The following is a 57,111-nucleotide window of genomic DNA, read 5'->3' on the forward strand; positions in this document are numbered from 1 at the left end:
GGGTCGTTAGCTCAGTTGGTAGAGCAGTTGACTTTTAATCAATTGGTCGCAGGTTCGAATCCTGCACGACCCACCATCCTGAATGATTAAAGCAGCATAATCCCGCAAGGGGTCGTTAGCTCAGTTGGTAGAGCAGTTGACTTTTAATCAATTGGTCGCAGGTTCGAATCCTGCACGACCCACCAATGTAAAAAGGCACCCTAAAGGTGCCTTTTTGCTATTCAAGCATCCCTCAATTTCAATTCTTAAACCTGATGACATACTTCGTGCTTGCTGTGCAAACAACTCTACGTCGGTGGAGTAAGCTACATAGCATCGCATCCGGCATCTCATACGTAATTCGAGTGACTTTTCTCCACCATTCGGCTATCTTGTTTAGCATATAAAACAAATTAAACCGATAGTGGCGAATATTACGCTTTATGTCGGTCTAAATGTTAAGCCTGTAAAACGAGATGGCAAGATGAGCGTGATGTTTGATCCTGAAGCGGCGATTTATCCTTTCCCCCCGAAGCCGATACCGTTAAGCATTGATGAAAAAGCGTATTATCGCGAGAAAATAAAACGTCTGCTAAAAGAACGTAATGCGGTGATGGTCGCCCACTACTATACCGATCCCGAAATTCAACAGCTGGCGGAAGAAACTGGCGGCTGTATTTCTGATTCTTTAGAAATGGCGCGCTTTGGTGCCAAACATCCCGCTTCAACGCTACTCGTAGCCGGGGTGAGATTTATGGGAGAAACCGCCAAAATTCTCAGCCCGGAAAAGACAATTCTGATGCCGACACTTCAGGCTGAATGTTCACTGGATCTAGGCTGCCCAATTGAAGAATTTAACGCATTTTGTGATGCCCATCCCGATCGTACTGTCGTCGTCTACGCTAACACTTCTGCTGCGGTAAAAGCGCGCGCAGACTGGGTGGTAACTTCAAGTATTGCTGTTGAACTCATTGATCATCTGGATAGTCTGGGTGAAAAACTCATCTGGGCACCAGACAAACATCTGGGTCGTTACGTACAAAAACAGACGGGCGCAGATATTTTATGCTGGCAAGGCGCCTGCATTGTGCATGATGAGTTTAAGACTCAGGCGTTAACCCGCTTACAAAAACAATACCCTGATGCAGCCATACTGGTGCATCCGGAATCACCACAAGCTATTGTCGATATGGCGGATGCGGTCGGTTCCACAAGTCAGTTGATCAATGCTGCGAAAACATTGCCGCATCAGCGCCTTATTGTGGCAACTGACCGGGGTATCTTCTACAAAATGCAGCAGGCGGTGCCAGACAAAGAGTTACTGGAAGCACCAACCGCTGGCGAGGGAGCAACCTGCCGTAGCTGTGCGCATTGCCCGTGGATGGCTATGAATGGCCTCCAGGCCATCGCAGAGGCATTAGAACAGGGAGAAAGCAAACACGAGGTTCATGTTGATGAAAGGCTGCGAGAGAAGGCGCTGGTGCCGCTCAATCGTATGCTGGATTTTGCGGCTACACTACGTGGATAACGAATAATAAGGCGTAACGTTACGCTTTGGGGGAAAGATGGATTTTTTTAGTGTGCAGAATATCCTGGTACATATACCAATAGGGGCAGGCGGTTATGATCTCTCATGGATCGAAGCGGTAGGCACGATCGCCGGGTTGTTGTGTATTGGTCTTGCCAGTCTGGAGAAGATCAGCAACTACTTCTTTGGTCTGATCAACGTCACCTTGTTTGGCATTATTTTCTTTCAGATTCAGCTGTATGCCAGCCTGCTATTACAGGTGTTTTTCTTTGCCGCGAATATTTACGGCTGGTATGCGTGGTCGCGACAAACCAGTCAGAACGAGGCGGAGTTGAAAATTCGCTGGTTGCCATTGCCGAAGGCGCTAAGCTGGTTGGCGGTTTGCGTTGTTTCGATTGGTCTGATGACGGTATTTATCAATCCGGTGTTTGCATTTTTGACCCGCGTGGCAGTCATGATCATGCAAGCATTAGGATTACAGGTTGCGATGCCTGAACTACAACCGGACGCTTTCCCGTTCTGGGATTCCTGCATGATGGTGTTATCTATTGTGGCAATGATTCTGATGACGCGTAAGTATGTGGAAAACTGGCTGTTGTGGGTGATTATTAACGTGATTAGCGTCGTTATTTTTGCACTTCAGGGCGTTTACGCCATGTCTCTGGAGTACATCATCCTGACCTTTATTGCCCTCAACGGCAGCCGGATGTGGATCAACAGCGCACGCGAAAGAGGTTCACGCGCGCTATCTCATTAATGGTGATGATGTGAATGGCCAGACACTCCTTCATTAAGGTGGCAGTCTGGCCCATGACAAGGTTGATATTCCATCTGAATGGTGGCGTGCTCAATCTGATAGTGATCCATCAGATAATGTTGGATCGTGTCCAACAACGCGTCATGATCGTGTGGCGGGATCACCTGCACATGCAGCGTCATTACTGGCTTTTCACCTACCATCCACACGTGTACATGGTGCACATTGCGGACTTCCGGGATTTCCCGACACATACGACGCTTCAGTTCAGCGATATCCAGCGACACCGGCGCACCTTCAAGTAATTCATTCACGCTGTCTTTCAATAACCGCCACGCGCTGCGCAGAACCAGAAGCGACACCAGTATCGAGAGAATAGGGTCAGCAGGTGTCCAGCCGGTCCAGATAATAATCAACGCGGCAATAATAGCCCCAACCGAACCCAGCAGGTCCCCGAGCACATGCAGTGCCGCTGCTCGCACGTTGAGGTTTTTCTCTTCGCTGCCGTGATGAAGTAACCAGAAAGAAAGTATATTTGCCAGCAACCCAGCCACGGCAATTGCCATCATCATGCCGCCCTCGACCGGACGCGGCGTGCGGAAGCGTTCTATCGCCTCCCAGACAATCAAAATGGTAATCACCACCAGGGCAATGGCATTCACAAACGCCGCGAGTGTGGTCAACCTGAGCCAGCCGAAAGTGTGGCGAATGGTGGGCGGACGACGAGAAAATTGTACGGCAAGCAGGGCGAAAAGCAGGGCAGCAGTATCGGTAAGCATATGTCCTGCGTCGGCCAGCAACGCCAGAGAACCTGAGAGAAAACCGCCAATAACCTCAACCAGCATAAACCCGGCAGTCACGCCGAAAGCATACAACAAGCGACGAGCATTATTATCTTCTGGCAGGTGTGAAGATGTGTGTGAGTGCGCCATGACGAGTCATCCCTTAATTAATCTCACTTAACTTTATGACATCATACCGCTTTTAGAGGGGAAAAATTAAAAGGGAGAGACTCTGCTCTCCCGGTATTGGCTTTTTGGCAGAGTTACTGCGTAGTACCGTCGGTTTTGGTATCGACATCATTGTTGATGCCATCGCCAGTTTGTACTTTTTTATTAATGTCCGGGCAGCGACCATCTTTGCACATCGTATTTTTGTGCTCTTCATCTTTGGTCATGCCGTCATTGTTCATTGAAGAACCATCCGGATGCAACATTGTGCCGCCAGAACCGGTATTTACCCCGTTATTGTCGACGTTATTTGGTGCGACATTTTCACGGGCGTCCGGGGCAACCTGACCCGCATCAGCTGCGGCGTTTGCCTGGCCATTATTGGTTTGCGCTCCGCTATCGGCGGCCAGTGCGGCACCGCTGGCAAGGCTTAGAGTGGCAGTCAGAAAAAGTGTGGCCAGTTTTGTCATTTTCATAGGATGCTCCTGTTATGGTCGTTATGTCGGATAACCTCTTCCAACAGTGCATTTGCAGGTGAATATCAGGTAATGGTTTAAGATTTCAGCCAGAAGAATAAATCCAGCAGAGAATCTTGAAAAAATTAATAAACAGAGAAGTTACAGTTAGAAATTGTAGGTCAGATCTCGTTATTCGCGACAATCTGGCGTTTTTCTTGCTAATTCCAGGATTAATCCGTTCATAGTGTAAAACCCCGTTTACACATTCTGACGGAAGATATAGATTGGAGGGATTGCATTCACTAAGATAAGTATGGCAACACTGGAACAGACATGAATTATCAGAACGACGATTTACGTATCAAAGAAATCAAAGAGTTACTTCCACCTGTCGCACTGCTGGAAAAATTCCCCGCTACCGAAAATGCCGCGAATACGGTTGCCCATGCCCGAAAAGCGATCCATAAGATCCTGAAAGGTAATGATGATCGCCTGTTAGTGGTGATTGGTCCTTGCTCAATTCATGATCCTGTCGCGGCTAAAGAGTATGCCACTCGCTTGCTGGCGCTGCGTGAAGAGCTGAAAGATGAGCTGGAAATCGTAATGCGCGTCTATTTTGAAAAGCCGCGTACCACTGTGGGCTGGAAAGGGCTGATCAACGATCCACATATGGATAACAGCTTCCAGATCAACGACGGTCTGCGTATAGCCCGTAAATTGCTGCTTGATATTAACGACAGCGGTCTGCCAGCGGCGGGTGAGTTTCTCGATATGATCACCCCACAATATCTCGCTGACCTGATGAGCTGGGGCGCAATTGGCGCACGTACAACCGAATCGCAGGTGCACCGCGAGCTGGCGTCTGGTCTTTCTTGCCCGGTAGGTTTTAAAAATGGCACCGATGGTACGATTAAAGTGGCTATCGATGCCATTAATGCCGCCGGTGCGCCGCACTGCTTCCTGTCCGTAACGAAATGGGGGCATTCAGCAATTGTGAATACCAGCGGTAACGGTGATTGCCATATCATTCTGCGCGGCGGTAAAGAGCCTAACTACAGTGCGAAACACGTTGCTGAAGTGAAAGAAGGGCTGAACAAGGCGGGTTTACCGGCGCAGGTGATGATCGATTTCAGCCATGCAAATTCGTCCAAACAGTTCAAAAAGCAGATGGAAGTTTGCGCTGACGTTTGCCAGCAAATTGCCGGTGGCGAAAAGGCTATTATTGGCGTGATGGTGGAAAGCCACCTGGCGGAAGGGAACCAGAGCCTGGAAAGCGGTGAGCCGCTGGCCTATGGCAAGAGCATCACCGATGCCTGCATCGGCTGGGAAGATACCGATGCTCTGTTACGTCAACTGGCGAATGCAGTAAAAGCGCGTCGCGGGTAAGGTTTAATTGTCGGATGCACCGCCAGAGTGGCGTATCCGATTAATCACCGTAGGCATGATAAGACGCGCAGCGTCGCATCAGGCAATGTGCTCCATTGTTAGCAACAAAAAAGCCGACTCACTTGCAGTCGGCTTTCTCATTTTTAAACGAATGACGTTTACTTCGCTTTACCCTGGTTAGCCACCGCCGCTGCTTTCGCTGCGATCTCGTCAGCATTACCCAGATAGTAGCGTTTCAGCGGTTTGAAGTTCTCGTCGAACTCATACACCAGCGGCACGCCAGTCGGGATATTCAGCTCAAGAATCTCTTCTTCGCTCATGTTGTCGAGATATTTCACCAGTGCACGCAGGGAGTTCCCATGAGCGGCGATGATCACGCGCTCACCGCTCTTCATACGCGGCAGAATGGTTTCATTCCAGTAAGGGATCACGCGGTCAATGGTCAGCGCCAGACTTTCAGTCAGCGGCAGTTCTTTCTCGCTCAGCTTCGCGTAACGCGGATCGTGACCCGGATAACGCTCATCATCTTTAGTCAGCTCCGGCGGAGTCACCGCAAAACCACGACGCCACTGTTTCACCTGCTCGTCGCCATACTTTTCAGCGGTTTCCGCTTTGTTCAGACCCTGCAACGCACCGTAGTGACGTTCGTTCAGTTTCCAGGATTTCTCAACGGGCAGCCATGCCTGATCCAGTTCGTCCAGCACATTCCACAGGGTATGGATAGCGCGTTTCAGCACAGAGGTGTAAGCAAAGTCAAAGCTGTAACCTTCCTCTTTCAGCAGCTTACCTGCTGCTTTTGCTTCGCTTACGCCTTTCTCAGACAGATCCACGTCGTACCAACCGGTGAAACGGTTTTCTTTGTTCCACTGACTTTCGCCATGACGAACCAGAACTAGCTTAGTTACAGCCATATACTTACTCCTCAAATCATTATTAAATGATAATAATTCTCATTATATTACCGTGACGAAGCAACAGCAATGCTTACGCATAACCATAGCGAAAATAGTGTCGCAGTGTAAGGTTGTTGTGAATATTGAGTTGCAAATATGTCGGTGTTTGCTGGTGATTTGAGCAACATGAGGATAAAGCCCTCATCACGAGGGCTTAAAATTATTCAGCAATAAACTGATATTCCGTCAGGCTGGAATACTCTTCGCCAGGGCGCAGGAAGCAGTCCGGCTGCGGCCATTCAGGGTGGTTCGGACTGTCTGGCAGAAATTCGCTTTCCAGCGCCAGTCCTTGCCAGTCGGCGTAAGGTTCGGTTCCCCGTGACGGCGTACCGCCGAGGAAGTTACCGGAGTAAAATTGCAGAGCCGGAGCGGTGGTGTAGACCTTCAGCTGCAATTTTTCATCTGCTGACCAGACATGCGCTGCCACTTTCTTGCCATCACCTTTGGCCTGCAACAAGAACGCGTGATCGTAACCTTTCACTTTGCGCTGATCGTCGTCGGCAAGAAACTCACTGGCGATGATTTTGGCGCTGCGGAAATCAAAAGACGTCCCGGCGACAGATTTCAGACCGTCGTGCGGAATGCCGCCTTCATCAACTGGCAGATATTCGTCCGCCATAATCTGCAGTTTGTGATTGCGCACGTCAGACTGCTCGCCGTCGAGGTTGAAATAGACGTGGTTAGTCATATTCACCGGGCAAGGTTTATCAACCGTGGCGCGATAGGTAATAGAGATACGGTTATCGTCGGTCAGACGATACTGCACCGTCGCGCCGAGATTCCCCGGAAAGCCCTGATCGCCATCTTCTGAAGTCAGGGCAAACAGTACCTGACGATCGTTCTGGTTCACAATCTGCCAGCGACGTTTGTCGAACCCTTCCGGGCCGCCATGCAACTGGTTAACGCCCTGACTTGGCGAAAGCGTTACGGTTTCACCGTCAAAGGTATAACGGCTATTGGCGATACGGTTGGCATAACGACCAATAGAGGCTCCCAGAAACGCAGCCTGATCCTGGTAGCATTCAGGGCTGGCGCAGCCAAGCAGCGCCTCGCGGACGCTGCCATCGGAAAGCGGAATACGGGCTGAAAGTAAAGTCGCACCCCAGTCCATCAGCGTGACTACCATCCCTGCGTTGTTACGCAAAGTTAACAGTCGGTACGGCTGACCATCGGGTGCCAGTGCGGGAGTTTCGTTCAGCACTGTCCTGCTCCTTGTGATGGTTTACACACGTAAAAAGTCTCTTTAATGCCTGTTTTTGCTTCATATTGTTCAGCGACAGCTTGCTGTACGGCAGGCACCAGCTCTTCCGGGATCAGCGCGACGATACAGCCGCCAAATCCGCCACCGGTCATGCGTACGCCACCTTTGTCGCCAATCACAGCTTTGACGATCTCTACCAGAGTGTCAATTTGCGGTACGGTGATTTCGAAATCATCGCGCATAGAGGCATGAGACTCCGCCATCAGCTCGCCCATACGCTTCAGGTCGCCTTGCTCCAGCGCGCTGGCAGCTTCAACGGTACGGGCGTTTTCGGTCAGGATATGACGCACGCGTTTCGCCACGATCGGATCCAGTTCATGCGCTACGGCGTTGAATTCTTCAATGGTGACATCGCGTAGGGCTGGCCGCTGGAAGAAACGCGCACCGGTTTCGCACTGTTCACGACGGGTGTTGTATTCGCTGCCAACCAGGGTACGTTTGAAGTTACTGTTGATGATGACCACAGCCACACCTTTCGGCATGGAGACTGCTTTGGTGCCCAGTGAGCGGCAATCGATCAGCAAGGCATGATCTTTCTTGCCCAGCGCGGAAATCAGCTGATCCATGATCCCGCAGTTACAGCCAACAAACTGGTTTTCTGCTTCCTGACCGTTAAGCGCGATTTGTGCGCCGTCCAGCGGCAGATGATAAAGCTGCTGCAATACGGTTCCGACCGCCACTTCCAGTGAGGCGGAAGAACTTAACCCGGCACCCTGCGGCACATTGCCGCTAATCACCATGTCCACACCGCCGAAGCTATTGTTACGCAGTTGCAGATGTTTCACCACGCCACGAACGTAGTTAGCCCATTGATAGTTTTCATGCGCGACAATGGGCGCATCAAGGGAAAACTCGTCAGTCTGATTTTCATAATCGGCTGCCATCACGCGAATTTTACGGTCATCGCGTGGCGCACAGCTAATTACAGTTTGATAATCAATCGCGCAGGGCAGAACGAAACCGTCGTTGTAGTCGGTGTGTTCGCCAATAAGATTCACGCGCCCAGGCGCCTGAATGGTATGAGTGGCAGGGTAGCCAAATGCGTTGGCAAACAGAGATTGTGTTTTTTCTTTCAGACTCATTTCTTACACTCCGAATTCGCGAAAATGGATATCGCTGACTGCGCGCAAACGCTCTGCTGCCTGTTCTGCCGTCAGGTCACGCTGGGTCTCTGCCAACATTTCATAACCGACCATAAATTTACGTACAGTGGCAGAGCGCAGCAGAGGTGGATAAAAGTGCGCGTGCAGCTGCCAGTGTTGATTCTCTTCGCCATTAAATGGCGCACCGTGCCAGCCCATAGAGTAGGGGAAGGAGCACTGGAAGAGGTTGTCATAACGACTGGTCAGCTTTTTCAACGCCAACGCCAAATCGCTGCGCTGGGCGTCGGTCAAATCGGTGATCCGTAATACGTGGGCTTTGGGCAGCAGTAGCGTTTCGAACGGCCAGGCAGCCCAGTAAGGCACAACGGCTAACCAGTGTTCGGTTTCGACAACGGTACGGCTACCGTCTGCCAGCTCGCGCTGAACATAATCCACCAGCATTGGCGATTTCTGCTCGGCAAAATATTCTTTTTGCAGGCGGTCTTCGCGCTCAGCTTCGTTAGGCAGGAAGCTATTTGCCCAAATCTGTCCGTGCGGATGCGGGTTAGAGCAGCCCATCGCCGCACCTTTGTTTTCAAAGACCTGCACCCATGGGTACGTTTTCCCCAGTTCTGCAGTTTGCTCCTGCCAGGTTTTGACGATTTCCGTCAATGCCGCAACGCTCAGTTCTGGCAACGTTTTACTGTGATCCGGCGAAAAGCAGATCACTCGGCTGGTGCCGCGCGCGCTCTGGCAACGCATCAGCGGATCGTTGCTTTCTGGCGCATCTGGCGTGTCAGACATCAAGGCCGCAAAGTCATTAGTGAAAACGTAAGTCCCTGTGTAATCGGGGTTTTTATCGCCTGTCACCCGCACATTACCTGCGCAGAGGAAACAATCTGGATCGTGCGCAGGTAACACCTGTTTGGCTGGCGTTTCCTGCGCCCCCTGCCAGGGGCGCTTAGCGCGGTGCGGTGAAACAAGAATCCATTGCCCGGTGAGCGGGTTATAGCGGCGATGTGGATGATCAACGGGATTAAATTGCGTCATGGTCGTTCCTTAATCGGGATATCCCTGTGGATGGCGTGACTGCCAGTGCCAGGTGTCCTGCGCCATTTCATCGAGTGTGCGCGTTACGCGCCAGTTCAGTTCACGGTCGGCTTTGCTGGCATCCGCCCAGTAGGCCGGAAGGTCGCCTTCGCGACGCGGTGCAAAATGGTAATTAACCGGTTTGCCGCAGGCTTTGCTGAAGGCATTAACCACGTCCAGCACGCTGCTGCCTACGCCTGCGCCGAGGTTGTAGATGTGTACGCCAGGCTTGTTCGCCAGTTTTTCCATCGCCACGACGTGGCCGTCCGCCAGATCCATTACGTGAATGTAATCGCGCACACCAGTGCCGTCTTCGGTCGGATAATCGTTACCAAAAATGGCCAGCGAGTCGCGACGGCCTACAGCAACCTGGGCGATGTATGGCATCAGGTTATTCGGAATGCCTTGCGGATCTTCGCCCATATCGCCCGACGGGTGCGCGCCAACCGGGTTGAAGTAGCGTAGCAGGGCAATACTCCAGTCCGGCTGGGCTTTTTGCAGGTCGGTAAGGATCTGTTCCACCATCAGCTTGCTTTTGCCGTAAGGGCTTTGCGGTGTGCCGGTCGGGAAGCTTTCAACGTATGGAATTTTGGGCTGATCGCCATAAACGGTGGCGGAGGAGCTAAAAATAAAGTTTTTGACGTTAGCGGCGCGCATGGCGCTAATCAGGCGCAAAGTACCGTTGACGTTGTTGTCGTAGTATTCCAGCGGTTTTTGTACCGACTCGCCAACGGCTTTCAGCCCGGCAAAGTGGATCACGGTGTCGATAGCGTGATCGTGCAGGATCTCGGTCATCAACGCTTCGTTACGGATGTCGCCTTCAACAAACGTCGGATGTTTGCCGCCTAAACGCTCGATAACAGGCAGTACGCTGCGCTTACTGTTACAGAGGTTATCAAGAATGATGACATCATGACCGTTTTGCAGTAATTGCACACAGGTATGACTTCCAATGTAACCGCTACCACCGGTAACCAGAACTCTCATAATTCGCTCCATCAGGCTTATGGTATGAAATAACCATAGCATAACAAAGATGCGAAAAGTGTGACATGGAATAAATTAGTGGAATCGTTTACACAAGAATTTAGCCATTTTCTATGCGCAATTAATTGATTATAAAACAGAGGGTTTGTGAATGATTGCGCCTTTTATCTGAAAAAAAGTCGCGTTTTCATGCCTGGATGCGTTAAACCGTAGGCCGAATAAGGCTTTCACGCCGCATCCGGCACAGTCACTCAATTTATTTTGGTAAGCGCATAGCGATAGAGGTCACCGTCTGGCACGAACTCCAGACGATGGGTAATACAGGCAGGCGCATCTTCAGCGTGGTGCGAAACAAACAACAACTGCGTTTCACCTTCGCTAATCAGCACATCAACAAATCTACGGATAAGCTGGCGATTCAGCGGATCAAGCCCTTGCAATGGTTCATCAAGAATAAGCAACGTCGGATGTTTCACCAGTGCGCGGACGATCAGCGCCAGACGCTGCTGTCCCCAGGAAAGACTATGGAAAGGAGCGTCAGCCGTGCGTTTATCAATGCCGAGAATATCCAGCCACTGCTGCACCAGTTTTTGCTGGCGATCCGAAACGGCCTGATAAATGCCAATCGAATCAAAATAGCCAGAAAGAATCACATTACGCACAATAGTACTGACCCGGTAATCCAGATGCAAACTACTGCTGACGTAACCGATATGCTTTTTGATATCCCAGATGGTTTCGCCGCTGCCACGACGTCGGCCGAAAAGCGTCAAATCGTTGCTGTAACCTTGCGGATGATCGCCAGTAATCAGGCTTAATAACGTCGATTTTCCCGCGCCATTTGGCCCGACAATTTGCCAGTGTTCACCTGGATTCACCTGCCAGCTAAGGTTATTAAGAATGGGGCGATCGTTATAAGAAACCACGCCATTGTTCAGCACAATGCGCGGTTCGTTGGCGGGTAAGGCGTGACGTGCTGAAGGTTCATCCGGCTCCGGCAGTTGCACACCTTCAAGCTGTTCACTATGCGCCAGTTGCGCGACGAGTGCTTGTTGGAGCAGTTCCTCTTTAGCGCCAGTTTCCGCTAACGTGCAATCCGCCAGCACGCCAGCAAACTGGACAAACTCCGGGATCTCATCGAAGCGATTGAGCACCAGTACCAGAGTAATACCGGACTGATGTAACGAGGCGAGCAGTTCTGCCAGTTGCTGACGTGAGGCAACATCAAGACCATCGAACGGTTCATCAAGAATCAGTAAATCAGGATCTGACATTAGCGCCTGACAGAGCAGGGTTTTACGCGTCTCGCCAGTGGAAAGGTATTTAAATCGTCGGTCGAGGAGGGCGGTAATACCGAACTGCTGCGCCAGTTGCAAACAACGCTGTGCATCTTTAACTTCATCCTGAATGATCTCAGCCGTGGTACGCCCGGTGTCATCTTCGCCAGGACTAAGCATATCGGTATTATTCCGCTGCCATTCATCGCTGACGAGCTTTTGCAATTGCTCGAAGGAGAGACGAGTGATGTGGAAAAACTGGCTTTGCCGTTCACCTTTCAAAAGCGGAAGTTCCCCCGCCAGCGCGCGGGCCAGCGCCGACTTCCCGCTGCCATTTGAACCGACAAACGCCCAACTATCACCCGCGTTTAACGTTAGCTGAGACAATTGCAGCGTTTTTGTGTCGCTAAGACGAAACGTGCCTTGCAAAATTTGCAACGATGACATTTTATATCCCATTTTTTGCAGCGATTACTGACAGGGATACTTGTTTCATAACAAATTGTCAACACGCTTAGCACAGCGTGGCGATAATCACGCTGTCGGCATTAAAGTAGGCCGTGACATTCTGCCCTTGCTCAAGAGAAGCCGCTTCATTTACCGGCACCGTGGCGCACAGGGTTTGCCCGTCGGGTAGCGCCATTAATACTTCGCACTGCTCCGCGCCGCGCTCAATATGACTAATAATGCCCGGCAATGGGTTGTCGGCGTTTTGTGCGACCGCCTCGTCCTGAGTAATACCTACCCACGGTGCTTTCAGCAGTATCAACACTTCTTTGCCTTCATCCAGCTCCAGACGCGCGCCGCTTTGTGCGGTAATTGCGACTTTCAGGCGTGTTTTTCCGTCAGCCAGTAAGACATCAACATGCTGTTGAACGTCATCATGATCGCGGGCGGTGATGGTGCCGAACCACTGGTTACGGGCGCTGGTCTGCAGTGAAAAACGTGAGATAGCTGCCAGCAGGCTGTTCAGCGGCAGGGCGTCATCGTCACTTAACACATCAAAGGCTTTTTGCTGGATCTGCGCCAGGAGGTCATAGAGCTGAATCAGCCGCTGGCCATAGCGGGTCAGTACCGCGCCACCGCCACCTTTTCCTCCTGTAGCACGTTCAACCAGCGTATGTTCGCTTAACTGATTCATCTCGTTAATGGCATCCCAGGCGCTTTTATAGCTGATACCGGCATCTTTCGCCCCCTGGCTGATAGAACCGGAAAGGGCAATGTGTTTTAGTAGCGAAATGCGGCGTGGGTCGGCAAATAGCTTTTGTTGAAGCTTAAGGGTGAGAAGGATTTCGGCCTGCATAACAATGTCCTGGCAAAAGTCTTATTGTGACGGAAAACGAACGCCACGCAAAGCTGACCGCACAAAAGGGGAGTGCTTTTCTGTGCTTAGCGGTTAGAATAGTGACAGGACTATATCTGGAGTTGACCATGTTAGAGTTATTAAAAAGTCTGGTATTCGCCGTAATCATGGTACCTGTCGTGATGGCCATCATCCTGGGTCTGATTTACGGTCTTGGTGAAGTATTCAACATCTTTTCTGGTGTTGGTAAAAAAGACCAGCCCGGACAAAATCATTGATTCCCTGAATGCCCGCTTAGTCGGGCATTTTCTTTTTTCTCAACTTCCTGCTTTTCCTGCCGATATTTTTTCTAGCTACCTCTCAAAGGTTAACAATAACTGCTGGGAAAATTCTGAATCAGTCGTTATATTGTTGCCTACATAACGTTACATGAAGGGGTTACCAATGGCTCGTAAATGGTTGAACTTGTTTGCCGGAGCGGCGCTCTCTTTAACTCTTGCAGGCAATGCGCTGGCAGACGAAGGGAAGATTACAGTTTTTGCGGCAGCATCACTGACCAACGCAATGCAGGACATCGCTACGCAGTATAAAAAAGAGAAAGGCGTGGACGTCGTTTCTTCTTTTGCCTCGTCTTCTACCCTGGCCCGTCAGATTGAAGCGGGCGCGCCTGCGGATCTGTTTATTTCTGCCGATCAGAAATGGATGGATTATGCGGTTGATAAAAAAGCGATCGACACTGCCACGCGTCAGACATTGCTCGGCAATAGCCTGGTCGTTGTAGCACCGAAAACCAGTGCACAGAAAGATTTCACCATCGACAGCAAAACCAACTGGACTTCGCTGCTGAATGGCGGTCGCCTGGCGGTTGGCGATCCGGAACATGTCCCCGCTGGTATTTATGCGAAAGAAGCACTGCAAAAACTGGGCGCATGGGATACGCTCTCCCCGAAACTGGCTCCGGCGGAAGATGTTCGTGGGGCGCTGGCGCTGGTTGAACGCAATGAAGCACCGCTGGGCATTGTTTACGGTTCTGACGCGGTTGCCAGCAAAGGGGTTAAAGTAGTAGCCACTTTCCCGGAAGATTCGCATAAAAAAGTGGAATATCCGGTTGCCGTCGTGGAAGGGCATAACAATGCGACAGTGAAAGCATTTTACGATTATCTGAAGGGACCGCAGGCTGCGGAAATCTTTAAACGTTACGGATTTACAACTAAGTAATGATACTGACCGATCCAGAATGGCAGGCGGTTTTACTAAGCCTGAAAGTTTCTTCCCTGGCTGTGCTGTTTAGCCTGCCGTTTGGGATCTTTTTTGCCTGGTTACTGGTGCGTTGCACGTTTCCGGGCAAAGCTCTGCTCGACAGCGTGCTGCATCTACCGCTGGTGTTACCGCCAGTAGTCGTCGGCTACTTGCTGTTAGTTTCTATGGGACGGCGCGGATTTATCGGTGAACGCCTGTATGACTGGTTTGGCATTACCTTCGCCTTTAGCTGGCGTGGCGCGGTTCTCGCTGCCGCCGTCATGTCTTTTCCGCTGATGGTGCGGGCAATTCGTCTGGCGCTGGAAGGCGTTGATGTCAAACTGGAACAGGCCGCAAGAACACTCGGGGCTGGGCGCTGGCGCGTTTTCTTTACCATCACGTTACCGCTGACTTTGCCGGGAATTATTGTCGGTACGGTGCTGGCGTTCGCTCGTTCGCTCGGTGAATTTGGTGCAACCATCACCTTTGTTTCTAACATTCCTGGTGAAACGCGAACCATTCCTTCAGCCATGTATACCTTGATCCAGACTCCTGGCGGGGAAAGCGGTGCGGCGAGACTTTGCATCATCTCTATTGCGCTGGCGATGATTTCCTTGCTGATTTCAGAATGGCTGGCAAGAATCAGCCGTGAGCGGGCGGGGCGCTAATCATGCTGGAACTGAATTTTTCCCAGACGTTGGGCAACCATTGCCTGACCATTAATGAAACGCTGCCCGCCAACGGCATCACTGCTATCTTTGGTGTCTCCGGTGCTGGAAAAACCTCGCTGATTAACGCCATCAGTGGACTGACACGTCCGCAAAAAGGGCGGATTGTCCTCAATGGTCGGGTACTAAATGACGCCGAAAAAGGTATCTGCCTGACGCCAGAAAAGCGTCGCGTTGGCTATGTGTTTCAGGATGCGCGGCTGTTTCCGCATTACAAAGTGCGTGGCAATCTGCGCTACGGCATGGCGAAAAGCATGGTCGATCAGTTCGACAAGCTGGTGGCGCTTTTAGGCATTGAACCGTTACTTGAACGTTTACCGGGCAGCCTGTCCGGTGGCGAAAAACAGCGTGTGGCGATTGGTCGGGCATTGCTGACGGCGCCGGAATTGCTGTTGCTGGATGAACCGCTGGCGTCACTGGATATTCCGCGTAAACGCGAACTGTTGCCTTATCTGCAACGTCTGACGCGGGAAATTAACGTTCCGATGTTGTATGTCAGCCATTCTCTGGATGAGATCCTCCATCTGGCAGACAGAGTGATGGTGCTGGAAAACGGTCAGGTGAAAGCCTTTGGCGCGCTGGAAGAAGTCTGGGGTAGTAGCGTGATGAATCCGTGGCTGCCGAAAGAGCAACAAAGCAGCATTCTGAAAGTGTCGATACTGGAGCATCATCCGCATTACGCAATGACCGCGCTGGCGCTGGGCGATCAGCATTTGTGGGTCAATAAGCTGGACGAGCCGTTACAAGCTGCGCTACGTATTCGCATTCAGGCTTCCGATGTCTCGCTGGTTTTACAGCCTCCGCAGCAAACCAGCATTCGTAACGTGTTGCGCGCAAAAGTTGTTAATAGCTATGACGACAACGGTCAGGTGGAAGTCGAACTGGAAGTCGGTGGTAAAACGCTGTGGGCGCGTATTAGCCCGTGGGCCAGGGATGAACTGGCAATCAGACCTGGCCTGTGGCTGTACGCGCAAATTAAAAGTGTGTCGATAACCGCCTGATTAAATCAGGTGGCTATAAATGAACTGGGCAATGCTGTCGGTGGTGTTATCCCCAATCACAATGTTGGCGCGCGCTTTTACTGCGTCATCGGCGTTGCCCATCGCTACACCCGTTCCGGCGGCTTCCAGCATACTGATATCATTAAAGTTATCGCCAAACGCAATCACATCATCCATCGACCAGCCTTGTGCCTCAATCCATTTCGTCAGGCGTCTACCTTTGCTGTTGCCGCCGCGTGCAATATCAACTTGATCGTGCCAGGACCATTCGCACTCCAGTCCTAATTCATGTTCAACATGCTTACCAAAATGCTGCAATCGCGGCAGGTCATCGTGCGTCAGGGCGAACTTCCACACCGCCTTAACTTCTTGTGCCGTCTCGGCCAGCGAGGCAACCTGGGTAAAGGTCGGACGCTGTTCTGGCGGCAGGGTTTGCGCCCAGTTAGAAGTACGAATAACATGCCCGGTCGGGTGTTCATACACCATTGCATCATCGACATACATCAGGCCGTGAATGTGGTGTTCATTCAGCATCTCAATGAGTTGCAGGGCTTTATTAACAGGCATTGGATCGGCTTCAAGCACGGTTTTTGCATGATAATCATACAAATAGGTGCCGTTACAGCAAATAGCAGGTGTATCCAGCGCCAGCGCCTGATAAAAAGGATGAATAGCGACGTGATGGCGACCCGTGACGATAATCAATTGATAGCCAGCTTCGCGAGCGCGAGCCAGTGCTTCTATAGATGAGGGAAGCAGGGTCTTTTTCGGGGTCAATAAGGTGCCGTCTAAGTCGAGAGCAATCACGCGTGTGGTCATGGCGTTTTCCAGATTAAGGTTAAGAATTTTCGTCTAAGCGAATGGTACACCGATACCACTATCGGACAAAATTCTGCGCTTTAATTCAGCATTCACCGCCAAAAGCGACTAATTTTAGCTGTTACAGTCAGTTGCTAAATGCAAAGGAGCATTCATGAAGCAAACAGTTTATATCGCCAGCCCTGAGAGCCAGCAAATTCACGTCTGGAACCTGAATCATGAAGGCGCACTGACGCTGACGCAGGTTGTTGATGTGCCGGGGCAGGTGCAGCCGATGGTGGTCAGCCCGGACAAACGTTATCTCTACGTTGGCGTTCGCCCTGAGTTTCGCGTCCTGGCGTATCGTATCGCCCCGGACGACGGTGCTCTGACATTCGCCGCAGAGTCGGCGCTGCCGGGTAGCCCGACGCATATTTCTACCGATCACCAGGGGCAGTTTGTCTTTGTAGGTTCTTACAATGCGGGTAACGTGAGCGTAACGCGACTGGAAGATGGCCTGCCAGTGGGCGTCGTCGATGTGGTCGAGGGGCTGGACGGCTGCCATTCCGCCAATATCTCACCGGATAACCGCACGCTGTGGGTTCCGGCATTAAAGCAGGATCGCATCTGCCTGTTTACGCTCAGCGATGATGGTCATCTGGTGGCGCAGGACCCGGCGGAAGTGACGACCGTTGAAGGCGCTGGGCCGCGTCATATGGTGTTCCATCCAAACGAACAATATGCGTATTGCGTCAATGAGTTAAACAGTTCAGTGGATGTCTGGGAACTGAAAGATCCGCACGGCAATATCGAATGTGTCCAGACGCTGGATATGATGCCGGAAAACTTCTCCGACACCCGGTGGGCAGCTGATATTCATATTACTCCGGATGGTCGTCATTTATACGCCTGTGACCGTACCGCCAGTCTGATTACCGTTTTCAGCGTTTCGGAAGATGGCAGCGTGTTGAGCAAAGAAGGTTTCCAGCCAACGGAAACCCAGCCGCGCGGCTTTAACGTTGATCACAGTGGCAAGTATCTGATTGCCGCCGGGCAAAAATCTCACCACATCTCAGTTTACGAAATTGTCGGCGAGCAGGGGCTACTGCATGAAAAAGGTCGCTATGCGGTCGGGCAGGGGCCGATGTGGGTGGTGGTGAACGCACACTAACCGTTGAGTTACCCGGCGCAGTATTTCCTGCGCCGGGGTATTACCCCATCTCCTGTAACGCATGTCTCTGGCGTTCGACGATATTGGTCCATAAATTGTCTTTATCATCAGTCCACAAATTAATCAGCAAAGCAAAAAAGCGTTCTGCTGCCGGAGAAAGCACGGCATCTTTGCGACGAATAATCCCCAATGTCCGGCGTATAACGGGTTCCACCAGCGGGATACCAATAATCGAAGAATAGGGCGCATGAGGCATTGCCAGGCCTGGAAGCGCCGAAATCCCCAGTCCTGCTTCCACCAGTCCTAATGACGTCGAAAGATGACGCACTTCGTAAAACCAGTCCAGCTTCCAGGGTTTGTCGGACAATTTTTGCTCAATCAGCAGTCGGTTGCCGCTGGAGGAGCGCACGCCAATCATTTTGTAACCTACCAGTTCCTGCCATTCCACTAGCTGCTTTTTGGCTAATGGGTGGTCACGCCGACAGGCCAGCACAAACGGCTCGTTGACCAGTGGCGTAAAATCGATGGATGAATTTGTGATGTTGTTCATGTTTATGCCAAAGTCCGATTCGTTGCACAGCACCGATTCCATGCAATTATTCGTGCCTTGTTCCAGAATTCGCACTTTAATATTGGGATATAGCTCATTAAATTTGCCAATTGCCAACGGCAAGAAATAAAACACGGCGGTAGGAATACACGCTAATGTCACCATACCACGATGATAAATATTCATATCGCGAATATTAAACAGTGTTTCATCGAATTTTTTTATTAATTCCCGCGCCTCAGGAAGCAACATTCTCCCCGCTTTTGTTAAAGTAACCTTGCGAGTTGTACGCTCAAAGAGTTGAATATGTAAATCCTCTTCCATCTTTTTTATTCTGCGCGTTAATGCAGGTTGCGTAATATTAAGTAATTTAGCAGCATTGTTAAATGAACTGGACTCTGCCAGCGTGACAAATGCTTTCATACTTGATAACTCATGCTTCATTATTACTCCGGAAAATGGAAGCGGTGCTTTTTAGTGATTTGCAGTTAAACCAGTTTAACTGCCTTTTAATCACTTAAATTAATGAAAAAATGTTATTAATCGTGAAGCTAAAGTCATTAGAGATGCTTTGCCCTTAATGTAACCATATCGCAATAAGTTATGTTTTTAAATTGAGGGCATTATTATGAAAAAAATACCCTGCGTGATGATGCGAGGTGGAACCTCGAGGGGCGCGTTCCTGTTAGCGGAACATTTACCTGAAGATCAAACGCAGCGCGATAAAATATTGATGGCAATTATGGGTTCCGGTAATGATCTGGAAATTGACGGTATCGGCGGCGGTAATCCGCTGACCAGTAAAGTCGCCATTATTAGCCGTTCCAGCGATTCTCGTGCTGATGTCGATTATTTGTTTGCGCAGGTAATCGTCCATGAGCAACGTGTCGATACCACACCTAACTGCGGCAATATGTTGTCTGGCGTTGGGGCATTCGCCATTGAAAATGGTTTGATTGCAGCGACATCACCGGTCACCCGCGTGCGTATTCGCAACGTCAATACAGGCACGTTCATCGAAGCCGATGTGCAAACGCCAAACGGTGTCGTCGAGTATGAGGGTAGCGCCAGAATTGATGGTGTACCAGGGACAGCCGCGCCGGTCGCGCTCACTTTCCTGAATGCAGCCGGAACAAAAACCGGAAAAGTTTTCCCGACGGATAATCAGATTGATTATTTTGACGATGTCCCGGTGACTTGTATCGATATGGCGATGCCAGTCGTTATTATTCCGGCTGAATATCTGGGAAAAACAGGCTATGAATTACCAGCAGAACTGGATGCCGACAAAGCATTATTAGCCCGCATTGAATCTATCCGTCTACAAGCGGGTAAAGCAATGGGCTTAGGCGATGTCAGTAATATGGTTATCCCTAAACCTGTACTTATTTCCCCAGCGCAGAAAGGCGGGGCGATCAATGTGCGTTATTTTATGCCCCATTCTTGCCATCGCGCGCTGGCGATAACTGGTGCTATTGCCATTTCCAGTAGCTGTGCGCTGGAAGGCACCGTCACCCGACAAATCGTCCCTTCTGTCGGATACGGCAATATCAATATTGAACACCCCAGTGGTGCGCTTGACGTTCATTTAAGCAATGAAGGTCAGGATGCCACGACGTTACGCGCATCTGTTATTCGGACGACCAGAAAAATATTTTCCGGTGAAGTTTATCTTCCCTGAAAAAATTCTTTGTCGTGATAAGGACAATCAATAAAGGACTTCTGTATGAGTCATACAGAAAGAACAGGATTTTAAATGAATAAGAAATCGTTATGGAAGCTAATTCTGATATTAGCGATCCCATGTATTATTGGCTTTATGCCAGCTCCGGCAGGATTAAGCGAACTGGCGTGGGTACTGTTTGGTATCTACCTGGCGGCAATTGTGGGTCTGGTTATTAAGCCATTCCCGGAACCTGTCGTACTGTTAATTGCGGTTGCCGCTTCGATGGTGGTCGTGGGTAACTTATCCGACGGTGCATTTAAAACCACCGCCGTATTAAGCGGTTACTCTTCCGGTACAACCTGGTTGGTGTTCTCGGCGTTCACCTTAAGCGCCGCGTTTGTTACCACCGGCTTAGGTAAACGTATCGCCTATCTGCTGATTGGTAAAATTGGTAGCACAACCCTCGGGCTGGGTTACGTTACCGTATTCCTCGATCTGGTACTGGCTCCGGCAACACCGTCTAACACCGCGCGTGCGGGCGGCATTGTGTTACCGATCATCAACAGCGTGGCGGTGGCTCTTGGGTCCGAACCGGAAAAAAGCCCGCGTCGTGTTGGACATTACCTGATGATGTCCATTTACATGGTCACCAAAACCACCAGCTACATGTTCTTTACCGCAATGGCGGGGAACATTCTGGCGCTGAAAATGATCAACGACATTCTGCACCTGCAAATTAGCTGGGGTGGATGGGCGCTGGCAGCCGGTTTACCGGGCATCATTATGCTGCTGGTCACTCCGCTGGTGATTTACACCATGTATCCGCCAGAAATTAAAAAGGTCGATAACAAAACCATCGCTAAAGCGGGCCTTGCCGAACTGGGACCGATGAAAATCCGTGAAAAAATGCTGCTCGGTGTCTTTGTGCTGGCGCTGCTGGGCTGGATTTTCAGTAAGTCTCTGGGGGTTGATGAATCCACTGTGGCAATCGTTGTTATGGCAACCATGCTGCTGCTGGGTATCGTTACCTGGGAAGATGTGGTTAAAAATAAAGGCGGCTGGAATACCTTAATCTGGTACGGCGGTATTATCGGTTTAAGCTCCTTATTATCAAAAGTTAAATTCTTCGAATGGTTAGCTGAAGTCTTTAAAAATAACCTGGCATTTGATGGTCATGGCAACGTTGCCTTCTTTGTCATTATTTTCCTTAGCATCATCGTGCGTTATTTCTTCGCTTCTGGTAGCGCCTATATCGTTGCTATGTTGCCGGTATTTGCCATGCTGGCGAACGTCTCCGGCGCACCGTTAATGTTAACTGCGCTGGCGCTGCTGTTCTCCAATTCTTACGGCGGCATGGTCACTCACTATGGCGGCGCGGCTGGTCCAGTTATCTTCGGTGTTGGCTATAACGACATTAAGTCCTGGTGGCTGGTCGGTGCGGTTCTGACGATATTAACCTTCCTGGTGCATATCACCCTTGGCGTGTGGTGGTGGAATATGCTGATCGGCTGGAACATGCTGTAAATACTCAAAAATATCCATTCATTATTTTTCTGCGCACTTTACGGTGCGCAGATATCTGGAGCATTTGATGATCAAGTTATCTGAAAAAGGCGTGTTTCTCGCCAGTAATAACGAAATAATTGCCGAAGAACATTTCACCGGCGAAATTAAAAAAGAAGAAGCAAAAAAAGGCACTATTGCCTGGTCTATTCTCTCTTCTCATAACACGTCCGGAAATATGGACAAACTTAAAATTAAGTTTGATTCCTTAGCCTCCCACGATATTACCTTTGTTGGTATTGTACAGACCGCTAAAGCGTCCGGCATGGAACGTTTCCCGCTGCCGTATGTGCTGACCAACTGCCATAACTCACTGTGCGCCGTCGGCGGCACCATTAACGGTGATGACCATGTTTTTGGTTTATCGGCAGCGCAGCGTTATGGCGGTATTTTTGTGCCTCCGCATATTGCGGTCATCCATCAATATATGCGTGAAATGATGGCAGGCGGCGGCAAAATGATCCTCGGTTCAGACAGCCACACCCGTTACGGTGCGTTAGGTACAATGGCGGTCGGCGAGGGCGGCGGTGAGCTGGTAAAACAACTGCTTAATGACACCTGGGATATCGACTATCCGGGCGTTGTTGCGGTGCATTTGACCGGAAAACCAGCACCCTATGTGGGGCCGCAGGATGTGGCGCTGGCAATTATCGGCGCGGTGTTCAAAAACGGCTACGTCAAAAATAAAGTGATGGAGTTCGTGGGGCCAGGTGTTGCTGCGCTCTCTACCGATTTCCGTAACAGCGTTGACGTTATGACCACTGAAACCACCTGTTTAAGTTCTGTCTGGCAAACCGATGAAGAAGTCCATAACTGGCTGGCGCTGCACGGTCGCGGCCAGGATTACTGCCAGCTTAACCCTCAACCGATGGCGTACTACGATGGGTGCATTAGCGTTGATTTAAGTGCCATCAAACCAATGATTGCGCTGCCGTTCCACCCGAGCAACGTGTATGAAATCGACACGCTGAACCAGAACCTGACCGACATTCTGCGTGAGATTGAAATCGAGTCCGAGCGCGTGGCGCACGGTAAAGCCAGACTCTCGCTGCTGGATAAAGTCGAAAATGGTCGCCTGAAAGTACAACAGGGGATTATCGCCGGTTGTTCTGGCGGTAACTACGAAAACGTTATCGCCGCAGCAAATGCGCTGCGTGGTCAATCTTGTGGTAACGACACCTTCTCGCTGGCTGTTTACCCGTCATCACAGCCGGTGTTTATGGATCTCGCCAAAAAAGGTGTGGTAGCAGATTTGATTGGCGCAGGCGCAATCATCAGAACTGCGTTCTGCGGCCCATGCTTTGGGGCAGGTGATACGCCAATCAACAACGGTTTGAGTATTCGCCACACCACGCGTAACTTCCCGAATCGCGAGGGCTCTAAGCCAGCTAATGGTCAGATGTCAGCGGTTGCATTAATGGACGCCCGTTCTATCGCTGCGACTGCGGCAAACGGTGGCTATTTAACCTCTGCCAGCGAGCTGGATTGCTGGGACAACGTGCCGGAGTATGCCTTCGATGTAACGCCGTATAAAAATCGCGTCTATCAAGGCTTTGTGAAAGGGGCGACCCAGCAATCGCTGATCTACGGACCAAACATTAAAGACTGGCCGGAATTGGGCGCGCTGACTGACAATATCGTCCTCAAAGTGTGCTCGAAGATCCTCGACGAAGTGACCACCACCGATGAACTGATTCCTTCCGGGGAAACCTCTTCGTATCGTTCAAATCCGATTGGTCTGGCGGAGTTTACCCTGTCACGCCGCGATCCGGGTTATGTCGGCAGAAGTAAGGCCACCGCTGAGCTGGAAAATCAGCGTCTGGCAGGAAACGTTAGTGAACTGGCAGGGGTGTTTGCGCGTATTAAACAGATTGCTGGTCAGGAACATATTGATCCGCTGCAAACTGAAATTGGCAGCATGGTTTATGCGGTCAAACCAGGTGATGGTTCTGCGCGTGAACAGGCGGCGAGCTGCCAGCGTGTGATTGGCGGTCTGGCGAATATTGCCGAGGAATACGCGACTAAACGTTACCGTTCTAATGTCATCAACTGGGGGATGTTACCGCTGCAAATGGCAGAAGTGCCGAACTTTGAAGTGGGGGATTACATTTATATTCCTGGCATTAAAGCGGCGCTGGATAATCCAGGTACGACCTTCAAAGGTTATGTGATCCATGAAGATGCGCCGGTTACGGAAATCACGCTCTATATGGAAAATCTGACTGCGGAAGAGCGCGAGATTATCAAGGCGGGTAGTTTGATTAACTTCAATAAAAACCGTCAGATGTAAAAAGCGCCATGTGAATGTAGGTCGCATCCGGCACTTATTGTCGGATGCGATGCTGGCGCATCTTATCCGACCTACGAATCGCATCGACCCGTAGGCCGGATAAGGCGTTTACGCCGCATCCGGCAATGAGTTAATAGCTCTTATTTCTTTGCTTCTGCAACCACTTTGCTACCCACGCCACGGTTATTGTATTCCCACATGCGGTTGTAGTTAGTGTCATTCAGATTGCGCTGTACTTCGTCGTTATCATCAACGCTGCCGGTGTTACCCGCAAACGGACGATTAGAGATCACCGCATCGGCCCACGGTTTAGCCGTGTTAAAACCTTCGTTGATGGCGCTATCACGGATCACCACCTGACCGTTGGTATTGGCATCCACATCCAGCGAACGGCCCAGCTGCGCGACGCCATCACCGGAAGCATTGAAACGGCTGTTTACCGCGAGGAAACCGTAGTAAATGTTGGACAGCGTAGCCGGTGCAAACACATACGCTTCTTGCTGAGTACGTGAGTTCACCACGCGGAATTCGGTATTATCGAACACCACTGCACCACGGCCGGAAACGATATCCACATCCCCTTCGATGTAGCTATTAGTTACCAGAGTACGCGGCTGACGGTTGGTTTCCAGACGGTTCTGCACACCACTGTTGGTAACAAAGAAGGTATTCTGACGACCGAGAATGTTAACGTTGTTGATCTGCACTTTATCGCCGTCAGTACGCAACGCCACTGCCGGATGGTTACCCGCATCTACGCTATCGCCCAGGGTGTTTTCAATGGTCAGGTTTTGCAGTTGCAGACCATTGTTTTGTGACCAGAAGACCGCAGAACAGAGAACGCCGATGCTGTTGCTGCGTTTGCTCTGGCAGCTATCGTACATGTACCACGCTGGTTTACCTGGCATATATTTGCCGCGCGGGTTGACGTCATGACGCCAGTCGGCAGGGCTCATTCCACCATCAAGGGAAAGCCCAATCTTCACATCAATCGGTTTTTCGCCCATACCGTAGACAGTGATTCCCCCCGGAGCGGCAGGGACATAAACTGTACCTTCATACTCACCTGGCATCACGGCAATATACTGGCGCTTATTTGTACGCTTGATAATCGCCGCATCTACCGCCGCCTGAATCGTGGTATGCGTTACACCTTGAGTACCCGCCGGGCCGACAACAAAGTCAGGTTGCGCAGGCAGGGTAATCGGGGAAGGATTCCATGCTGTAGCACCTGGCGTCAGGGACGCAAAATAGTGTTGAGCATCGAAATTCTGCGCTTCTTTTGCCGACAGAATCGGGCGAGAAGACGTACCAGGTGCTACTTGATCGGAAGGACGTTGATCGGGCGGTGTTGAGCTACAGGCGGTCAGCGTCACGCCAAAAGCCAGTGCCAGCGCCAGACGGGAAACTGAAAATGTGTTCACAGGTTGCTCCGGGCTTTGAAATGGAAAAATGAATCCGTTGAAGCCTGCTTTTTTATACTAACTTTAGCGAAACGGGAAGGTAAAAAGACAAAAAGTTGTTTTTAATACCTTTAAGTGATGTCAGATGGCCTGGCACCATCTGACAGAACATTTAACTGAACATTGCGGTAATTGATGCGCTGGCGAGAGAGTGGAAATGAACGTTAAAACCGACCATCGCGCCGCTGGCACCTTCATCGACATCAATACGTTCTACATCCAGCGCGTGAACGGTAAAAATGTAGCGATGGGTTTCGCCTTTCGGCGGCGCTGCACCATCGTACCCAGTTTTACCAAAGTCGGTGCGTGTCTGGAGCACGCCATCAGGGATTGCTACCAGACCAGAGCCAAATCCTTGCGGCAATACACGGGTATCGGCAGGCAAGTTAACAACTACCCAGTGCCACCAGCCGGAGCCGGTTGGCGCATCCGGGTCGTAGCAGGTGACGACAAAACTTTTCGTTCCCGCAGGAACATCATCCCACGCCAGATGTGGCGAAATATTATCGCCATCGTAACCCATGCCGTTAAAGACATGACGATGCGGTAGCTTATCGCCATCGCGCAGATCATTACTGATGAGTTTCATTAACCCTCCTTTCTTGTTTGCAGAAAGTGTAGCCAGAAACCCTCATGCTGACTTCCCGTTATTGGCAAAAAAATGTTTCATCCAGTACGGCGTGATTTACCGCTGCGGTCAGGCGCTGCAACTGTTGCGGGCGAATAATATAGGGCGGCATCAGGTAAATCAGTTTGCCAAAAGGCCGTATCCACACACCCTGCTCGACAAAGAATTTTTGCAGTGCTGCCATATTCACCGGACGAGTGGTTTCGACCACGCCAATTGCCCCCAGCACGCGCACATCGGCAACCATTTCGGCGTCACGGGCTGGTGCCAGTTGCTCGCGTAGTTGCGCTTCAATATTTGCCACCTGCTGTTGCCATTTACCGGATTCGATAATCGTCAGGCTGGCGTTCGCTGCCGCGCAGGCCAGCGGATTGCCCATAAAAGTTGGCCCGTGCATAAAGCAACCGGCTTCGCCGTTACTAATAGTTTCCGCAACCTGACGTGTGGTGAGCGTAGCGGAAAGGGTCATCGTGCCGCCGGTTAAGGCTTTACCGAGGCATAAAATGTCCGGCGCGATCCCCGCATGTTCACAGGCAAACAGTTTGCCGGTTCGACCAAATCCGGTGGCGATTTCGTCAGCAATCAGCAAGATACCTTCACGATCGCACATTTTGCGGATTCGTTTTAACCATTCCGGATGGTAGATGCGCATCCCGCCTGCGCCCTGGACAATCGGTTCAATGATCACCGCAGCAATTTCATGACGATGCGCCGCCATCAGGCGCGCAAAGCCCACCATATCGCGCTCATCCCATTCGCCGTCCATGCGGCTTTGCGGAGCCGGGGCAAACAAGTTTTCTGGCAGATAGCCTTTCCACAGGCTGTGCATTGAGTTGTCAGGATCGCATACCGACATCGCGCCAAAAGTATCGCCATGATAACCATTGCGGAAGGTCAGAAAACGCTGGCGCGTTTCGCCTTTGGCCTGCCAGTACTGCAACGCCATCTTCATCGCCACTTCTACCGCCACGGAACCGGAGTCCGCGAGAAAAACGCACTCCAGCGGTTGTGGCGTTATCGCCACCAGTTTGCGGCAAAGTTCGACGGCTGGCGCATGGGTGATACCGCCAAACATCACATGCGACATGGCATCAATTTGCGACTTCATCGCCGCATTAAGCTGCGGGTGATTGTAACCGTGGATCGCTGCCCACCAGGACGACATACCGTCAACCAGGCGTCTGCCGTCAGACAAAATCAGCTCGCAACCTTCCGCGCTCGCCACCGGATAAACCGGCAGCGGGGAGGTCATGGATGTGTATGGGTGCCAGATATGGCGTTGGTCAAAGGCAAGATCGTCCGTTGTCATAATCGACTTGTAAACCAAATTGAAAAGATTTAGGTTTACAAGTCTACACCGAATTAACAACAAAAAACACGTTCTGGAGAAGCCCCATGGCTCACCGCCCACGCTGGACATTGTCGCAAGTCACAGAATTATTTGAAAAACCGTTGCTGGATCTGCTGTTTGAAGCGCAGCAGGTGCATCGTCAGCATTTCGATCCTCGTCAGGTACAGGTCAGCACTTTGCTGTCAATTAAAACCGGTGCTTGCCCGGAAGATTGCAAATACTGCCCGCAAAGCTCGCGCTATAAAACCGGGCTGGAAGCCGAACGGTTGATGGAAGTTGAACAGGTGCTGGAGTCGGCGCGCAAAGCGAAAGCGGCGGGATCGACACGTTTCTGCATGGGCGCGGCGTGGAAGAATCCCCACGAACGCGATATGCCGTACCTGGAGCAGATGGTGCAAGGGGTAAAAGCGATGGGCCTGGAGGCGTGTATGACGCTGGGCACGTTGAGTGAATCTCAGGCGCAGCGCCTCGCGAACGCCGGGCTGGATTACTACAACCACAACCTCGACACCTCGCCGGAGTTTTACGGCAATATCATCACCACACGTACTTATCAGGAACGTCTCGATACGCTGGAAAAAGTGCGCGATGCCGGGATCAAAGTCTGCTCAGGTGGCATTGTGGGCTTAGGCGAAACGGTAAAAGATCGCGCCGGATTATTGCTGCAACTGGCAAACCTGCCGACGCCGCCGGAAAGCGTACCAATCAACATGCTGGTGAAGGTGAAAGGCACGCCGCTTGCCGATAACGACGATGTCGATGCCTTTGATTTTATTCGCACCATTGCGGTGGCGCGGATCATGATGCCGACTTCTTACGTGCGCCTTTCTGCCGGACGCGAACAGATGAACGAACAGACTCAGGCGATGTGCTTTATGGCTGGCGCTAACTCGATTTTCTATGGTTGCAAACTGCTGACCACGCCGAATCCGGAAGAAGATAAAGACCTGCAACTGTTCCGCAAACTGGGGCTGAATCCGCAGCAAACTGCCGTGCTGGCAGGGGATAACGAACAACAGCAGCGTCTGGAGCAGGCGCTGATGACCCCGGACACTGACGAATATTATAACGCGGCAGCCCTATGAGCTGGCAGGAGAAAATCAACGCGGCGCTCGATGCGCGGCGTGCTGCCGATGCCTTGCGTCGCCGTTATCCGGTGGCGCAAGGCGCCGGACGCTGGCTGGTGGCGGACGAACGCCAGTATCTGAACTTTTCCAGTAACGATTACTTAGGTTTAAGCCATCATCCGCAAATTATCCGTGCCTGGCAGCAGGGCGCGGAGCAATTTGGCGTCGGCAGCGGCGGTTCTGGTCACGTCAGCGGTTATAGCGTGGCGCATCAGGCGCTGGAAGAAGAATTGGCCGAGTGGCTGGGTTATTCGCGGGCGCTGCTGTTTATCTCCGGTTTTGCCGCTAATCAGGCCGTCATTGCCGCGATGATGGCAAAAGAAGATCGCATCGTTGCCGACCGGCTTAGCCATGCCTCGTTGCTGGAAGCTGCCAGTTTAAGTCCGGCGCAACTTCGCCGTTTTGCTCATAACGATGTCGCTCATCTGGCGCGCCTGCTTGCTTCCTCCTGTCCGGGGTTGCAACTGGTGGTGACAGAAGGCGTATTCAGTATGGACGGTGATAGTGCGCCGCTGGCAGAAATCCACCGTGAGACGCAGCAGCACAATGGCTGGTTGATGGTCGACGATGCCCACGGTACGGGCGTTATCGGTGAACAGGGGCGCGGTAGCTGCTGGCAACAGCAGGTGAAACCAGAATTGCTGGTTGTTACTTTTGGCAAAGGATTTGGTGTCAGCGGTGCGGCGGTGCTTTGCTCTGAAACTGTGGCGGATTATCTGCTGCAATTTGCCCGTCATCTTATCTACAGCACCAGTATGCCTCCGGCGCAGTCGCAGGCATTACGCGCATCTCTGGCGGTTATTCGCAGTGAAGAAGGTGATGCACGGCGCGAAAAACTGGCGGCGCTCATTACGCGTTTTCGTGCCGGAGTGCAGGGTTTGCCGTTTACTCTTGCGGATTCACGTAGCGCCATTCAGCCATTAATCATCGGTGATAACGCTCGCGCATTACGCCTGGCAGAAAAACTGCGTCAGCAAGGTTGCTGGGTAACAGCGATTCGCCCACCAACCGTACCCGTCGGCACCGCGCGTCTACGCTTAACGCTAACCGCAGTGCATGAAACGCAGGATATCGACCGTTTGCTGGAGGTGCTGCATGGCAACGGTCAATAAACAAGCCATTGCGGCGGCATTTGGTCGGGCTGCCTCACAATATGAGCAACACGCAGAGTTACAGCGCCACAGTGCCGACGCCTTACTGGCAATGCTCCCGCAACGCAAATACGCCCGTGTGCTGGACGCTGGCTGTGGACCTGGCTGGATGAGCCGCCACTGGCGCGAGCGTAGCGAGCAGGTGACTGCGTTAGATCTCTCGCCGCCAATGCTTGATCAGGCACGCCAGAAGGATGCCGCAGATCATTATCTGGCAGGAGATATCGAATCCCTGCCGTTAGCGACTGCGACGTTCGATCTTGCATGGAGCAATCTCGCGGTGCAGTGGTGCGGTAATTTATCCACGGCACTCCGCGAGCTATACAGAGTGGTGCGCCCCGGTGGCGTAGTGGCGTTTACCACGCTGGCACAGGGATCGTTACCCGAACTGCATCAGGCGTGGCAAGCGGTAGACGAACGCCCCCATGCCAATCGCTTTTTACCGTCAGCAGATATTGAACAGGCGCTGAAAGGTTTTCGTTATCAACATAATATGCAGCCTGTCACGCTGTGGTTTGATGATGCGCTCAGTGCCATGCGTTCGCTGAAAGGCATTGGCGCAACGCATCTTCACGCAGGGCGCGACCCGCGAGTATTAACCCGTTCACAGCTACAACAACTGCAAATGGCCTGGCCGCAACAGCAGGGGCTATATCCCCTGACGTATTATCTTTTTTTGGGAGTAATTGCTCGTGAGTAAACGCTATTTTGTTACCGGAACGGACACCGAAGTGGGTAAAACCGTTGCCAGTTGTGCACTGTTGCAGGCCGCGAAGGCCGCAGGTTACCGAACGGCAGGCTACAAACCCGTTGCCTCCGGTAGCGAAATGACTGCAGAAGGTTTACGCAACAGCGATGCACTGGCGTTACAGCGCAACAGCAGCCTGCAGCTGGATTACGCCACGGTGAATCCATACACCTTCGAAGAGGCGACCTCGCCGCATATCATCAGCGCGCAAGAGGGCTGGCCAATTGACCCATTGGTGATGAGCGCCGGATTACGTGTGCTGGAACACCAGGCTGAGTGGGTGTTAGTGGAAGGCGCGGGCGGCTGGTTTACGCCGCTTTCGGATTCCTTCACGTTTGCAGATTGGGTAACGCAGGAACAACTGCCGGTGATTCTGGTCGTTGGGGTAAAACTGGGCTGCATCAATCATGCAATGCTGACAGCACAGACCGTACAGCAGGCAGGGCTAACACTCGCAGGCTGGGTGGCGAACGATGTCACGCCGCAGGGTAAACGCCACAGTGAATATATGGCTACGCTTACCCGAATGATCCCCGCGCCGCTGCTGGGGGAAATCCCCTGGCTCCAGGAAAATCCAGAAAGTGCGCTAACCGGAAAATATATAAATCTCACATCACTGAAGTAGCAAAAAAATTGGTTGAATTGCGAGCGAGATCGCGTCTTCGCTCGCCCGTAATTTAACCAATAAAATGCTAAAAAAATCGCGAAAAAAATTTTACCCCCGCATTATACGATTAGTATGGGAATTGCCCAGGCGGCTGGACATAGGGGCTGCAGGCAGTTATCCACTATTCCTGTGGATAACCATGTGCATTAGAGTTAGAAAACGTAAGGTAAGCAAGAGAATACGCGGCTTGCACGCAAATTGGCGCTAAAGACGGCTTAAATAAATATTTGTTATTTTTCAATCTGTTATATAAATGCAATGGCTGTCAGGAAAGAGTCATCTCCTGCAATAAATCCGTCATCAGCTATCTTGACAAATGTTAAAAAAGCCATTGCTCTGGGGATAACCCTGCAGACCAGAGTTTTATCTCGTCACAGCGTCAATTTTACCTACGGTTTAGACCTTAGTTGACGGCGTAACAGAAATGTTGTGGTGTGAGACTGTTTTTTTATCCAGTATAATTTATTGGCATTATTAATCATGACGAGTAAAATTACACACCTGCCCGCCCATTCCTTCAGGTAGCAACTCATGAGTAAACCATTCAAACTGAATTCCGCGTTCAAACCTTCTGGCGATCAGCCGGAGGCGATTCGACGCCTCAAAGAGGGGCTGGAGGATGGCCTCGCGCATCAGACTCTGCTCGGCGTGACGGGGTCGGGAAAAACCTTCACTATTGCTAATGTCATTGCTGACCTGCAACGTCCAACCATGGTGCTGGCGCCCAACAAAACGCTGGCAGCGCAACTATATGGTGAGATGAAAGAGTTCTTCCCGGAAAACGCGGTGGAGTATTTCGTCTCCTATTACGATTACTATCAGCCAGAAGCCTATGTTCCGAGTTCAGATACGTTTATTGAGAAAGATGCCTCAGTAAACGAACATATCGAACAGATGCGACTTTCAGCAACCAAAGCGTTGCTGGAGCGACGAGATGTTATTGTCGTAGCGTCAGTTTCCGCTATTTATGGTCTGGGCGATCCTGATTTATATCTCAAAATGATGCTGCACCTCACGGTCGGTATGATTATCGATCAACGGGCTATCCTGCGCCGCCTGGCGGAGTTGCAATATACCCGCAACGACCAGGCGTTCCAGCGCGGCACTTTCCGCGTGCGCGGTGAGGTGATCGACATCTTCCCGGCAGAGTCCGACGACGTTGCGCTACGTGTAGAATTGTTCGACGAAGAAGTGGAGCGTCTCTCGCTTTTCGACCCACTGACCGGGCAGATTATCTCGACCATTGCGCGTTATACCATCTACCCGAAAACGCACTATGTTACGCCGCGCGAGCGCATTGTGCAGGCGATGGAAGAGATTAAAGAAGAACTGGCGGATCGGCGCAAAGTACTGCTGGCAAATAACAAGTTGCTGGAAGAGCAGCGGCTGACCCAGCGTACCCAGTTTGATCTGGAGATGATGAATGAGCTGGGCTACTGTTCGGGCATTGAAAACTATTCGCGCTTCCTCTCCGGGCGCGGGCCTGGCGAGCCACCGCCGACGCTGTTTGATTATCTGCCTGCCGATGGGCTGCTGGTGGTTGATGAATCACACGTCACCATTCCGCAGATTGGCGGTATGTATCGCGGCGACCGGGCGCGTAAAGAAACGCTGGTGGAGTACGGTTTCCGCCTGCCATCTGCGCTGGATAACCGTCCACTGAAATTTGAAGAGTTCGAAGCTTTAGCCCCGCAAACCATCTATGTTTCTGCGACGCCGGGTAATTACGAGCTGGAAAAATCAGGCGGCGACGTGGTGGATCAGGTGGTGCGTCCAACCGGATTGCTTGATCCGATTATCGAAGTGCGTCCGGTAGCGACCCAGGTCGATGATCTTCTTTCGGAGATTCGTCAGCGAGCGGCAATTAACGAACGCGTTCTTGTCACAACACTGACCAAGCGGATGGCGGAAGATCTCACGGAATATCTCGAAGAACACGGCGAGCGCGTGCGTTATCTTCACTCCGACATTGATACCGTTGAGCGTATGGAAATCATCCGCGATTTACGTCTGGGCGAGTTTGACGTACTGGTTGGCATCAACTTACTGCGCGAAGGTCTGGATATGCCGGAAGTTTCGCTGGTGGCAATCCTCGACGCCGACAAAGAGGGCTTCCTGCGTTCTGAACGTTCATTAATTCAGACCATCGGGCGTGCGGCGCGTAACGTCAACGGCAAAGCGATTCTCTACGGCGATAAGATAACCCCGTCAATGGCGAAAGCCATTGGTGAAACCGAACGTCGCCGCGAGAAACAGCAGAAGTACAACGAAGAGCATGGCATTACACCGCAAGGGCTGAACAAGAAAGTGGTCGATATCCTGGCGCTGGGGCAGAACATTGCTAAAACCAAAGCCAAGGGCAGAGGGAAAGCGCGCGCGATTGTTGAGCCGGATAATGTGCCGATGGATATGTCGCCAAAAGCGTTGCAGCAGAAAATCCATGAGCTGGAAGGGCAGATGATGAAACATGCGCAAAATCTGGAGTTCGAAGAGGCGGCGCAAATTCGCGATCAGTTGCATCAGTTGCGTGAGCTGTTTATTGCCGCGTCGTGACGAGATGAGAAAGTCGGAATGTTCTTCCGGCTCAGATTAACTATGAAGTCAAAAAAGTGCTCGAACGATCCCCTCGCCCCTTTGGGGAGAGGGTTAGGGTGAGGGGAACAGGCCGCATTGCTCCAGAAGCCTGGTCAGCAATCTCAGCCACGTTAACCCAACGCTTGTAACGCCTTTTCCAGTGCGTTATGTAACAACTGGCGGTCATGACGATAGGGGATATCGCTGGCCTCCAGTACGTCCTGAATCACTATTCTGTCGGTGACCGCAGAAACATCCACTTTCGGCCCAACGACTACGGCATCAATAACCTTCTTGCCGACATACTGCTCCATAATCGCCAGCTTATTTTCCAGCTTCAGATTCGCCGCTGGTAAGCTAAGTTCACGCCCCAGATTGCCTATATAGACCATCGGAGCTGGCGTGCGGCGCAATGCCTGCGCCATTTCCTTAAGCAGCAGGATCGGCATCAGGCTGGTATAAAAACTGCCTGGCCCGATAAGAATCAGATCTGCTTCATTGATAGCATGTACCGCTTCACGCGTGGCAGGCACATTAGGGGTTAACAGTAATTCCTGAATCGGCGTGGTTAACTGGTCAATATTCACCTCGCCGTAAACTTCATGCCCCTGATCGTCAATCGCCATCAGATCAACAGGATGCTCTGACATCGGAATCAAATGCGCGTCCACTTTCAGCAGATTACGAATCAAATTGATGGCTTCCAGAGGCCGCACGCTAAGGTGATCCAGTGCCTTTAACATCAGGTTTCCAAGGTTATGCCCGGAAAGTTCGCCATTACCGCCAAAACGGTATTCAAACATCGCGGAAGCGACGCTGGGTTCCGTAATCAACTGATTAAGGCAGTTGCGCATATCGCCCCAGGCAATACCGCCTTCTGAGCGGCGAATTCGTCCTGTCGAACCACCATTATCGGTGGTGGTCACAATTCCCGTTAAACGAGAACCCAAAGATGAAAGTGAGGAGAGAACGCGTCCCAGTCCATGCCCTCCGCCGAGAGCAACGACACGATCAAGGTCAGCCAGCGTACGATTGCGCATATAAATTCCTGAAGTCAGATTATCCGCGCTACAGTAGCGCAACTGACAGGGAAACAGCAATTAACCTGCCAATATTGAGGATATAAATAATTGTTTTCTACCTCTAAAGGACGATATACGCACTGCATTGCTGATGATGTACATCAAAGTAAAACCGTCATTTTCCCTTATTCTGTAGTGAAATAGCACGATCATGACGCTATATATATGATTACATAGCGAAAAGTGTGAATGGTAAAAATCTCATTTACACGCTAGTATCGGCATAACCACTAAACACTCTAGCCTCTGCACCTGGGTCAACTGATACGGTGCTTTGGCCGTGACAATGCTCATAAAGATTGCCACCAGGGCGAAGGAAGAAATGACTTCGCCTCCCGTATCTGGAAAGGTGTACATGGCTTCACAACTGACTGATGCATTTGCGCGTAAGTTTTACTACTTGCGCCTGTCGATTACCGATGTGTGTAACTTTCGTTGCACCTACTGCCTGCCGGATGGCTACAAGCCGAGCGGCGTCACTAATAAAGGCTTCCTGACCGTCGATGAAATTCGTCGGGTTACGCGCGCCTTCGCCAGTCTGGGCACCGAAAAAGTGCGTCTGACAGGCGGCGAGCCGTCTTTACGTCGCGACTTTACCGATATCATCGCCGCTGTGCGGGAAAACGACGCTATTCGCCAGATTGCGGTTACTACCAATGGTTACCGCCTGGAACGTGATGTCGCGAACTGGCGCGATGCAGGCCTGACGGGCATTAACGTCAGCGTTGATAGCCTCGACGCCCGTCAGTTTCACGCCATTACCGGGCAGGATAAATTCAACCAGGTAATGGCAGGCATCGATGCCGCATTTGAAGCCGGGTTTGAGAAGGTTAAAGTCAATACCGTGCTGATGCGGGATGTCAATCATCATCAACTCGACACCTTTCTGAACTGGATCCAGCATCGCCCCATTCAGCTGCGTTTTATCGAACTGATGGAAACGGGCGAGGGCAGCGAACTCTTCCGTAAGCACCATATCTCTGGTCAGGTTCTGCGTGACGAGCTGCTGCGTCGTGGCTGGCTCCATCAGCTTCGTCAACGCAGCGACGGTCCCGCGCAAGTTTTTTGTCATCCGGATTACGCCGGAGAGATCGGCCTTATCATGCCGTATGAAAAAGACTTCTGCGCCACCTGCAACCGCCTGCGCGTCTCCTCCATTGGTAAACTCCACCTCTGCTTGTTTGGTGAAGGCGGCGTTAACCTGCGCGATCTGCTGGAAGACGATACCCAGCAACAGGCGCTGGAAGCACGTATTTCGGCGGCGCTGCGGGAGAAAAAACAGACCCATTTCCTGCATCAAAACAACACCGGTATTACGCAAAACTTATCGTACATTGGCGGTTAAAACGTCAAAAGGAGAGATCAGATGAGTCAGGTAAGCACTGAATTTATCCCGACCCGTATTGCTATTCTTACGGTTTCTAATCGTCGCGGTGAAGAAGACGATACCTCCGGTCACTATCTGCGCGACTCGGCGCAGGAAGCAGGCCATCACGTTGTCGATAAAGCCATTGTCAAAGAGAATCGCTACGCCATCCGTGCCCAGGTATCTGCGTGGATCGCCAGCGACGATGTGCAAGTGGTGCTGATTACAGGTGGTACTGGCCTGACGGAAGGCGATCAGGCGCCAGAAGCACTGCTGCCGCTGTTCGATCGTGAAGTCGAAGGCTTCGGCGAAGTGTTCCGTATGCTGTCGTTCGAAGAGATTGGCACCGCAACGCTGCAATCTCGTGCGGTGGCGGGTGTTGCTAACAAGACACTGATTTTCGCCATGCCTGGTTCAACCAAAGCGTGCCGCACCGCCTGGGAAAATATCATCGCCCCGCAGCTGGATGCCCGTACGCGTCCGTGCAATTTCCATCCACATTTGAAGAAATAAGTATGTCGCAACTGACCCATATCAACGCCGCTGGCGAAGCGCACATGGTGGATGTCTCCGCCAAAGCGGAAACTGTACGTGAAGCGCGCGCCGAAGCCTTTGTCACCATGCGCAGTGAGACGCTGGCGATGATCATTGATGGTCGCCACCACAAAGGCGACGTATTTGCCACTGCGCGCATTGCCGGTATTCAGGCGGCGAAACGCACCTGGGATCTGATCCCGCTCTGTCATCCGCTGATGCTCAGCAAAGTTGAAGTCAATTTACAGGCCGAGCCGGAACATAATCGGGTACGAATTGAAACGCTTTGCCGCCTGACCGGCAAAACTGGTGTCGAAATGGAAGCATTAACCGCAGCCTCTGTGGCGGCGCTGACCATTTATGACATGTGCAAAGCGGTGCAAAAAGATATGGTGATTGGCCCGGTACGCTTGCTGGCGAAGAGCGGCGGTAAGTCGGGTGATTTTAAGGTGGAAGCGGATGATTAAAGTTCTTTTTTTCGCCCAGGTGCGTGAGTTGGTGGGAACAGATGCAACCGAAGTGGCTGCGGATTTCCCAAACGTAGAAGCATTGCGCCAACACCTGGCAGCGCAGAGCGATCGTTGGGCGCTGGCGCTGGAAGATGGCAAATTACTGGCCGCCGTCAACCAGACGCTGGTGAGTTTTGACCATCCGCTGACTGACGGCGACGAAGTGGCTTTTTTCCCGCCGGTAACCGGAGGTTAAGATGGCAGAAACCAAAATTGTTGTCGGCCCGCAGCCGTTCAGTGTAGGGGAAGAGTACCCGTGGCTGGCGGAGCGTGACGAAGATGGTGCAGTGGTCACGTTTACTGGTAAGGTGCGCAACCATAACCTGGGCGACAGTGTAAAAGCATTAACCCTCGAACACTATCCGGGGATGACGGAAAAGGCACTGGCTGAAATCGTGGATGAGGCGCGTAACCGTTGGCCGCTGGGACGCGTCACGGTGATTCACCGCATTGGCGAATTATGGCCGGGCGATGAAATCGTTTTTGTCGGCGTCACCAGCGCACACCGTAGCAGCGCGTTTGAAGCCGGGCAGTTTATTATGGATTATCTGAAAACCCGCGCACCGTTCTGGAAGCGCGAAGCCACGCCGGAAGGTGATCGCTGGGTCGAAGCCAGGGAGAGCGATCAGCAGGCGGCGAAACGCTGGTAGTTTTTTGTTGGCCGGATAAGGCACCGCTGCATCCGGCAATTTCACCGCTCTGGACATGCGTTTACGCTGCGTCGATGCACACCCTCATCATTTGCAGTATCCTTTAGATATTCCTTATATCTTCAGGAGAAAGTCATGGACAGATTCCCACGTTCAGATTCAATCGTACAACCCCGTGCTGGCTTGCAAACCTATATGGCGCAGGTCTATGGCTGGATGACAGTTGGCCTGTTGCTGACCGCATTTGTTGCCTGGTATGCGGCTAATTCTGCCGCCGTTATGGAGCTGCTATTCACTAACCGGGTCTTCTTAATCGGTTTAATAATCGCGCAATTAGCTCTGGTTATCGTGTTATCAGCGATGATTCAAAAACTCAGCGCGGGCGTAACGACGATGCTCTTTATGCTTTATTCGGCGCTAACGGGCTTAACGCTCTCCAGTATTTTCATTGTCTACACTGCCGCCTCTATTGCCAGTACCTTCGTTGTCACCGCCGGGATGTTTGGCGCGATGAGTCTGTATGGTTACACCACGAAACGCGATTTAAGTGGCTTCGGCAATATGCTATTTATGGCATTAATCGGTATTGTCATCGCCTCGCTGGTGAACTTCTGGCTGAAAAGCGAAGCATTGATGTGGGCAGTCACCTACATCGGCGTGATTGTCTTTGTTGGACTGACGGCGTATGACACTCAGAAACTGAAAAATATGGGTGAACAGATTGATACCCGCGACACGTCGAACCTGCGTAAATATTCCATTCTTGGCGCATTAACGTTGTATCTGGACTTCATCAACCTGTTCCTGATGTTGCTGCGGATCTTTGGCAATCGCCGTTAAACGCATTTCTTATAAAATCCCGGAATGACACCGGGATTTTTTTTGTCTATTCGATAATAAGTATATATTTAAAAAATAGGCATAAAGATATAATTCATATTGATTATATCTTTATATCTATGCATGTGATGCATTTTTATAAATCTGGTATACCTAAAAGAAAATAGAGTACAATCCTACGGTTTTATTAATGGCTGGTGATATTCATCTGTTAAATAAATGCTTGCGGGTAAAAATCAATCATCTGCTGATAATATATCTCAATGGGATTAATTTTTAAATATATATTCATATAATAAATGAATTGGGGTTCTATGTCTTTCGTATTACCATCGATAACGGCTTATCCACGGCAGTCAAAAAAATACATTTTCATCGCATTGCTACTTGTATCCGTATTATTCCAGCTTTGGCCTGTTTATTTTTTACAGCCATTGAGGGTTATCCTGCGCGTCGGTATCTGCAACTTGCTAATCATCCTGTGTTTGACAGGGTGTTATCGATTATTTGTTGGGAAAATAGCAGCATTGGGTGTATCACTGTTATTGACCATTAACTTTATGGTCGCGCTTTGTACATGGCAAATTTATCAAAGTGAATTTAATATTATCTTTGCGATGAGTATCATGGAAACCCACTGGTCTGAAGTGAAAACAATGTCGGGGTTATATCTATCCTGGATGCCAGTATGTGCTGTTTATTTCTTGCTGACTTATTTTTCTATACACACGGGCGTTAAGTGTGTGTCTACTAAAGTTCAATGTGCATCACTGGTGATACTATTAATATTTATCTCATGGTTTAGCTACAATCAATGGAGTAAACAGAAAAAAGATGGTCTTGGAGGATACTCTCCATTAAGCTCCAGGGTGTTAAGATTTACACCATTTTATACTGCTGCCGATTTTATTATTGCTTATCGAGATATTTCTTTTGCCAGAGAAATAAAACAAATTGATGTGGATTTACCGGGATTGATTGCTAAAGAAACGGATATTGAAAATTATGTTATTATCGTAGGGGAGTCTGTACGGCGCAGTAATATGAGTTTGTATGGCTTTGGCATCAATACCACGCCTGTACAAAATGAGATTGGACCACAGGCGCTTATCTTTGATAATGCGGTTTCCCCAGCGGCGGCAACAGTAACTTCTGTTCCGATGATCCTCAGTAAAGCGACAACAGAAAGTTTTACCGCTGCGGACTTATCAAATAATGTTATTGCCGTAGCTAATAAAGTGGGGTATCAGACTACCTGGTTAAGTACCGTGGGTATGTCCGGGAAGCATAATAACTATATTACGCTCATTGGTCGTTCCAGTAATAATACACATTGGGTAAGCGAGGAATACGATGATAGCCTTCTTCCGTTGTTGGATGAAGCATTAAAAGCCAAGGGTAAGAAATTAATACTGCTACATGGTAATGGTAGCCATGAAATTGCCTGTACACGCTACCCTGAATGGGCAGATAAAATTAAAACTGGGGATAAATACGAGGATTGCTACAACAACTCCATACAATTTACCGATTACATCATTGGTGAAATCATGAAACGACTGGAGGGAAGTAAATCCTCATTACTCTATTTTTCTGACCACGGTCTGGAGAAAAACCCCAATATTCCATCGTATTATATGCACGCCGCAGATACTCCCAGTAAAGAAGCCTACGATGTACCGCAATTTATCTGGTATAGCCAGGCTGCTATCGCCAGTCAACCGCGTAAACTTGGACACATTCAAGAAGTTTATTCATTGCTTAATAACTATGCGATGATTCTTGACTGGCTGGGCATCTCTACCCACGAAGAGCATTGCAATTCGCCATTATCTCAGTGTTATCGTCCGCACTCCTCCATTCCAGTAACTGATGGCACCCGTGCCAAAATATATGAATATAAAGATCTGCGAGACACCTTTACATCACCGAAGAAAAAGGTTTCTTATCGCGAAGCCAGTCCGAATCCGCTGTAATTTTATGCTGAGAGGACATCGCCAGATGTCCCCTGATGATTATTAAGGAAACAACAAACATTACTCTGGCGTAAAACATACTTTGTTAAAGGGCTGTAGCGTATCAGAATGCAGAAACGCATTAGTTGTGTAGGGCGGCTAAGGCGTTCACGCCGCATCCGCCATGAACAAATAGCACGTTGCTAACAATCTGCACAAACCAAAGAACTTAACTAAACATCACATCGCCGCTTCATTTTTCGCCCGTAGCTTCTTCGCCTGGCTTTCCAGCAACAGGTAACAGATCAGCGCCAGCAGCAGCGGGATAAAGTAGTACAGGACACGGTAAGCGAGCAGGGCGGCGATAATCGTTCCTTTTGATGTATGTTCCCCTGCCAGTAGCGCGATAAACACCGCTTCCAGTACGCCAATACCCGCTGGAATATGCACAATGACGCCGGCAATACTGCTAACCAGCAACACGCCCAGTACAAAGAAATAGTTCACGTTTTGACCAAGTAACAGCCAGATAATCGCTCCCATAACCATCCAGTTAACGCTGGAAATCAGCATCTGGGCGAGGGCGAATTTCCATGAAGGTAGCACCAGCTTTTGCCCTTTGATGGTCATATGACGGTGTTTAGCGAAGGCGCAAAACCATAAATAGACTGCAATTATCAGCAGCAAACCAATGCCGAGAATACGCAGCGTGGTTTGATCGATATACCAGTGATCCGGCAGTTCCACCACGCCCACGGTAAAAATAATCCCGGCGAGCAAAATATAGCCCAGCCAGTTGGTGGTAATACTCAGCGAGAAAATCCGTGTAATAGTGCTACCCGGTAATCCCAGGCGGGAGTAAAGACGATAACGCATACCAATGCCGCCGACCCAGGTACTGAGCGTCAGGTTGAAGGCGTAGCAGATAAATGACACCAGCATCACCTGGCGCTTCGCCAGTTTATGACCGCAGTAGAAGCGGGCTAGCAGGTCATAACAGCCGTAAATCAGATAGCTGACGACCACCAGCCCAACCGCACTGAGCAGTGCAACGCGATTGTAGTCGCGGATGACCTTCCAGACCTCTTCCCAGTCTACCTTTTTGGCGTAGACCACCAGCAACACAATCACCGCGATAAAAAACAGCCAGGTGAGGATCTTCTTTGCCCGGCGCCAGCGTGGATGCGATTTACTCATCAGGGTTTTACCCCCGTGTTTTCTGTTTCTACCCGATCCTGAGTTTCCATTGCCGGCTGCGCGGGCGGATCAACTTGCGCCAGACGTGGCGTATGCGCCGGAAGCCAGCCAACCAGCGCCGGAAAATGGCGTAGAAAGTGGAATGCCAGCACGCTTTTAGTCAGGTTCCACCAGGTGCGTTTTGGCAGCATGGTTTCATCTACCTGCTGGCAGTCAGCGGCGATGATGCCATTCAGATTGTCGCGTAACGTCTGGTTAAAATTACGATCGTGGATGATAACGTTTGCTTCAAGATTCAGCGACAAACTGAGCGGATCGAGATTACTGGAGCCCACCGTCGCCCAGTGATCGTCCATCAATGCCACTTTGCCGTGGAGTGGGCGGCGGCGATATTCAAATACCTGAACGCCGCCTTTAACCAGATAGTTATACAGCAAGCGCGCGCCGACTCTGACAATAGGCATATCCGGTTCACCCTGAATGATCAGTTTGATCCGCACCCCACGCCGTGCCGCTTTACGCAAGGCGTGTAAAAATCGATAGCCGGGGAAGAAGTAGGCGTTGGCGATAATCACTTCTCGCCGCGCCTGAGTGAGCATTTTCAGATAGTGGCGTTCAATATCGCTGCGATGTTCTTCGTTATCGCGCCAGACCAGCAATACCTGCGCTTCTCCCGGCTGGCGGTTCTCTTCTGCCTTGTGATGACGTCGCCACCAGCGCCGTGCCGCGCTTTGTCCGGGCAGGTTTTCCAGTTCAAATTGCAGAATATCTTCCACAATTGGCCCCTCCAGGCGCACCGCGTAATCCTGTTTGGCCTCTGGACCGTAGCTGGACATATGCTCGGCGGAGTAATTCAGCCCGCCAATAAAGGCGATGCGTGCGTCGATCACCACAATTTTGCGATGCATCCGGCGAAACACATTGGTGCGCATACCGAACAGGCGAGGGCGGGGATCGTAATAACGAAACACCACGCCAGCCGCCGTCAGTTCATTGACAAACTCATCGCTGAGATCCGGCGAACCGTAGCCATCCAGCAAGACTTCCGCTTTAACCCCGCGTCTCGCAGCGTCCAGCAATGCTGCGTGTAATTGTTTACCGACGTCATCCTCGAACCAGATAAACGTTTCAAGAATAATGCGTTCTTGCGCCTCGCCAATCGCTTTAAATACAGCGGGATAATATTGCTCGCCGTTCTCCAGCAACTGGATCTTATTGCCTTCGCGCCAGCTACATTTCATAAATGAATCTCCGCACTCAAAGGGGCATGATCAGAAAGATGTCGCCAGGTGCGCAGCGGTAGCGAGGTTGGCGCGCTGGCGCTGGCATTTTTGACATAGATCCTGTCCAGACGTAGTAGAGGAAATTGCACCGGAAACGTGCGCGCCGGGCGTCCGTGGGCGCGGGTAAATATCTCATCCAGCCCGGCCTGTACTTTTAAGGGATGATTGGCTTTTTGCCGCCAGTCGTTGAAATCACCCGCCACTAAAACGGGTTCGTCTGGCGGAAGCTGGTTCACCCATTCGGCGAGCATCGCAAGCTGCGCCTGACGGTGCGCCTCACGCAGGCCAAGATGCACGCACATCACATGAATCGCTTTCCCGGTCACCGGTGGCACAATGCGGCAATACAGTACGCCACGTTTTTCCGCTCCATCGACAGAAACATCACGATTTTCATAATGTTCAATGGGATAACGCGAAAGAACCGCGTTACCGTGATGCCCTTCCGGGTATACGGCATTGCGGCCGTAGGCAAAATCGCTCCACATAGTGTCGGCGAGAAACTCGTAGTGCGAGGTATCGGGCCAGTTTTCCACATGCAGTGGATGAACTTCGTGCGCGCCCATCACTTCCTGCAGGCAAACAATATCGGCGCTGACGGTGCGCACTGCGTCGCGAAGTTCCGGCAAAATGAAGCGTCGGTTAAACGCTGTAAAGCCTTTGTGAATATTGATGGTGAGTACCTTGAACGAAAATTGTTGTGTTTGATCGGGCATAATTTTCCTGTCTTTGCCTCTTATCTCATTGAAATAGTGTAGTCGGCGTCACAAAAAGGTGCGGTCTTACGGAATTTTCCGTAAAGTTCGGTACTCTGAGTTAGTAGAGATAAATTCTTCAGGAGAGAAGCCATGAAGTGGCAACAACGTGTTCGTGTCGCAACTGGCCTAAGTTGCTGGCAGATTATGTTGCATTTACTGGTAGTGGCGCTGCTGGTGGTGGGCTGGATGAGTAAAACTCTGGTTCACGTCGGCGTGGGATTGTGCGTGCTGTATTGCGTAACGGTAGTGATGATGCTGGTGTTTCAGCGCCACCCCGAACAACGCTGGCGCGAGGTGGCAGACGTACTGGAAGAGCTGACCACCACCTGGTATTTTGGCGCAGCGCTGATTGTGCTGTGGCTGTTGTCCCGCGTACTGGAAAACAACTATTTGCTGGCAATTGCAGGGCTGGCGATCCTTGCCGGCCCGGCGGTGGTGTCGTTACTGGCGAAAGATAAAAAGTTACATCACCTTGCGTCTAAACATCGCGTACGCCGCTGATCCTGTCGTGGCCGTTATCACCAGTAGCGGCCACAAACTGTTCCACACAATATCCAGACTCGCATCCTTCAAATAAATCTGCTTGGTAATGTCCGTAAAGTGGCGAATAGGGTTAATCCACGTCAGGTTTTGCAGCCACACCGGCATGTTCTCTACCGGCGAAACGTAACCGGAAAGCAGAATGGCGGGCATCATAAAGACGAATACCCCGATAAACGCCTGCTGTTGCGTTGCACAGAGTGATGAAATCAGCAGACCGAATCCCACCAGTGACAAACCGTAAATCACCATCGTGAAATAGAACAGCGCCAGCGATCCGGCGAAGGGGATTTGATACGCCCAGATACCAATCGCCAGCACGATAGTGGCCTGGAACGTGGCGACAATTAACGCCGGTACGGCTTTACCGATGAATATCTGCCAGGTGGTAAGGGGCGAAACCAGTAGCTGATCGAGCGTTCCCTGTTCGCGTTCGCGGGCGACAGAAAGTGAAGTAACGATCATCACGCCGATAGTGGTGATCATGGCGATCAGCGACGGCACCACAAACCATTTGTAATCGAGGTTTGGGTTATACCAGTTGCGTACCACCAGTTCGCTGTTGTTGGGCTTCGGCTTTCCTTCCAGCAGCTCCTGCTGATAGTTTTTGACGATCTGTTGCAGGTAGTTGGCGGCGATTTGCGCACTGTTGGAGTTACGCCCGTCGAGAATTAACTGCAACGGCGCGGTCTGGAACGTATCCAGTTTGCGTGAGAAGTCTGCCGGGAAACGCACCAGCAGTAGCGCCTTTTGCGTGTCGATGGTTGGGCGGATCTCCTGCGGACTTTTCAGCAGCAGTACGTGGGTAAAGGCGCTGGCGCGGGCAAAACGCTGGGTCAGCTCCACCGAATGCTCGCCGTTATCTTCATCGTAGATAGCGATGGTGGCGTTGGTCACTTCCAGCGTGGCGGCAAACGGGAACAGGATCACCTGAATAAGCACGGGTAAAATCAGAATCGCCCGCGTTTGCGGTTCGCGCAGCAGCGACTGCAATTCTTTGCGGATTAACGTCCATAAGCGATGAAACATGCTCTTCTCCCTAATCCAGCCGACGTTTGGTTTTCAGCCACGTCAGGCCGATAAACATCACCGCCGAAGCGATCAAAAACAGCACATTCACCACCAGCACCACCGGAATATTCCCGGCGAGGAACAGGCTTTGCAGGGTGCTGACGAAATAACGTGCGGGAATAATGTACGTCACCGCGCGGATCACCGCTGGCATACTGTCGATCTGAAAAATAAAGCCAGAAAGCATAATCGACGGCAGGAAAGCGGCGTTCAGTGCTACCTGAGCGGCGTTGAACTGGTTGCGGGTAATCGTAGAAATCAGCAGCCCCATCCCCAGGGTACTGAGCAAAAACAGACTGGTGATAAAAAACAGGATCAGCAGCGAACCGCGATAGGGCACGCCGAGAATAAACACCGACACCAGCATACAGAGCAGCATCGCCAGCATACCGAGGAAGTAATAGGGGATCAGCTTACACAGCAGCAGTTCCGTGCGGGTAATCTCCGTAGAGAGCAAAGCCTCCATAGTGCCGCGCTCCCACTCCCGCGCTACCACCAGCGAGGTGAGGATCGCGCCGATAACCGTCATGATAATGGTTACCGCACCGGGGATAATAAAGTGCTGGCTTATCGCCGCCGGGTTAAACCAGTAGCGTGTCTGGACGTCGATAAGTGGTTCAAAAGTCTGCCCATTGTCCTCTGCCCGCTGCATTTGCCAGATCTGCCAGATCCCTTCGACATAACCCTGCACAAAGTTGGCGGTATTCGGCTCGCTGCCGTCGGTGATCACCTGAATCGGTGCGGTGGCGTTGGCGCGCTCCATCTGTTCGGCAAAATCCACCGGAATCACCACCAGACCGCGAATTTTCCCCGCCTGCATTTTGGCGATCAGTTCCTGACGGTTATCGCTGATGGTGGCGTCAATATAGGGCGAGCCGGTCATAGTGTGGGTGAAATCCAGCGCCGCTTCGCTACGCTGCTCCAGCAAAATCCCGACCCGCAGCTTGCTGGAGTCGAGGTTAATGCCGTAACCAAAAATAAACAGCAGCAACAGCGGGATCACCACCGCAATCAGCCAGCTACTTGGATCGCGAATGATCTGCCGCGTCTCTTTGACGCACAGCGCCCGCACACGACGCCAGGAAAGGATCGGGTTACTCATTGCCATGCTCCTTATCCCAGTTGTGGATCAATTGAATAAAGGCTTGCTCCATAGTGGGATCGGGTTGCTCATCGTTAGCCGACTGCGCTTTCAAATCGTCCGGCGTGCCGCTGGCAATCAGCTTCCCGCGATACACCAGGCCGATGCGGTCGCAATATTCCGCTTCATCCATAAAGTGGGTGGTAACCATCACCGTAACGCCTTTCTCTACCATGCTGTTGATATGCAGCCAGAACTCGCGGCGGGTGAGGGGATCGACGCCGGAGGTCGGTTCATCGAGAAACAGAATGTCCGGTTCATGCATCAGCGAACAGGCCAGCGCCAGCCGCTGTTTAAAACCTAATGGCAGTTCATCGGTCGCGTGGGAGGCGATACTTTTCAGGCCAAATGCCTCGCTCATACGGGAGATTTTTTCGTTCTGCGCCCGACCGCGTAAGCCATACACACCAGAGAAAAAGCGTAAATTCTGTTCGACCGTCAGGTTGCCGTAGAGCGAAAATTTTTGCGCCATATAGCCGAGATGCTGGCGCGCTTTACCGGAACTCTCTTTCAGATCCATCCCCAGCACCAGCGCCTGGCCGGAAGTCGGCACCAGCAAACCGCACATCATCTTAAAGGTGGTCGATTTACCCGCGCCGTTTGGCCCCAGCAAACCAAAAATCTCCCCACGTTTAACGGCAAAGTTGACGTGATCGGTGGCGGCAAAATCACCAAATTTCTTGGTCAGCTCTTTCGCTTCGATCACCGTCTCGCCGGGTGTGCCTTCTACCGTATGCAATATTGCACCCAGCGGCGATTCTGAGGTTCCGGCACCGCCCAGCAAATCAATAAACGCATCTTCAAAACGCGGTGTAGTTTCGTTGATGTTGATTTCCGGCATCCCGTCGGCATGGCGAATATCGTCTGGTGTGGCCTCTTTTTTGAGGATCAGACGTACCGATTTCCCCTGAATCATGCCGTCGCTGACCTGCGGCAGTTTCAAGGCGCGTTGCAACAGTTTGCGGTTGCCCTCGTGCGGGCTGGTCATCAGAAAACTGCGTCCGGCCATGGTTTGTGTCAGGGCTTTTGGTTCTCCCTGATACAGCAACTCGCCTTCGTTCATCAGTAACACGTCACGGCACTGCTCGGCTTCATCGAGATACGAGGTGCTCCAGAGGATCAGCATCCCTTCGCCTGCCAGCTCATGCACCATCTGCCACAGTTCGCGCCGTGAGATAGGGTCAACGCCGACGCCGGGTTCATCGAGCAGTAACACTTTCGGCGCGCCCACCAGGGTACAGGCCAGCCCGAGTTTTTGCTTCATCCCGCCAGAGAGCTTGCCCGCCAGGCGTCCGGTAAACGGGCCAAGAGACGTAAACTCCAGCAGGCGAGCAAAAGTCTGCTTCCGCGCTTCACCGGTGACGCTGCGCAAATCCGCGTACAGATTGAGGTTCTCCATCACCGTGAGATCTTCATACAGACCGAATTTCTGCGGCATATAGCCAAGCACTGCGTGCAGCGCAGCGTCGTTTTTGATCGGATCAAAGCCAATCACCGTGGCACTGCCGCTGTCGGGTTTCAGTAATCCCGCCAGCATCCGCATCAGCGTGGTTTTGCCCGCACCGTCCGGCCCCACCAGCCCCGTCACATAACCAGCGTGAATGGTGCAGTCGAGCGGCGCGACGGCGGGCTTATCCATGCCCGGAAAGCGTTTTTCCAGGCCGTTCAGCGTGATAACGGCATCATTCATGTCCTGCCTCGTCACCGAATTGCACCGTCACTGGCATACCCTGGCGTAACGCATCATCGGCGTCGGTCACCACAATACGCAGGCGATAGACGAGGTCGGTACGCAGATCCGGCGTTTCGACGGTTTTCGGGGTAAATTCAGCGGTTGGCGAAACGAAACCAATCTGCCCGTGATAGGGCTTGTCCGGGCGACCATCGGTATAGAGCAGCACTTTGCGCCCCGGCTGCGCTTGGTCAAGATTACGTTCATCAACATAAGCGCGCACCCACACCGGACGCGTCAGCGAGACGGTAAACACCGTGCCGCCTTCATTGAGCACCGTGCCAGGCTCTACTGCGCGGGTTAATAGCGTGCCATCAGACGGTGCGACCAGCGTCGAATCCTGCAAATTCAGCTCCGCCTGCGCCAGTTGCGCCTGTGCCTGTTCGAGGCTGGCTTTCGCCTGGGCGATATCCTGTTCACGGTTACCGGAACGGTACTGACGTAATTTATCCTGAGCTGATTTCAGCGTTGCCTGCGCCTGGTCGCGCGAGGAGCGGGCATTTTCCAGGTCATTTGCCGAAATGGTGCGGCTTTTCCACAACCCTTGCTGGCGGTTATAGAAGTTCTGCGCATAGTCATATGCGGCTTGCGCCTGTTTCACGGCGGCGGCCGCCTGAGCGATTTCTTCGTCGCGATACCCGGCAAGCATCAGGTCATACTGCGCCTGAGCCACCGAAACGCCCGCTTTCGCCTGCATCAGGGCAATCTCATACGGCTTATGATCCAGTTCGCCCAGCACCTGGCCCGCTTTGATCGCATCACCTTCGTCTACCGCCAGCGACTCAACGCGACCACCGACACGGAAGCTCAGATTCACCGTACGAATATCCACGTTGCCATACAGCGTCAGGCCGTTATCCTGGCGGCTTTGATACCACCAGTAGCCTCCGGCAACCACGGCGGCAAGCACCACTACCGCCAGTCCAGTCACGACAGTTTTTTTCATCACTACAAACTCCTTTGCGATAATCCTTGCAAAATCAGGTCGATATGACAGGTCACCGTCTGGTTGATCAGTTCGGTCTTTTCTTCATCGAACGCGCTCCAGCCGGTGCGTAACAGAATCGTTTCTTTACCAAGACGAAACGCCAGAATCTCGCCAAGTAATGCATGGGTATGGAGGATCATACGGGTATCGTTGGCATCACAACCGGTCCAGGCGGCGATCAGACGCGTAAGATGGCTGTGTAGCGGGCTAATCACCTGTTCATGCACCAGATGGTAGGCCGCCGTAGGAGAGAGTTGCTCACGGGAGATAAACTTGCTGAGGTTGACAGTGTCATCCTGGGTGAGCAGTTGAATCATGTTCCTGCAGGCGCGAAGGATCAGTTCGCGGATGGCTGCGCGATCCGGCTGTGGTTGCGCGAATAAGCGTTCGGCTTCCTCGGCGTGCGGACGGAACTGTTCGCCAATAAAATCGGCAATCCACTGGGCGCAGGCGAGGTATAAATCTTCTTTCGAACCGAAGTAATAGGTAATAGCAGCGATATTCTGCCCGGCCTGGGCGGCAATATCGCGGGTGGTGGCGTTCATTCCATACTCACCAAACTGCGCCAGTGCAGCGGCAATCAGCTGCTTTTTCGCCTGTTCACCTTTGGTTGTCATGGCAGGACTATTCATAGCACAGCCCATTCTTAATCAAATGATTGATTAAGATTATGACTCATTTTTCGCGTTGTCCAGTATGGCTAAGAATTTGAGCAACGCCAGTCACAGGGATAATTTATGCGCTGCGTCACAAAAACTGCTACACTCCGCTCCCTCATGACATTGTGGTTTTTGTCATTTTCCTTTTCAGTATCTCCCTGAAAACTACACCGGTAACGGTCGGGGCGGTTCGGAGTAGTTATGTCTTTCGATTCTTTGGGTTTAAGCCCTGATATCCTGCGCGCCGTTGCCGAGCAAGGTTACCGTGAACCCACCCCTATTCAGCAGCAGGCGATCCCTGCGGTGCTGGAAGGCCGCGACCTGATGGCCAGTGCCCAGACCGGCACGGGCAAAACAGCGGGCTTTACGTTACCGCTGTTGCAACACCTGATTTCCCGCGAGCCGCACGCCAAAGGGCGTCGTCCGGTACGCGCGTTGATCCTCACCCCGACCCGCGAACTGGCGGCGCAGATTGGTGAAAACGTCCGTGATTACAGCAAATACCTGAACATTCGTTCGCTGGTGGTGTTTGGTGGCGTCAGCATTAACCCACAAATGATGAAGTTGCGCGGCGGCGTTGATGTGCTGGTGGCAACGCCGGGACGTTTGCTGGACCTGGAACACCAGAACGCGGTGAAACTGGATCAGATAGAGATCCTCGTCCTTGATGAAGCTGACCGTATGCTCGATATGGGCTTTATCCACGATATTCGTCGTGTGTTAACAAAACTGCCCGCGAAGCGCCAGAACCTGCTGTTCTCCGCGACTTTCTCTGACGAGATTAAAGCTCTGGCAGAAAAACTGCTGCATAACCCGCTGGAAATCGAAGTGGCACGCCGCAATACCGCCTCTGAGCAAGTGACCCAGTACGTTCACTTTGTCGATAAGAAACGCAAACGGGAATTGCTGTCACACATGATTGGTAAAGGCAACTGGCAGCAGGTGCTGGTGTTTACACGTACCAAACATGGCGCTAACCATCTGGCTGAACAATTAAATAAAGATGGTATTCGCAGTGCGGCGATCCACGGTAATAAATCGCAAGGTGCGCGTACCCGTGCGCTGGCTGATTTTAAATCGGGTGATATTCGCGTGCTGGTGGCGACCGATATCGCCGCGCGTGGCCTGGATATCGAAGAGTTGCCACACGTCGTCAACTATGAGCTGCCAAACGTACCGGAAGATTATGTCCACCGTATCGGGCGTACCGGTCGTGCCGCCGCCACCGGCGAAGCGTTATCGCTGGTGTGTGTTGATGAACACAAACTGCTGCGTGATATCGAAAAACTGCTGAAAAAAGAGATCCCGCGCATTGCGATTCCGGGCTATGAGCCGGACCCGTCAATCAAAGCCGAACCGATCCAGAATGGTCGCCAGCAACGCAGTGGCGGCGGTCGTGGGCAAGGTGGTGGTCGCGGTCAACAGCAACCACGCCGCGCTGAAAGTGGTGCGAAGTCTGGTAACGCCAAACCCGCAGAAAAACCGTCTCGTCGTCTCGGCGATGCCAAACCGGCAGGCGAACAACAACGTCGCCGCCGTCCGCGTAAACCTGCCGCTGCGCAGTAATCTTTTTATGCCGGGCTATGCCCGGCATAAAACAGATGACAAAGACCCAAATATCCTGGCCTGTTCCCCTTTCCCTGAATGGATGAGAGGAAAACCCCACATCCGGAAAACGTCTTTGCGAGCCGCTTTCCAGAAACAGAAAAACCATTACCCCTGAAAACCGAAAAATGCCACAATATTGGCTGTTTATACAGTATTTCAGGTTTTCTCATGGCATTAACCGCCGCGCTTAAAGCGCAAATTGCCGCCTGGTATAAGGCGCTTCAGGAACAGATCCCCGACTTTATTCCCCGTGCGCCGCAGCGGCAGATGATTGCGGACGTCGCCAAAACGCTGGCCGGAGAAGAAGGGCGGCATCTGGCGATTGAAGCGCCCACCGGCGTTGGGAAAACGCTCTCCTATTTGATCCCCGGCATTGCGATTGCCCGCGAAGAGCAAAAAACGCTGGTGGTCAGTACCGCCAACGTGGCATTGCAGGATCAGATCTACAGCAAAGATTTACCTTTGTTGAAAAAGATCATTCCCGATCTTAAATTCACCGCCGCTTTCGGGCGTGGGCGCTACGTTTGCCCGCGTAACCTGACGGCGCTTGCCAGCACTGAACCCACGCAACAGGATCTGCTCGCTTTTCTTGACGACGAACTGACGCCTAATAATCAGGAAGAGCAAAAACGCTGTGCAAAGCTGAAGGGCGATCTCGACACTTATAAATGGGATGGCCTGCGCGATCATACGGATATTGCTATTGATGACGATCTCTGGCGACGGCTGAGTACCGACAAAGCCAGCTGCCTCAACCGCAACTGTTACTACTACCGCGAATGCCCGTTTTTTGTTGCCCGTCGGGAGATTCAGGAAGCAGAAGTGGTGGTGGCAAACCATGCGCTGGTTATGGCGGCGATGGAAAGCGAAGCTGTATTGCCAGACCCGAAAAACTTGCTGCTGGTGCTGGATGAAGGGCATCACCTGCCGGACGTGGCGCGGGATGCGCTGGAGATGAGCGCCGAAATCACCGCGCCCTGGTATCGGCTGCAACTGGACTTGTTCACGAAACTGGTCGCCACCTGCATGGAGCAGTTTCGCCCGAAGACGATCCCACCGCTGGCAATCCCTGAACGTTTGAATGCGCATTGTGAAGAGTTGTATGAGCTTATCGCCTCCTTAAACAATATTCTCAATCTCTATATGCCTGCCGGGCAGGAGGCTGAGCACCGGTTTGCGATGGGCGAACTGCCTGATGAAGTGCTGGAGATCTGCCAGCGGCTGGCGAAACTGACCGAGATGCTGCGTGGCCAGGCAGAACTGTTCCTCAACGATTTAAGCGAGAAAACCGGCAGCCACGATATTGTGCGTCTGCATCGGTTGATTTTGCAGATGAACCGCGCGCTGGGGATGTTTGAGGCGCAAAGCAAACTCTGGCGGCTGGCCTCGCTGGCGCAATCTTCCGGTGCGCCAGTGACCAAATGGGCGACGCGGGAAGAGCGTGACGGGCAGCTACATCTCTGGTTTCACTGCGTGGGGATCCGCGTCAGCGATCAGCTGGAAAGGCTGCTGTGGCGCAGCATTCCGCACATTATTGTCACTTCCGCGACCTTGCGTTCGCTGAACAGTTTTTCGCGTTTGCAGGAGATGAGCGGGCTGAAAGAGAAAGCAGGCGACCGCTTTGTGGCGCTGGATTCACCGTTCAACCACTGCGAGCAGGGCAAAATTGTTATTCCCCGGATGCGCTTTGAGCCTTCCATCGACAGCGAAGAGCAGCACATTGCTGAAATGGCGGCCTTTTTCCGTGAGCAGGTGGAGAGCAAAAAGCATCTCGGCATGTTGGTGCTGTTTGCCAGCGGACGGGCGATGCAGCGGTTTCTCGACTATGTGACGGATTTACGTCTGATGCTGTTAGTGCAGGGCGATCAGCCGCGCTACCGCTTAGTTGAACTGCATCGCAAACGCGTCGCTAACAGTGAGCGCAGCGTGCTGGTGGGCTTACAGTCATTCGCCGAAGGCCTTGATCTGAAAGGCGATCTGCTCAGCCAGGTGCATATCCATAAAATCGCCTTTCCGCCTATCGACAGTCCGGTGGTGATCACCGAAGGCGAATGGCTAAAAAGTCTTAATCGCTACCCGTTTGAGGTGCAAAGCCTGCCGAGTGCTTCGTTTAATCTGATTCAGCAAGTTGGGCGTCTTATTCGAAGCCACAGTTGCTGGGGCGAAGTGGTTATCTACGACAAACGCTTGTTGACCAAAAATTATGGCAAGCGACTACTGGATGCATTACCGGTATTTCCAATAGAGCAACCGGAAGTCCCTGAAGGTATAGTTAAAAAGAAAGAAAAAGCGAAATCCCCACGCCGTCGGCGGCGTTAATGATGTGAGTCAGGTAAGGAGTCGTAAATGGACTATCGCAAAATCATTAAAGAGATCGGGCGCGGGAAAAACCACGCACGCGATCTGGACCAGGATACGGCGCGCGGTCTGTATGCCCATATGCTCAATGGCGAAGTGCCTGACCTTGAGTTGGGTGGCATATTGATTGCACTGCGTATCAAAGGGGAAGGGGAAGCAGAGATGCTCGGCTTTTACGAAGCCATGCAAAATCACACCATCAAGCTGACGCCCCCCGTCGGCAAGCCGATGCCGATTGTCATCCCCAGTTACAACGGCGCGCGTAAACAGGCCAACCTGACACCGTTGCTGGCGATTCTGCTGCATAAACTCGGTTTTCCGGTGGTCGTTCACGGCGTTAGTGAAGATCCGACTCGCGTGCTGACCGAAACCATTTTTCAACTGATGGGGATTGCGCCAACGCTACATGCCGGACAAGCACAGGCGAAGCTTGACGAGCACCAGCCGGTATTTATGCCCGTAGGCGCGTTTTGCCCGCCGCTGGAAAAACAACTGGCGATGCGCTGGCGGATGGGCGTGCGCAACAGTGCGCATACCCTGGCGAAACTGGCGACACCGTTTGCCGAAGGTGAGGCACTGCGTCTTTCCAGCGTCTCGCATCCGGAATACATCGGGCGAGTCGCGAAGTTCTTTCGCGATATCGGCGGACGGGCGCTGTTAATGCACGGCACTGAAGGCGAAGTCTATGCTAATCCGCAACGCTGCCCGCAAATAAATCTTATTGACCGCGAAGGGATGCGGGTGCTGTATGAAAAACAGGACACTGCTGGCAACGTGCTACTGCCACAAGCAAAAGACCCGGAAACCACGGCGAAGTGGATTGAACGTTGCCTGGCTGGCAGCGAACCAATTCCCGAGTCACTGAACATTCAGATGGCTTGCTGTCTGGCGGCGGCGGGCGAAGTGGCAACCATTAGCGATGGTCTGGCGCGCATTAAGCAATCATTTTAATTTCTTCCTCAGCCGGATGATGAGTGTCATCCGGTCTTTACTCCACTGCACCATGAAAGTGCAGCATCTTTATTGACCTTCCCGTGTGCGGCGCGCAGCATAAAAAAACAACAGGCATATAACATAAACAGGAGTTAACCATGGAAAGTGGTCATCGCTTTCATGCCCGGACGCTGCACAACTTTGTCCTGACTGTGTTTCGTCAGATGGGTAGCGAGGAACAGGAAGCAAAATTAGTAGCAGATCATTTAATCGCAGCAAATCTGGCAGGGCATGATTCACATGGTATTGGCATGATCCCGAATTATGTGCGTTCCTGGCAGCAGGGCTATTTGCAGATCAACCATCACGCCAAAATTGTCAAAGATGCGGGGGCTGTGGTCACGCTTGATGGCGATCGCGCATGTGGTCAGGTAGCTGCATATGAGGCCATGACTCTGGGGATTGAAAAAGCACGTCACCACGGTATTGCTGCCGTGGCGCTGCGTAACTCACATCATATCGGGCGCATTGGTTATTGGGCGGAACAGTGCGCGGCGGCGGGGTTTGTCTCTATCCACTTTGTCAGTGTGGTAGGGAGCAAGGCTGTTGCGCCGTTCCGTGGTCGTGACAGTCGCTTTGGCACCAATCCGTTCTGCGTGGTCTTTCCCCGAAAAGATAATTTCCCGCTGCTACTTGATTACGCCACCAGCACCATTGCGTTTGGTAAAGCGCGTGTGGCCTGGCATAAAGGCGTGCCCGTACCACCTGGTTGCCTGATCGACGTTAACGGTGTGCCAACGACCGATCCGGCAGTAATGCTGGAGTCACCGTTAGGAGCGTTGTTGGCTTTTGCTGAACATAAAGGTTACGCCCTGGCGGTGATGTGCGAAATTCTCGGTGGTGCGCTTTCTGGTGGTAAAACCACTTATCAGGAAACATTGCAGCACAGCCCGGATGCCGGTTTTAACTGCATGACGAGCATTATCATTAACCCGGAGCTGTTCGGTGCGCCAGATTGTGCAGCGCAGTCCGAAGCCTTTGCCGAGTGGGTGAAAGCCTCGCCGCATGATGACGATAAACCGATTTTGCTGCCGGGTGAGTGGGAAGTAAATATGCGCCGTGAACGGCAGGAGATGGGGATTCCACTGGATGCCGGGAGCTGGCAGGCAATTTGCGACGCCGCGCGGCAGATTGGTATATCAGAAGAGACGTTGCAGGCTTTCAGCCAGCAGTCAGCCAGCTAAAAAAAGCCCGTCCAGTGACGGACGGGCAAACAAGGGTAACATAGGATCAATGAGGGTTGGAGCACATGCGTCTGTCGGCAAACAGACAGGGAAATTCATAACCTGATAGCTTCTTGCCGGATACGGCGTAAACGCTTTATCCGGCCTGCGAATTACTTATAGATAACCGCTGTGCCGCTTAATTTATTGTTGTTGGTGGCGGATGTGATGCTGTATCCACTGGCGCCAGCCGCCGCCGCTTTTTCAGCCAGTTTCGCTTCCAGGGCATCGAGGGTGGATGCGCCATCGGCAGAAACTACGCCAATTTTATTCATGCTTTGTGCCTGGGATGCCGTGACCGGCTCCGCCGCGAACACGCCAAATGACAGAGTGGAAAGAGCCATAGCAGCAACAACAGTATTGATAGTTTTCATAATTAATCTCTCGCAGGTGATTTTTGTTTAAGTGACGTTGTTTCGTCGATGTGATGAGTATCACGTTTTTTTACGAGAGATAAAATCGAAGAGAATTGACCGCCTTGTTCAAATAAATTGATTGATATCTAACATGCTGATAATCCATTCATTTATCGTATGTATGAACCAATTTTGTAACACGTGGCAGTCACGGCTGCGTTAAAGGCACGGAATGCCACGAAAAACGCAAATCATACTATCTACACATCATGTCAATTGCAGTTAACGTAACTGGCTGTCTTTCGAACCTCTGCGATTATATCCTGTATAATCCTGTTTTTGTAAATCTTTCTCCTGCTGACAGTGAATGCATAAGCGCACGCCAGGAATGGCTTCCCGACGAGCCTGCGGGATGGGGGCGCCGCACTCTTCACATTCATACAGGCTTTCGCCACGCGGAATTTCACCCCTGGCGCGGGCAATCGCATCTTCAATTGTACTGTTGATCTGTTCGTTGACGGCGTCATCGTTAGCCCAACCGGA

General features: G+C 51.7%; 53 protein-coding genes, 2 tRNA genes and 1 riboswitch (1 of these 56 running past the window's edge). Of the genes, 30 read left to right on the forward strand and 25 right to left on the reverse strand.

Annotated elements, in window-relative coordinates; translation table 11 throughout:
* The 4 genes from WC5_RS08575 (at window position 1) to pnuC (ending at window position 2,264) form a co-directional block, all read left to right on the forward strand.
* Window positions 1-76: transfer RNA gene (locus WC5_RS08575), tRNA-Lys, on the forward strand.
* A gap of 33 nt (window positions 77-109) precedes the next feature.
* Window positions 110-185: transfer RNA gene (locus tag WC5_RS08570), tRNA-Lys, on the forward strand.
* 278 nt (window positions 186-463) lie between these two features.
* Window positions 464-1,507, forward strand: coding sequence for a quinolinate synthase NadA (gene nadA / locus WC5_RS08565; RefSeq protein ID WP_000115318.1), 1,044 nt, complete (start codon window positions 464-466; stop codon window positions 1,505-1,507).
* 37 nt (window positions 1,508-1,544) lie between these two features.
* Window positions 1,545-2,264 carry a nicotinamide riboside transporter PnuC gene (gene pnuC, locus WC5_RS08560; protein ID WP_000345406.1) on the forward strand — a complete coding sequence of 240 codons (720 nt, stop codon included), beginning with the start codon at window positions 1,545-1,547 and terminating at the stop codon, window positions 2,262-2,264.
* On the opposite strand, the gene zitB is transcribed toward pnuC, so the two are convergent.
* A complete protein-coding gene (gene zitB / locus WC5_RS08555; protein WP_000951314.1) occupies window positions 2,261-3,196 on the reverse strand; it encodes a CDF family zinc transporter ZitB in 936 nt (311 codons plus the stop codon). The genes pnuC and zitB overlap by 4 nt on opposite strands.
* 113 nt (window positions 3,197-3,309) lie before the next feature.
* On the reverse strand, window positions 3,310-3,690 hold the full coding sequence (locus WC5_RS08550; RefSeq protein WP_000784348.1) for a YbgS-like family protein: 381 nt from the start codon (window positions 3,688-3,690) through the stop codon (window positions 3,310-3,312).
* Between the two features lie 315 nt (window positions 3,691-4,005).
* Between WC5_RS08550 and aroG the strand changes: the two genes are divergently transcribed.
* Window positions 4,006-5,058 (forward strand): 3-deoxy-7-phosphoheptulonate synthase AroG, encoded by a 1,053-nt coding sequence (aroG, locus tag WC5_RS08545; RefSeq protein ID WP_001109203.1) that lies wholly within the window; start codon window positions 4,006-4,008, stop codon window positions 5,056-5,058.
* Between the two features lie 158 nt (window positions 5,059-5,216).
* Here aroG and gpmA read toward each other — a convergent pair whose 3' ends face one another.
* The 7 genes from gpmA to modE form a co-directional block, all read right to left on the reverse strand.
* Entirely contained in the window at window positions 5,217-5,969 is a 753-nt protein-coding gene (gene gpmA / locus WC5_RS08540) for a 2,3-diphosphoglycerate-dependent phosphoglycerate mutase (RefSeq protein ID WP_001295305.1), read from the reverse strand.
* A 202-nt stretch (window positions 5,970-6,171) separates the two neighbouring features.
* Window positions 6,172-7,212 (reverse strand): galactose-1-epimerase, encoded by a 1,041-nt coding sequence (galM, locus tag WC5_RS08535; protein ID WP_000931407.1) that lies wholly within the window; start codon window positions 7,210-7,212, stop codon window positions 6,172-6,174.
* Entirely contained in the window at window positions 7,206-8,354 is a 1,149-nt protein-coding gene (gene galK, locus WC5_RS08530; RefSeq protein WP_000053400.1) for a galactokinase, read from the reverse strand. The genes galM and galK overlap by 7 nt, the downstream gene beginning before the upstream one ends.
* A 3-nt stretch (window positions 8,355-8,357) precedes the next feature.
* Window positions 8,358-9,404, reverse strand: a complete 1,047-nt coding sequence (galT, locus tag WC5_RS08525) for a galactose-1-phosphate uridylyltransferase (protein WP_000191507.1) — start codon at window positions 9,402-9,404, stop codon at window positions 8,358-8,360.
* Window positions 9,405-9,413: 9 nt separating this feature from the next.
* The gene (galE, locus tag WC5_RS08520) at window positions 9,414-10,430 is read right to left on the reverse strand and encodes a UDP-glucose 4-epimerase GalE (protein ID WP_001265443.1); all 1,017 of its coding nucleotides are present in this window, start codon (window positions 10,428-10,430) and stop codon (window positions 9,414-9,416) included.
* 251 nt (window positions 10,431-10,681) lie between these two features.
* Entirely contained in the window at window positions 10,682-12,154 is a 1,473-nt protein-coding gene (gene modF, locus WC5_RS08515) for a molybdate ABC transporter ATP-binding protein ModF (protein ID WP_000096909.1), read from the reverse strand.
* A 67-nt stretch (window positions 12,155-12,221) separates the two neighbouring features.
* Window positions 12,222-13,010, reverse strand: coding sequence for a molybdenum-dependent transcriptional regulator (gene modE, locus WC5_RS08510; RefSeq protein WP_001147449.1), 789 nt, complete (start codon window positions 13,008-13,010; stop codon window positions 12,222-12,224).
* 128 nt (window positions 13,011-13,138) lie between these two features.
* Here modE and acrZ point away from each other — a divergent pair, with 128 nt between their 5' ends.
* From acrZ to modC, 4 genes are all read left to right on the forward strand, one after another.
* Window positions 13,139-13,288: a multidrug efflux pump accessory protein AcrZ gene (acrZ, locus tag WC5_RS08505; protein WP_000891515.1), complete on the forward strand. Its 150-nt coding sequence runs from the start codon at window positions 13,139-13,141 to the stop codon at window positions 13,286-13,288.
* A gap of 166 nt (window positions 13,289-13,454) precedes the next feature.
* Window positions 13,455-14,228 carry a molybdate ABC transporter substrate-binding protein gene (gene modA, locus WC5_RS08500; RefSeq protein ID WP_000113011.1) on the forward strand — a complete coding sequence of 258 codons (774 nt, stop codon included), beginning with the start codon at window positions 13,455-13,457 and terminating at the stop codon, window positions 14,226-14,228.
* On the forward strand, window positions 14,228-14,917 hold the full coding sequence (gene modB / locus WC5_RS08495; protein WP_000604034.1) for a molybdate ABC transporter permease subunit: 690 nt from the start codon (window positions 14,228-14,230) through the stop codon (window positions 14,915-14,917). Before modA ends, modB begins: the two co-directional genes overlap by 1 nt.
* 2 nt (window positions 14,918-14,919) lie before the next feature.
* A complete protein-coding gene (gene modC / locus WC5_RS08490; RefSeq protein WP_000891689.1) occupies window positions 14,920-15,978 on the forward strand; it encodes a molybdenum ABC transporter ATP-binding protein ModC in 1,059 nt (352 codons plus the stop codon).
* On the opposite strand, the gene ybhA is transcribed toward modC, so the two are convergent.
* Window positions 15,979-16,797 (reverse strand): bifunctional pyridoxal phosphate/fructose-1,6-bisphosphate phosphatase, encoded by an 819-nt coding sequence (gene ybhA, locus WC5_RS08485; RefSeq protein WP_000213423.1) that lies wholly within the window; start codon window positions 16,795-16,797, stop codon window positions 15,979-15,981. It abuts the gene before it with no gap.
* Window positions 16,798-16,951: 154 nt separating this feature from the next.
* Between ybhA and pgl the strand changes: the two genes are divergently transcribed.
* A complete protein-coding gene (gene pgl / locus WC5_RS08480) occupies window positions 16,952-17,947 on the forward strand; it encodes a 6-phosphogluconolactonase (protein ID WP_000815423.1) in 996 nt (331 codons plus the stop codon).
* A 40-nt stretch (window positions 17,948-17,987) separates the two neighbouring features.
* Here the strand turns inward: pgl and WC5_RS08475 are convergent, their stop codons facing one another.
* The gene (locus WC5_RS08475) at window positions 17,988-18,941 is read right to left on the reverse strand and encodes a LysR family transcriptional regulator (protein ID WP_000679976.1); all 954 of its coding nucleotides are present in this window, start codon (window positions 18,939-18,941) and stop codon (window positions 17,988-17,990) included.
* A gap of 184 nt (window positions 18,942-19,125) precedes the next feature.
* On the opposite strand from WC5_RS08475, the gene WC5_RS08470 reads away from it, so the two are divergent.
* The 3 genes from WC5_RS08470 (at window position 19,126) to WC5_RS08460 (ending at window position 24,016) form a co-directional block, all read left to right on the forward strand.
* A complete protein-coding gene (locus tag WC5_RS08470) occupies window positions 19,126-20,178 on the forward strand; it encodes a 4-oxalomesaconate tautomerase (RefSeq protein WP_000723669.1) in 1,053 nt (350 codons plus the stop codon).
* Window positions 20,179-20,253: 75 nt separating this feature from the next.
* Window positions 20,254-21,687, forward strand: coding sequence for an anion permease (locus tag WC5_RS08465; protein ID WP_001036486.1), 1,434 nt, complete (start codon window positions 20,254-20,256; stop codon window positions 21,685-21,687).
* Window positions 21,688-21,754: 67 nt separating this feature from the next.
* Entirely contained in the window at window positions 21,755-24,016 is a 2,262-nt protein-coding gene (locus WC5_RS08460) for a hydratase (RefSeq protein WP_000593920.1), read from the forward strand.
* A gap of 140 nt (window positions 24,017-24,156) precedes the next feature.
* Here WC5_RS08460 and WC5_RS08455 read toward each other — a convergent pair whose 3' ends face one another.
* The 3 genes from WC5_RS08455 to bioA form a co-directional block, all read right to left on the reverse strand.
* Window positions 24,157-25,440: a putative acyl-CoA thioester hydrolase gene (locus WC5_RS08455; RefSeq protein WP_001091595.1), complete on the reverse strand. Its 1,284-nt coding sequence runs from the start codon at window positions 25,438-25,440 to the stop codon at window positions 24,157-24,159.
* Between the two features lie 151 nt (window positions 25,441-25,591).
* The gene (locus WC5_RS08450) at window positions 25,592-26,068 is read right to left on the reverse strand and encodes a kinase inhibitor (RefSeq protein ID WP_000767387.1); all 477 of its coding nucleotides are present in this window, start codon (window positions 26,066-26,068) and stop codon (window positions 25,592-25,594) included.
* A 58-nt stretch (window positions 26,069-26,126) separates the two neighbouring features.
* Complete coding sequence (gene bioA / locus WC5_RS08445; RefSeq protein ID WP_010352255.1) at window positions 26,127-27,416, reverse strand: adenosylmethionine--8-amino-7-oxononanoate transaminase; 1,290 nt, start codon at window positions 27,414-27,416, stop codon at window positions 26,127-26,129.
* Window positions 27,417-27,502: 86 nt separating this feature from the next.
* Between bioA and bioB the strand changes: the two genes are divergently transcribed.
* From bioB to uvrB, 5 genes are all read left to right on the forward strand, one after another.
* The gene (gene bioB, locus WC5_RS08440) at window positions 27,503-28,543 is read left to right on the forward strand and encodes a biotin synthase BioB (RefSeq protein WP_000951213.1); all 1,041 of its coding nucleotides are present in this window, start codon (window positions 27,503-27,505) and stop codon (window positions 28,541-28,543) included.
* Window positions 28,540-29,697, forward strand: a complete 1,158-nt coding sequence (gene bioF, locus WC5_RS08435; protein WP_000118850.1) for an 8-amino-7-oxononanoate synthase — start codon at window positions 28,540-28,542, stop codon at window positions 29,695-29,697. The genes bioB and bioF overlap by 4 nt, the downstream gene beginning before the upstream one ends.
* The gene (gene bioC / locus WC5_RS08430) at window positions 29,681-30,436 is read left to right on the forward strand and encodes a malonyl-ACP O-methyltransferase BioC (protein ID WP_000246807.1); all 756 of its coding nucleotides are present in this window, start codon (window positions 29,681-29,683) and stop codon (window positions 30,434-30,436) included. Before bioF ends, bioC begins: the two co-directional genes overlap by 17 nt.
* Window positions 30,429-31,109: a dethiobiotin synthase gene (bioD, locus tag WC5_RS08425; RefSeq protein ID WP_000044854.1), complete on the forward strand. Its 681-nt coding sequence runs from the start codon at window positions 30,429-30,431 to the stop codon at window positions 31,107-31,109. Before bioC ends, bioD begins: the two co-directional genes overlap by 8 nt.
* A gap of 573 nt (window positions 31,110-31,682) precedes the next feature.
* Window positions 31,683-33,704: an excinuclease ABC subunit UvrB gene (gene uvrB / locus WC5_RS08420; protein WP_000042546.1), complete on the forward strand. Its 2,022-nt coding sequence runs from the start codon at window positions 31,683-31,685 to the stop codon at window positions 33,702-33,704.
* A gap of 152 nt (window positions 33,705-33,856) precedes the next feature.
* Here the strand turns inward: uvrB and yvcK are convergent, their stop codons facing one another.
* Complete coding sequence (yvcK, locus tag WC5_RS08415) at window positions 33,857-34,765, reverse strand: uridine diphosphate-N-acetylglucosamine-binding protein YvcK (RefSeq protein WP_010347415.1); 909 nt, start codon at window positions 34,763-34,765, stop codon at window positions 33,857-33,859.
* A gap of 265 nt (window positions 34,766-35,030) precedes the next feature.
* A riboswitch (molybdenum cofactor riboswitch) is annotated at window positions 35,031-35,175 on the forward strand.
* Here yvcK and moaA point away from each other — a divergent pair.
* The 7 genes from moaA to WC5_RS08380 all read left to right on the forward strand — a co-directional run bounded on the left by moaA (window position 35,163) and on the right by WC5_RS08380 (window position 40,682).
* Window positions 35,163-36,152, forward strand: coding sequence for a GTP 3',8-cyclase MoaA (gene moaA, locus WC5_RS08410; RefSeq protein WP_010351242.1), 990 nt, complete (start codon window positions 35,163-35,165; stop codon window positions 36,150-36,152). (Overlaps the previous riboswitch by 13 nt.)
* Before the next feature lie 21 nt (window positions 36,153-36,173).
* On the forward strand, window positions 36,174-36,686 hold the full coding sequence (moaB, locus tag WC5_RS08405) for a molybdenum cofactor biosynthesis protein B (protein WP_000084634.1): 513 nt from the start codon (window positions 36,174-36,176) through the stop codon (window positions 36,684-36,686).
* Window positions 36,687-36,688: 2 nt separating this feature from the next.
* A complete protein-coding gene (gene moaC / locus WC5_RS08400; RefSeq protein ID WP_000080885.1) occupies window positions 36,689-37,174 on the forward strand; it encodes a cyclic pyranopterin monophosphate synthase MoaC in 486 nt (161 codons plus the stop codon).
* The gene (moaD, locus tag WC5_RS08395) at window positions 37,167-37,412 is read left to right on the forward strand and encodes a molybdopterin synthase sulfur carrier subunit (RefSeq protein ID WP_000598607.1); all 246 of its coding nucleotides are present in this window, start codon (window positions 37,167-37,169) and stop codon (window positions 37,410-37,412) included. The genes moaC and moaD overlap by 8 nt, the downstream gene beginning before the upstream one ends.
* A 1-nt stretch (window position 37,413) precedes the next feature.
* A complete protein-coding gene (moaE, locus tag WC5_RS08390; RefSeq protein ID WP_000852287.1) occupies window positions 37,414-37,866 on the forward strand; it encodes a molybdopterin synthase catalytic subunit MoaE in 453 nt (150 codons plus the stop codon).
* A 135-nt stretch (window positions 37,867-38,001) separates the two neighbouring features.
* The gene (locus WC5_RS08385) at window positions 38,002-38,706 is read left to right on the forward strand and encodes a Bax inhibitor-1/YccA family protein (protein ID WP_000373623.1); all 705 of its coding nucleotides are present in this window, start codon (window positions 38,002-38,004) and stop codon (window positions 38,704-38,706) included.
* A gap of 314 nt (window positions 38,707-39,020) precedes the next feature.
* On the forward strand, window positions 39,021-40,682 hold the full coding sequence (locus WC5_RS08380) for a phosphoethanolamine transferase (RefSeq protein ID WP_016231637.1): 1,662 nt from the start codon (window positions 39,021-39,023) through the stop codon (window positions 40,680-40,682).
* A 219-nt stretch (window positions 40,683-40,901) separates the two neighbouring features.
* Here WC5_RS08380 and WC5_RS08375 read toward each other — a convergent pair whose 3' ends face one another.
* Genes WC5_RS08375 through WC5_RS08365 form a run of 3 tightly spaced genes read right to left on the reverse strand, consistent with a single transcriptional unit; the run spans window position 40,902 to window position 43,857 of the window.
* Complete coding sequence (locus WC5_RS08375; RefSeq protein WP_000045487.1) at window positions 40,902-41,858, reverse strand: lysylphosphatidylglycerol synthase domain-containing protein; 957 nt, start codon at window positions 41,856-41,858, stop codon at window positions 40,902-40,904.
* Window positions 41,858-43,099, reverse strand: coding sequence for a cardiolipin synthase ClsB (gene clsB, locus WC5_RS08370; RefSeq protein ID WP_000650352.1), 1,242 nt, complete (start codon window positions 43,097-43,099; stop codon window positions 41,858-41,860). Before clsB ends, WC5_RS08375 begins: the two co-directional genes overlap by 1 nt.
* Window positions 43,096-43,857 (reverse strand): endonuclease/exonuclease/phosphatase family protein, encoded by a 762-nt coding sequence (locus WC5_RS08365; protein ID WP_001113360.1) that lies wholly within the window; start codon window positions 43,855-43,857, stop codon window positions 43,096-43,098. The genes clsB and WC5_RS08365 overlap by 4 nt, the downstream gene beginning before the upstream one ends.
* Window positions 43,858-43,989: 132 nt before the next feature.
* Here WC5_RS08365 and WC5_RS08360 point away from each other — a divergent pair, with 132 nt between their 5' ends.
* Window positions 43,990-44,400, forward strand: coding sequence for a YbhQ family protein (locus WC5_RS08360; protein ID WP_000871987.1), 411 nt, complete (start codon window positions 43,990-43,992; stop codon window positions 44,398-44,400).
* Here WC5_RS08360 and WC5_RS08355 read toward each other — a convergent pair.
* The 5 genes from WC5_RS08355 to cecR are packed head-to-tail and all read right to left on the reverse strand — an operon-like array spanning window position 44,362 to window position 50,003.
* Window positions 44,362-45,468 (reverse strand): ABC transporter permease, encoded by a 1,107-nt coding sequence (locus WC5_RS08355; RefSeq protein WP_000469029.1) that lies wholly within the window; start codon window positions 45,466-45,468, stop codon window positions 44,362-44,364. The genes WC5_RS08360 and WC5_RS08355 overlap by 39 nt on opposite strands.
* Before the next feature lie 10 nt (window positions 45,469-45,478).
* Window positions 45,479-46,612, reverse strand: a complete 1,134-nt coding sequence (locus tag WC5_RS08350; RefSeq protein ID WP_000070112.1) for an ABC transporter permease — start codon at window positions 46,610-46,612, stop codon at window positions 45,479-45,481.
* Window positions 46,605-48,341 carry an ATP-binding cassette domain-containing protein gene (locus WC5_RS08345; RefSeq protein WP_010351232.1) on the reverse strand — a complete coding sequence of 579 codons (1,737 nt, stop codon included), beginning with the start codon at window positions 48,339-48,341 and terminating at the stop codon, window positions 46,605-46,607. Before WC5_RS08345 ends, WC5_RS08350 begins: the two co-directional genes overlap by 8 nt.
* A complete protein-coding gene (hlyD, locus tag WC5_RS08340; RefSeq protein ID WP_016159031.1) occupies window positions 48,334-49,329 on the reverse strand; it encodes a secretion protein HlyD in 996 nt (331 codons plus the stop codon). The genes WC5_RS08345 and hlyD overlap by 8 nt, the downstream gene beginning before the upstream one ends.
* Before the next feature lie 2 nt (window positions 49,330-49,331).
* Window positions 49,332-50,003 carry a DNA-binding transcriptional regulator CecR gene (gene cecR, locus WC5_RS08335; RefSeq protein WP_010351229.1) on the reverse strand — a complete coding sequence of 224 codons (672 nt, stop codon included), beginning with the start codon at window positions 50,001-50,003 and terminating at the stop codon, window positions 49,332-49,334.
* A 228-nt stretch (window positions 50,004-50,231) separates the two neighbouring features.
* On the opposite strand from cecR, the gene rhlE reads away from it, so the two are divergent.
* The 4 genes from rhlE (at window position 50,232) to WC5_RS08315 (ending at window position 56,173) form a co-directional block, all read left to right on the forward strand.
* The gene (gene rhlE / locus WC5_RS08330; RefSeq protein WP_000007079.1) at window positions 50,232-51,596 is read left to right on the forward strand and encodes an ATP-dependent RNA helicase RhlE; all 1,365 of its coding nucleotides are present in this window, start codon (window positions 50,232-50,234) and stop codon (window positions 51,594-51,596) included.
* Window positions 51,597-51,806: 210 nt separating this feature from the next.
* Window positions 51,807-53,957 carry an ATP-dependent DNA helicase DinG gene (dinG, locus tag WC5_RS08325; protein ID WP_016231638.1) on the forward strand — a complete coding sequence of 717 codons (2,151 nt, stop codon included), beginning with the start codon at window positions 51,807-51,809 and terminating at the stop codon, window positions 53,955-53,957.
* Between the two features lie 27 nt (window positions 53,958-53,984).
* Entirely contained in the window at window positions 53,985-54,947 is a 963-nt protein-coding gene (gene ybiB, locus WC5_RS08320; RefSeq protein WP_000386504.1) for a DNA-binding protein YbiB, read from the forward strand.
* A 140-nt stretch (window positions 54,948-55,087) separates the two neighbouring features.
* A complete protein-coding gene (locus WC5_RS08315) occupies window positions 55,088-56,173 on the forward strand; it encodes a malate/lactate/ureidoglycolate dehydrogenase (RefSeq protein ID WP_000443555.1) in 1,086 nt (361 codons plus the stop codon).
* Between the two features lie 152 nt (window positions 56,174-56,325).
* Here the strand turns inward: WC5_RS08315 and ybiJ are convergent, their stop codons facing one another.
* Window positions 56,326-56,586: a DUF1471 family protein YbiJ gene (ybiJ, locus tag WC5_RS08310; RefSeq protein ID WP_000849307.1), complete on the reverse strand. Its 261-nt coding sequence runs from the start codon at window positions 56,584-56,586 to the stop codon at window positions 56,326-56,328.
* Window positions 56,587-56,850: 264 nt separating this feature from the next.
* A protein-coding gene (gene ybiI, locus WC5_RS08305; protein ID WP_000146365.1) for a C4-type zinc finger protein YbiI crosses the window boundary here: on the reverse strand, window positions 56,851-57,111 show its 3' portion. Its footprint extends 6 nt past the window's final position; 261 of the gene's 267 nt are visible here — the last part of the coding sequence; its start codon lies beyond the right edge, outside the window; the stop codon is at window positions 56,851-56,853.

This window comes from Escherichia sp. KTE114 (genome assembly GCF_000407765.1).
Lineage (GTDB): Bacteria > Pseudomonadota > Gammaproteobacteria > Enterobacterales > Enterobacteriaceae > Escherichia > Escherichia ruysiae.

Excerpts from the sequence above, each read along its gene's own strand:
- nadA (WP_000115318.1), top strand. The coding sequence starts at position 464 with ATGAGCGTGATGTTTGATCCTGAAGCGGCGATTTATCCTTTCCCCCCG.
- pnuC (WP_000345406.1), top strand. The coding sequence starts at position 1,545 with ATGGATTTTTTTAGTGTGCAGAATATCCTGGTACATATACCAATAGGG.
- zitB (WP_000951314.1), bottom strand. The coding sequence starts at position 3,196 with ATGGCGCACTCACACACATCTTCACACCTGCCAGAAGATAATAATGCT.
- WC5_RS08550 (WP_000784348.1), bottom strand. The coding sequence starts at position 3,690 with ATGAAAATGACAAAACTGGCCACACTTTTTCTGACTGCCACTCTAAGC.
- aroG (WP_001109203.1), top strand. The coding sequence starts at position 4,006 with ATGAATTATCAGAACGACGATTTACGTATCAAAGAAATCAAAGAGTTA.
- gpmA (WP_001295305.1), bottom strand. The coding sequence starts at position 5,969 with ATGGCTGTAACTAAGCTAGTTCTGGTTCGTCATGGCGAAAGTCAGTGG.
- galK (WP_000053400.1), bottom strand. The coding sequence starts at position 8,354 with ATGAGTCTGAAAGAAAAAACACAATCTCTGTTTGCCAACGCATTTGGC.
- galT (WP_000191507.1), bottom strand. The coding sequence starts at position 9,404 with ATGACGCAATTTAATCCCGTTGATCATCCACATCGCCGCTATAACCCG.
- galE (WP_001265443.1), bottom strand. The coding sequence starts at position 10,430 with ATGAGAGTTCTGGTTACCGGTGGTAGCGGTTACATTGGAAGTCATACC.
- modF (WP_000096909.1), bottom strand. The coding sequence starts at position 12,154 with ATGTCATCGTTGCAAATTTTGCAAGGCACGTTTCGTCTTAGCGACACA.
- modE (WP_001147449.1), bottom strand. The coding sequence starts at position 13,010 with ATGCAGGCCGAAATCCTTCTCACCCTTAAGCTTCAACAAAAGCTATTT.
- acrZ (WP_000891515.1), top strand. The coding sequence starts at position 13,139 with ATGTTAGAGTTATTAAAAAGTCTGGTATTCGCCGTAATCATGGTACCT.
- modA (WP_000113011.1), top strand. The coding sequence starts at position 13,455 with ATGGCTCGTAAATGGTTGAACTTGTTTGCCGGAGCGGCGCTCTCTTTA.
- modB (WP_000604034.1), top strand. The coding sequence starts at position 14,228 with ATGATACTGACCGATCCAGAATGGCAGGCGGTTTTACTAAGCCTGAAA.
- modC (WP_000891689.1), top strand. The coding sequence starts at position 14,920 with ATGCTGGAACTGAATTTTTCCCAGACGTTGGGCAACCATTGCCTGACC.
- ybhA (WP_000213423.1), bottom strand. The coding sequence starts at position 16,797 with ATGACCACACGCGTGATTGCTCTCGACTTAGACGGCACCTTATTGACC.
- pgl (WP_000815423.1), top strand. The coding sequence starts at position 16,952 with ATGAAGCAAACAGTTTATATCGCCAGCCCTGAGAGCCAGCAAATTCAC.
- WC5_RS08475 (WP_000679976.1), bottom strand. The coding sequence starts at position 18,941 with ATGAAGCATGAGTTATCAAGTATGAAAGCATTTGTCACGCTGGCAGAG.
- WC5_RS08470 (WP_000723669.1), top strand. The coding sequence starts at position 19,126 with ATGAAAAAAATACCCTGCGTGATGATGCGAGGTGGAACCTCGAGGGGC.
- WC5_RS08465 (WP_001036486.1), top strand. The coding sequence starts at position 20,254 with ATGAATAAGAAATCGTTATGGAAGCTAATTCTGATATTAGCGATCCCA.
- WC5_RS08460 (WP_000593920.1), top strand. The coding sequence starts at position 21,755 with ATGATCAAGTTATCTGAAAAAGGCGTGTTTCTCGCCAGTAATAACGAA.
- WC5_RS08450 (WP_000767387.1), bottom strand. The coding sequence starts at position 26,068 with ATGAAACTCATCAGTAATGATCTGCGCGATGGCGATAAGCTACCGCAT.
- bioA (WP_010352255.1), bottom strand. The coding sequence starts at position 27,416 with ATGACAACGGACGATCTTGCCTTTGACCAACGCCATATCTGGCACCCA.
- bioB (WP_000951213.1), top strand. The coding sequence starts at position 27,503 with ATGGCTCACCGCCCACGCTGGACATTGTCGCAAGTCACAGAATTATTT.
- bioF (WP_000118850.1), top strand. The coding sequence starts at position 28,540 with ATGAGCTGGCAGGAGAAAATCAACGCGGCGCTCGATGCGCGGCGTGCT.
- bioC (WP_000246807.1), top strand. The coding sequence starts at position 29,681 with ATGGCAACGGTCAATAAACAAGCCATTGCGGCGGCATTTGGTCGGGCT.
- uvrB (WP_000042546.1), top strand. The coding sequence starts at position 31,683 with ATGAGTAAACCATTCAAACTGAATTCCGCGTTCAAACCTTCTGGCGAT.
- yvcK (WP_010347415.1), bottom strand. The coding sequence starts at position 34,765 with ATGCGCAATCGTACGCTGGCTGACCTTGATCGTGTCGTTGCTCTCGGC.
- moaA (WP_010351242.1), top strand. The coding sequence starts at position 35,163 with ATGGCTTCACAACTGACTGATGCATTTGCGCGTAAGTTTTACTACTTG.
- moaB (WP_000084634.1), top strand. The coding sequence starts at position 36,174 with ATGAGTCAGGTAAGCACTGAATTTATCCCGACCCGTATTGCTATTCTT.
- moaC (WP_000080885.1), top strand. The coding sequence starts at position 36,689 with ATGTCGCAACTGACCCATATCAACGCCGCTGGCGAAGCGCACATGGTG.
- moaD (WP_000598607.1), top strand. The coding sequence starts at position 37,167 with ATGATTAAAGTTCTTTTTTTCGCCCAGGTGCGTGAGTTGGTGGGAACA.
- moaE (WP_000852287.1), top strand. The coding sequence starts at position 37,414 with ATGGCAGAAACCAAAATTGTTGTCGGCCCGCAGCCGTTCAGTGTAGGG.
- WC5_RS08385 (WP_000373623.1), top strand. The coding sequence starts at position 38,002 with ATGGACAGATTCCCACGTTCAGATTCAATCGTACAACCCCGTGCTGGC.
- WC5_RS08380 (WP_016231637.1), top strand. The coding sequence starts at position 39,021 with ATGTCTTTCGTATTACCATCGATAACGGCTTATCCACGGCAGTCAAAA.
- WC5_RS08375 (WP_000045487.1), bottom strand. The coding sequence starts at position 41,858 with ATGAGTAAATCGCATCCACGCTGGCGCCGGGCAAAGAAGATCCTCACC.
- clsB (WP_000650352.1), bottom strand. The coding sequence starts at position 43,099 with ATGAAATGTAGCTGGCGCGAAGGCAATAAGATCCAGTTGCTGGAGAAC.
- WC5_RS08365 (WP_001113360.1), bottom strand. The coding sequence starts at position 43,857 with ATGCCCGATCAAACACAACAATTTTCGTTCAAGGTACTCACCATCAAT.
- WC5_RS08360 (WP_000871987.1), top strand. The coding sequence starts at position 43,990 with ATGAAGTGGCAACAACGTGTTCGTGTCGCAACTGGCCTAAGTTGCTGG.
- WC5_RS08355 (WP_000469029.1), bottom strand. The coding sequence starts at position 45,468 with ATGTTTCATCGCTTATGGACGTTAATCCGCAAAGAATTGCAGTCGCTG.
- WC5_RS08350 (WP_000070112.1), bottom strand. The coding sequence starts at position 46,612 with ATGAGTAACCCGATCCTTTCCTGGCGTCGTGTGCGGGCGCTGTGCGTC.
- WC5_RS08345 (WP_010351232.1), bottom strand. The coding sequence starts at position 48,341 with ATGAATGATGCCGTTATCACGCTGAACGGCCTGGAAAAACGCTTTCCG.
- hlyD (WP_016159031.1), bottom strand. The coding sequence starts at position 49,329 with ATGAAAAAAACTGTCGTGACTGGACTGGCGGTAGTGGTGCTTGCCGCC.
- cecR (WP_010351229.1), bottom strand. The coding sequence starts at position 50,003 with ATGAATAGTCCTGCCATGACAACCAAAGGTGAACAGGCGAAAAAGCAG.
- rhlE (WP_000007079.1), top strand. The coding sequence starts at position 50,232 with ATGTCTTTCGATTCTTTGGGTTTAAGCCCTGATATCCTGCGCGCCGTT.
- dinG (WP_016231638.1), top strand. The coding sequence starts at position 51,807 with ATGGCATTAACCGCCGCGCTTAAAGCGCAAATTGCCGCCTGGTATAAG.
- ybiB (WP_000386504.1), top strand. The coding sequence starts at position 53,985 with ATGGACTATCGCAAAATCATTAAAGAGATCGGGCGCGGGAAAAACCAC.
- WC5_RS08315 (WP_000443555.1), top strand. The coding sequence starts at position 55,088 with ATGGAAAGTGGTCATCGCTTTCATGCCCGGACGCTGCACAACTTTGTC.
- ybiJ (WP_000849307.1), bottom strand. The coding sequence starts at position 56,586 with ATGAAAACTATCAATACTGTTGTTGCTGCTATGGCTCTTTCCACTCTG.